General features: G+C 60.9%; 56 protein-coding genes and 1 pseudogene (2 of these 57 running past the window's edge). 14 read left to right on the top strand and 43 right to left on the bottom strand.

All coding sequences use genetic code 11. The features are described from left to right. On the top strand, positions 1–1,251 hold the 3' portion of the coding sequence (locus IRY30_RS02460; RefSeq protein WP_194555810.1) for a glycerol-3-phosphate dehydrogenase/oxidase. The gene continues 405 nt to the left of window position 1, outside the view; 1,251 of the gene's 1,656 nt are visible here — the last part of the coding sequence; the start codon falls outside the window, past its left edge; it ends in the stop codon at positions 1,249–1,251. A gap of 15 nt (positions 1,252–1,266) precedes the next feature. Here the strand turns inward: IRY30_RS02460 and alr are convergent, their stop codons facing one another. Both alr and glmS read right to left on the bottom strand, forming a co-directional pair. Further along, positions 1,267–3,024, bottom strand: coding sequence for an alanine racemase (gene alr / locus IRY30_RS02455; RefSeq protein WP_194555809.1), 1,758 nt, complete (start codon positions 3,022–3,024; stop codon positions 1,267–1,269). Continuing rightward, a complete protein-coding gene (gene glmS / locus IRY30_RS02450; RefSeq protein WP_194555808.1) occupies positions 3,024–4,886 on the bottom strand; it encodes a glutamine--fructose-6-phosphate transaminase (isomerizing) in 1,863 nt (620 codons plus the stop codon). The genes alr and glmS overlap by 1 nt, the downstream gene beginning before the upstream one ends. 153 nt (positions 4,887–5,039) lie before the next feature. Between glmS and IRY30_RS02445 the strand changes: the two genes are divergently transcribed. Further along, entirely contained in the window at positions 5,040–5,936 is an 897-nt protein-coding gene (locus IRY30_RS02445; RefSeq protein WP_194555807.1) for a dienelactone hydrolase family protein, read from the top strand. 16 nt (positions 5,937–5,952) lie between these two features. On the opposite strand, the gene IRY30_RS02440 is transcribed toward IRY30_RS02445, so the two are convergent. The 10 genes from IRY30_RS02440 to IRY30_RS02395 all read right to left on the bottom strand — a co-directional run bounded on the left by IRY30_RS02440 (position 5,953) and on the right by IRY30_RS02395 (position 16,523). Then, positions 5,953–6,228 (bottom strand): hypothetical protein, encoded by a 276-nt coding sequence (locus IRY30_RS02440; protein ID WP_194555806.1) that lies wholly within the window; start codon positions 6,226–6,228, stop codon positions 5,953–5,955. After that, the gene (locus IRY30_RS02435) at positions 6,222–7,775 is read right to left on the bottom strand and encodes a hypothetical protein (protein WP_194555805.1); all 1,554 of its coding nucleotides are present in this window, start codon (positions 7,773–7,775) and stop codon (positions 6,222–6,224) included. Before IRY30_RS02435 ends, IRY30_RS02440 begins: the two co-directional genes overlap by 7 nt. Next, a complete protein-coding gene (locus IRY30_RS02430) occupies positions 7,772–8,077 on the bottom strand; it encodes a hypothetical protein (protein ID WP_194555804.1) in 306 nt (101 codons plus the stop codon). Before IRY30_RS02430 ends, IRY30_RS02435 begins: the two co-directional genes overlap by 4 nt. Before the next feature lie 174 nt (positions 8,078–8,251). Continuing rightward, complete coding sequence (gene glmM, locus IRY30_RS02425; RefSeq protein WP_194555803.1) at positions 8,252–9,595, bottom strand: phosphoglucosamine mutase; 1,344 nt, start codon at positions 9,593–9,595, stop codon at positions 8,252–8,254. 220 nt (positions 9,596–9,815) lie between these two features. Beyond that, complete coding sequence (gene rpsI, locus IRY30_RS02420; protein WP_194555802.1) at positions 9,816–10,367, bottom strand: 30S ribosomal protein S9; 552 nt, start codon at positions 10,365–10,367, stop codon at positions 9,816–9,818. Continuing rightward, positions 10,367–10,810, bottom strand: coding sequence for a 50S ribosomal protein L13 (rplM, locus tag IRY30_RS02415; RefSeq protein WP_194555801.1), 444 nt, complete (start codon positions 10,808–10,810; stop codon positions 10,367–10,369). Before rplM ends, rpsI begins: the two co-directional genes overlap by 1 nt. Positions 10,811–11,093: 283 nt before the next feature. Further along, positions 11,094–11,375, bottom strand: coding sequence for a WXG100 family type VII secretion target (locus tag IRY30_RS02410; protein WP_194555800.1), 282 nt, complete (start codon positions 11,373–11,375; stop codon positions 11,094–11,096). A gap of 63 nt (positions 11,376–11,438) precedes the next feature. Continuing rightward, positions 11,439–11,726 carry a WXG100 family type VII secretion target gene (locus IRY30_RS02405; protein ID WP_194555799.1) on the bottom strand — a complete coding sequence of 96 codons (288 nt, stop codon included), beginning with the start codon at positions 11,724–11,726 and terminating at the stop codon, positions 11,439–11,441. A gap of 178 nt (positions 11,727–11,904) precedes the next feature. Beyond that, positions 11,905–13,350: a type VII secretion-associated protein gene (locus tag IRY30_RS02400; protein ID WP_194555798.1), complete on the bottom strand. Its 1,446-nt coding sequence runs from the start codon at positions 13,348–13,350 to the stop codon at positions 11,905–11,907. Then, positions 13,347–16,523, bottom strand: coding sequence for an FtsK/SpoIIIE domain-containing protein (locus IRY30_RS02395; RefSeq protein WP_194555797.1), 3,177 nt, complete (start codon positions 16,521–16,523; stop codon positions 13,347–13,349). Before IRY30_RS02395 ends, IRY30_RS02400 begins: the two co-directional genes overlap by 4 nt. A 224-nt stretch (positions 16,524–16,747) precedes the next feature. Between IRY30_RS02395 and IRY30_RS02390 the strand changes: the two genes are divergently transcribed. Both IRY30_RS02390 and IRY30_RS10280 read left to right on the top strand, forming a co-directional pair. Further along, positions 16,748–17,920, top strand: coding sequence for an EsaB/YukD family protein (locus tag IRY30_RS02390; RefSeq protein ID WP_194555796.1), 1,173 nt, complete (start codon positions 16,748–16,750; stop codon positions 17,918–17,920). After that, a pseudogene (locus IRY30_RS10280) lies at positions 17,920–18,690 on the top strand (S8 family peptidase); the annotation flags it as partial. The gene IRY30_RS02390 and the pseudogene IRY30_RS10280, both read left to right, overlap by 1 nt. A gap of 194 nt (positions 18,691–18,884) precedes the next feature. Here IRY30_RS10280 and IRY30_RS02385 read toward each other — a convergent pair. After that, on the bottom strand, positions 18,885–20,162 hold the full coding sequence (locus tag IRY30_RS02385; protein WP_194555795.1) for a type VII secretion protein EccB: 1,278 nt from the start codon (positions 20,160–20,162) through the stop codon (positions 18,885–18,887). Between the two features lie 139 nt (positions 20,163–20,301). On the opposite strand from IRY30_RS02385, the gene IRY30_RS02380 reads away from it, so the two are divergent. Together IRY30_RS02380 and IRY30_RS02375 are read left to right on the top strand one after the other, a co-directional pair. Further along, the gene (locus IRY30_RS02380) at positions 20,302–21,168 is read left to right on the top strand and encodes a hypothetical protein (protein WP_194555794.1); all 867 of its coding nucleotides are present in this window, start codon (positions 20,302–20,304) and stop codon (positions 21,166–21,168) included. Positions 21,169–21,210: 42 nt separating this feature from the next. After that, positions 21,211–22,488, top strand: coding sequence for an MFS transporter (locus tag IRY30_RS02375; RefSeq protein WP_194555793.1), 1,278 nt, complete (start codon positions 21,211–21,213; stop codon positions 22,486–22,488). A 34-nt stretch (positions 22,489–22,522) separates the two neighbouring features. On the opposite strand, the gene truA is transcribed toward IRY30_RS02375, so the two are convergent. The 14 genes from truA to IRY30_RS02305 all read right to left on the bottom strand — a co-directional run bounded on the left by truA (position 22,523) and on the right by IRY30_RS02305 (position 36,131). After that, positions 22,523–23,413 (bottom strand): tRNA pseudouridine(38-40) synthase TruA, encoded by an 891-nt coding sequence (truA, locus tag IRY30_RS02370; RefSeq protein ID WP_194555792.1) that lies wholly within the window; start codon positions 23,411–23,413, stop codon positions 22,523–22,525. Then, entirely contained in the window at positions 23,410–24,663 is a 1,254-nt protein-coding gene (locus IRY30_RS02365; RefSeq protein WP_194555791.1) for an amidohydrolase, read from the bottom strand. Before IRY30_RS02365 ends, truA begins: the two co-directional genes overlap by 4 nt. Then, positions 24,656–26,629: a prolyl oligopeptidase family serine peptidase gene (locus tag IRY30_RS02360; RefSeq protein ID WP_309825517.1), complete on the bottom strand. Its 1,974-nt coding sequence runs from the start codon at positions 26,627–26,629 to the stop codon at positions 24,656–24,658. Before IRY30_RS02360 ends, IRY30_RS02365 begins: the two co-directional genes overlap by 8 nt. A 104-nt stretch (positions 26,630–26,733) precedes the next feature. Beyond that, positions 26,734–28,548, bottom strand: coding sequence for a circularly permuted type 2 ATP-grasp protein (locus IRY30_RS02355; RefSeq protein WP_194555789.1), 1,815 nt, complete (start codon positions 28,546–28,548; stop codon positions 26,734–26,736). Between the two features lie 144 nt (positions 28,549–28,692). Then, entirely contained in the window at positions 28,693–29,244 is a 552-nt protein-coding gene (rplQ, locus tag IRY30_RS02350; RefSeq protein WP_194555788.1) for a 50S ribosomal protein L17, read from the bottom strand. A gap of 45 nt (positions 29,245–29,289) precedes the next feature. After that, entirely contained in the window at positions 29,290–30,303 is a 1,014-nt protein-coding gene (locus IRY30_RS02345; RefSeq protein ID WP_194555787.1) for a DNA-directed RNA polymerase subunit alpha, read from the bottom strand. Positions 30,304–30,420: 117 nt separating this feature from the next. Then, the gene (gene rpsD, locus IRY30_RS02340; protein WP_194555786.1) at positions 30,421–31,026 is read right to left on the bottom strand and encodes a 30S ribosomal protein S4; all 606 of its coding nucleotides are present in this window, start codon (positions 31,024–31,026) and stop codon (positions 30,421–30,423) included. 27 nt (positions 31,027–31,053) lie between these two features. Further along, positions 31,054–31,458, bottom strand: a complete 405-nt coding sequence (gene rpsK, locus IRY30_RS02335; protein ID WP_194555785.1) for a 30S ribosomal protein S11 — start codon at positions 31,456–31,458, stop codon at positions 31,054–31,056. Continuing rightward, on the bottom strand, positions 31,458–31,826 hold the full coding sequence (gene rpsM / locus IRY30_RS02330; protein WP_194555784.1) for a 30S ribosomal protein S13: 369 nt from the start codon (positions 31,824–31,826) through the stop codon (positions 31,458–31,460). Before rpsM ends, rpsK begins: the two co-directional genes overlap by 1 nt. Positions 31,827–32,046: 220 nt before the next feature. Continuing rightward, entirely contained in the window at positions 32,047–32,268 is a 222-nt protein-coding gene (gene infA / locus IRY30_RS02325; RefSeq protein ID WP_005519800.1) for a translation initiation factor IF-1, read from the bottom strand. A gap of 222 nt (positions 32,269–32,490) precedes the next feature. Further along, a complete protein-coding gene (map, locus tag IRY30_RS02320) occupies positions 32,491–33,285 on the bottom strand; it encodes a type I methionyl aminopeptidase (RefSeq protein ID WP_194555783.1) in 795 nt (264 codons plus the stop codon). 137 nt (positions 33,286–33,422) lie between these two features. Then, complete coding sequence (locus IRY30_RS02315; RefSeq protein WP_194555782.1) at positions 33,423–33,968, bottom strand: adenylate kinase; 546 nt, start codon at positions 33,966–33,968, stop codon at positions 33,423–33,425. Further along, entirely contained in the window at positions 33,965–35,299 is a 1,335-nt protein-coding gene (gene secY, locus IRY30_RS02310) for a preprotein translocase subunit SecY (protein ID WP_194555781.1), read from the bottom strand. Before secY ends, IRY30_RS02315 begins: the two co-directional genes overlap by 4 nt. Before the next feature lie 154 nt (positions 35,300–35,453). Beyond that, positions 35,454–36,131, bottom strand: a complete 678-nt coding sequence (locus IRY30_RS02305; RefSeq protein ID WP_194555780.1) for an NAD(P)H-dependent oxidoreductase — start codon at positions 36,129–36,131, stop codon at positions 35,454–35,456. Positions 36,132–36,265: 134 nt separating this feature from the next. Between IRY30_RS02305 and IRY30_RS02300 the strand changes: the two genes are divergently transcribed. Further along, positions 36,266–36,844, top strand: a complete 579-nt coding sequence (locus IRY30_RS02300) for a TetR/AcrR family transcriptional regulator (protein WP_194555779.1) — start codon at positions 36,266–36,268, stop codon at positions 36,842–36,844. Between the two features lie 290 nt (positions 36,845–37,134). Here the strand turns inward: IRY30_RS02300 and rplO are convergent, their stop codons facing one another. From rplO to moaC, 10 genes are all read right to left on the bottom strand, one after another. Continuing rightward, positions 37,135–37,581 (bottom strand): 50S ribosomal protein L15, encoded by a 447-nt coding sequence (gene rplO, locus IRY30_RS02295; RefSeq protein ID WP_194555778.1) that lies wholly within the window; start codon positions 37,579–37,581, stop codon positions 37,135–37,137. Positions 37,582–37,583: 2 nt separating this feature from the next. Then, on the bottom strand, positions 37,584–37,769 hold the full coding sequence (rpmD, locus tag IRY30_RS02290; RefSeq protein WP_194555777.1) for a 50S ribosomal protein L30: 186 nt from the start codon (positions 37,767–37,769) through the stop codon (positions 37,584–37,586). A 2-nt stretch (positions 37,770–37,771) separates the two neighbouring features. Beyond that, entirely contained in the window at positions 37,772–38,428 is a 657-nt protein-coding gene (gene rpsE, locus IRY30_RS02285; RefSeq protein WP_194555776.1) for a 30S ribosomal protein S5, read from the bottom strand. A gap of 40 nt (positions 38,429–38,468) precedes the next feature. After that, complete coding sequence (gene rplR, locus IRY30_RS02280) at positions 38,469–38,879, bottom strand: 50S ribosomal protein L18 (RefSeq protein ID WP_194555775.1); 411 nt, start codon at positions 38,877–38,879, stop codon at positions 38,469–38,471. Next, positions 38,879–39,415 (bottom strand): 50S ribosomal protein L6, encoded by a 537-nt coding sequence (rplF, locus tag IRY30_RS02275; protein WP_194555774.1) that lies wholly within the window; start codon positions 39,413–39,415, stop codon positions 38,879–38,881. Before rplF ends, rplR begins: the two co-directional genes overlap by 1 nt. A 14-nt stretch (positions 39,416–39,429) precedes the next feature. Then, positions 39,430–39,828 carry a 30S ribosomal protein S8 gene (rpsH, locus tag IRY30_RS02270; RefSeq protein WP_194555773.1) on the bottom strand — a complete coding sequence of 133 codons (399 nt, stop codon included), beginning with the start codon at positions 39,826–39,828 and terminating at the stop codon, positions 39,430–39,432. A gap of 425 nt (positions 39,829–40,253) precedes the next feature. Next, positions 40,254–41,483 carry a ThiF family adenylyltransferase gene (locus tag IRY30_RS02265; protein ID WP_194555772.1) on the bottom strand — a complete coding sequence of 410 codons (1,230 nt, stop codon included), beginning with the start codon at positions 41,481–41,483 and terminating at the stop codon, positions 40,254–40,256. Then, a complete protein-coding gene (locus IRY30_RS02260) occupies positions 41,483–41,965 on the bottom strand; it encodes a molybdenum cofactor biosynthesis protein MoaE (protein WP_194555771.1) in 483 nt (160 codons plus the stop codon). The genes IRY30_RS02265 and IRY30_RS02260 overlap by 1 nt, the downstream gene beginning before the upstream one ends. After that, complete coding sequence (locus IRY30_RS02255; protein ID WP_288813098.1) at positions 41,958–42,452, bottom strand: MogA/MoaB family molybdenum cofactor biosynthesis protein; 495 nt, start codon at positions 42,450–42,452, stop codon at positions 41,958–41,960. Before IRY30_RS02255 ends, IRY30_RS02260 begins: the two co-directional genes overlap by 8 nt. Further along, positions 42,445–42,960, bottom strand: coding sequence for a cyclic pyranopterin monophosphate synthase MoaC (moaC, locus tag IRY30_RS02250; RefSeq protein WP_194555770.1), 516 nt, complete (start codon positions 42,958–42,960; stop codon positions 42,445–42,447). The genes IRY30_RS02255 and moaC overlap by 8 nt, the downstream gene beginning before the upstream one ends. Positions 42,961–43,029: 69 nt before the next feature. On the opposite strand from moaC, the gene IRY30_RS02245 reads away from it, so the two are divergent. Both IRY30_RS02245 and IRY30_RS02240 read left to right on the top strand, forming a co-directional pair. After that, a complete protein-coding gene (locus IRY30_RS02245; RefSeq protein ID WP_194556517.1) occupies positions 43,030–43,284 on the top strand; it encodes a MoaD/ThiS family protein in 255 nt (84 codons plus the stop codon). Continuing rightward, on the top strand, positions 43,241–45,226 hold the full coding sequence (locus IRY30_RS02240; protein WP_194555769.1) for a molybdopterin-binding protein: 1,986 nt from the start codon (positions 43,241–43,243) through the stop codon (positions 45,224–45,226). Before IRY30_RS02245 ends, IRY30_RS02240 begins: the two co-directional genes overlap by 44 nt. 18 nt (positions 45,227–45,244) lie before the next feature. Here IRY30_RS02240 and IRY30_RS02235 read toward each other — a convergent pair whose 3' ends face one another. The 4 genes from IRY30_RS02235 to modA form a co-directional block, all read right to left on the bottom strand. Then, positions 45,245–45,910 (bottom strand): pyridoxamine 5'-phosphate oxidase family protein, encoded by a 666-nt coding sequence (locus tag IRY30_RS02235; protein ID WP_194555768.1) that lies wholly within the window; start codon positions 45,908–45,910, stop codon positions 45,245–45,247. Between the two features lie 33 nt (positions 45,911–45,943). Then, positions 45,944–47,149: a molybdopterin molybdotransferase MoeA gene (locus IRY30_RS02230; RefSeq protein WP_194555767.1), complete on the bottom strand. Its 1,206-nt coding sequence runs from the start codon at positions 47,147–47,149 to the stop codon at positions 45,944–45,946. 2 nt (positions 47,150–47,151) lie between these two features. Continuing rightward, complete coding sequence (locus tag IRY30_RS02225) at positions 47,152–47,898, bottom strand: molybdate ABC transporter permease subunit (RefSeq protein ID WP_228502500.1); 747 nt, start codon at positions 47,896–47,898, stop codon at positions 47,152–47,154. Positions 47,899–48,017: 119 nt separating this feature from the next. Beyond that, the gene (gene modA / locus IRY30_RS02220) at positions 48,018–48,779 is read right to left on the bottom strand and encodes a molybdate ABC transporter substrate-binding protein (protein ID WP_194555765.1); all 762 of its coding nucleotides are present in this window, start codon (positions 48,777–48,779) and stop codon (positions 48,018–48,020) included. Between the two features lie 247 nt (positions 48,780–49,026). Between modA and moaA the strand changes: the two genes are divergently transcribed. The 4 genes from moaA to IRY30_RS02200 all read left to right on the top strand — a co-directional run bounded on the left by moaA (position 49,027) and on the right by IRY30_RS02200 (position 53,703). Further along, positions 49,027–50,130 (top strand): GTP 3',8-cyclase MoaA, encoded by a 1,104-nt coding sequence (moaA, locus tag IRY30_RS02215; protein WP_228502498.1) that lies wholly within the window; start codon positions 49,027–49,029, stop codon positions 50,128–50,130. Between the two features lie 147 nt (positions 50,131–50,277). After that, positions 50,278–50,940 (top strand): isochorismatase family protein, encoded by a 663-nt coding sequence (locus IRY30_RS02210; RefSeq protein ID WP_194555764.1) that lies wholly within the window; start codon positions 50,278–50,280, stop codon positions 50,938–50,940. After that, positions 50,940–52,061, top strand: coding sequence for an isochorismate synthase (locus tag IRY30_RS02205; protein ID WP_194555763.1), 1,122 nt, complete (start codon positions 50,940–50,942; stop codon positions 52,059–52,061). The genes IRY30_RS02210 and IRY30_RS02205 overlap by 1 nt, the downstream gene beginning before the upstream one ends. A gap of 22 nt (positions 52,062–52,083) precedes the next feature. Then, entirely contained in the window at positions 52,084–53,703 is a 1,620-nt protein-coding gene (locus tag IRY30_RS02200) for a (2,3-dihydroxybenzoyl)adenylate synthase (RefSeq protein ID WP_194555762.1), read from the top strand. Positions 53,704–53,723: 20 nt separating this feature from the next. Here the strand turns inward: IRY30_RS02200 and IRY30_RS02195 are convergent, their stop codons facing one another. Further along, complete coding sequence (locus IRY30_RS02195; protein WP_194555761.1) at positions 53,724–54,560, bottom strand: siderophore-interacting protein; 837 nt, start codon at positions 54,558–54,560, stop codon at positions 53,724–53,726. A gap of 46 nt (positions 54,561–54,606) precedes the next feature. Continuing rightward, positions 54,607–55,449 carry a TetR/AcrR family transcriptional regulator gene (locus IRY30_RS02190; RefSeq protein ID WP_194555760.1) on the bottom strand — a complete coding sequence of 281 codons (843 nt, stop codon included), beginning with the start codon at positions 55,447–55,449 and terminating at the stop codon, positions 54,607–54,609. Between the two features lie 162 nt (positions 55,450–55,611). On the opposite strand from IRY30_RS02190, the gene IRY30_RS02185 reads away from it, so the two are divergent. Beyond that, positions 55,612–56,596: the 5' portion of an MFS transporter gene (locus IRY30_RS02185; RefSeq protein WP_194555759.1), read on the top strand. 491 nt of this gene lie beyond the right edge of the window; the window shows 985 of its 1,476 coding nt (coding positions 1–985); the start codon lies at positions 55,612–55,614; the stop codon falls past the right edge of the window.

Below are 56,596 nucleotides of genomic sequence, written 5' to 3'. Positions count from 1 at the left end.
GCGGGAGACATTCTGCGCATGGCCGCCCGCACGTCCTCCACGACTCTCCCCCGTTCCCGCACGATCTCTTCTTCCCAGGTCAAGAAGCTTTGTCCTGCGGCCGCGGATTCCACCAAGTTCGGCTTTGTTAACTATGACGGTCAGTTGATTGACGACGCCCGACTCGTCACCGCACTCGCCCGCACCTTTGCTGGCTACGGAGGTGACGTGCTCACGCATGCCAAGGCCTCCATCAAGCCCGGCCGGGAGCAGGGCAAGAAGGTAGTGAGTGTAGAGCTCTCCCCAGAGATTCCCTTGGGTAGCACATCTGGAGAAAACACGCCTGGGGAACCCCTGCAGGTTCGCGCAGCTGGCGTGATCAATGCCACCGGCGTGTGGGCTGGTCAGCTGGAAAAGGACGTGACCGTCACCCCGAGCCGCGGCACGCACCTGGTGGTGGATGCTGAGAAATTGGGTAACCCCACCGGTGCGCTGACCGTTGCCGTGCCCGGTTCCAGCAGCCGTTTTTGCTTCATCCTGCCGGTTCAGCTGGGACGCTGTTACATCGGCATCACGGATGATTCCGCTGAGTTTTCCGACGTGCCGCAGGCTCCGGAATCCGATATTCGATGGATCTTGGACGTCATCAACGCCGGTTTGCAGACCAGCCTCACGGAAGATGACGTGCTGGGCGCGTTCGCCGGTCTGCGACCACTGGTGCAGGTGAAGGCACCGAAGTCCGATTCCACCTCTACTGCAGACCTCTCCCGTGAGCATCTCATCCTGCATCGGGACGGAGTGGTTACCGTCACCGGTGGCAAGCTCACCGAATACCGGCTCATGGCTCAGCAGACCGTCGATGAAGCGCTGCGGGACAAGGAGATCAGCTCCAGCCTCGATGCCCAGGCTGGCCCATGCGTGACCAAGCAGGTTTCCCTGGTGGGCGCCAGCGCAGACCGCAGCCCCCGCGCTGCGGGCCAGATCAACCTGGCACACAGCGTGACCCGCGCCCTGCCGGCATCCCTGGTGAATCGTTATGGAGCCGAAGCCGCTAATGTGCTGGCTGCCTGCACCCTCCCGGATGGCTCCGAGAAGGTGGCGGACCTGGACATCACCCGCGCAGAGTTTGCCTACGCTGTCTCGCACGAAGGCGCGTTGACCGTGGGGGATATTTTGGATCGACGCACGCGCATCGGCCTGGTCGCCGCGGATCGTGCAGCTGCGGAAGAAACCGCGCGCGAGGTCCTGAGCGCTGCTGGGTTGCTGAGCTAGCTCGGCCGGGTTGAGCTAGCTTCGCTTCACCCAGTTCCACGTCACGGTACGGAGTTCGTCGAGCTCCGCACCTTCTTCTGTGTTTGCGGGGTCTGTGCTGTCTGCGGAGTCGGCGCTGTCCGCGAGCGAGGTTTCAGCCACTGCACGCACCAGTTCCACGTCCAGCACGTTCTCGCTCAGCTGTTCCACTACCCCGCGGCCCCATTCGGCAACTACCACGCTGTTATCGAGGTCGGCGTCGAGATCCAAAGATTCCAGAGCATCCAGGACCAGGTTGGGGTCGGCCTGCTTGCCGGGTTCGATGCCATCGGCCACCTCAGCGCCGAGCAGGCGGTACGCGTCCATGTGCAACAAACCGGGCGCGTCTGGGTTGCCCGCCTTGTGCGTGCGGACGATGGTGAAGGTGGGCGATTGCACCCGGCCGCGCACGCCCAAACCCTGCGCAATGCCCTGCGTGAGGGTGGTTTTTCCCGCACCCAGCGGGCCGGTGAGCACCACCACCGTTCCGGCGCGCAGCTGTTGTCCTAGTTGAATGCCGATCTCGCGCATGTCCTCCGGAGTGGGGGCGGAAACCGTGGCGGGTTGAGAGAAATCAAGGGCATCAAGCGGGTTGATGGGCTGGCCCTTCACGGGAAGAAAGCGCCTGCTCACGCGGCCGCGGGGCATGGTGAGGATCTCGTAGGGAATGGTGCCTGCGCGCTGGGCGACTTCCTCCACGGAAGGGCCACCGTTGCCGAAGATAACTGCCCAATCCCCCGGTTGCACTGGGGTTTCGGATTCCGCAGAACCAAGGTTGATTACCACTTGATCCATGCACACCCGGCCAATCTGCGGGTAGCGCACGCCGTTGATGGAGACCTCGAAATTTCCCGAGAGGCTGCGCGGCAATCCATCGGCATAGCCCATGGCCACCACGGCGGTGCGGGTATCGGCCTCGGCTCGCCATGTGAGCCCGTAACTCACGCCCTCGCCAGCGGGCACGATGCGCGTGGTGGTCACGCGGGCGCGCAGGGTCATGGCTGGTCGTAGTCCCGCATCCACAGGCGGATCCACGGGATCCACGCCAAACACGCCCACCCCGGGGCGCACCATTTGCAGGTGGGTATCGGGGCGAGTCAGGGTGGCCGGGGTGTTGGCCATGTGGTTCACCGGAGCTTCGATGCCACGCGCCCGGCAGTAGGCGATGGCTTCCTTGAAGCGCTTTGCCTGCAGGTCCGTGGTGAGGGTGTCCCCTGGCGTATCCGCGCTGGAAAGGTGGGTCATCAGACCCGTGACCTTAATGGTGCCCGCTTGCTCTGCCTCGGCCACCGTTTCAACGGTGTCTTGCCATTCGCGGGGCCCTACGCCACTGCGGGAGAGGCCGGAATCGAACATCAACACTGCCTGCGGGGTAGCTGAGTTTTTGGCGTTCTGCGCCTGACGCACCAGATCCCGCGCGTGCGCTAGGGAAGGGATTCCCACCACGATCTTCTGCGCCAGCACCTCAGTGAGATCCTGGCCGGGGTACCACATCCAGGCAGTGACGGGGCAGGTGAAACCCAGGACTCGCAGGTGCAGCGCCTCGCGGAAGGTGGCGGTTCCCAGCTGGGAAGCACCAGCTTCCAACGCAGTGCGTGCCACTTGTTCCACGCCGTGGTTGTACGCATCGGCCTTGACCACAACCATGACCTGCGCGGAGGATGCGGCCCGTACGAACGTCCGCACGTTGTGCGCGATGGCGTCGAGATCAACAATTACCTCGGCCAGGGCATGCTGGCCCGGCTCAGCGTTCACTACTCCACCGTGACGGACTTGGCCAGGTTGCGTGGCTTGTCGATGTCATCGTTGCCACACAGGCGCGCGATATCCGCGGCGAGGAACTGCAACGGGATGGTGGAGAGGATCGGCTGCACCAGCGTGGAGGTCTGTGGGATTTCCAGCAGGTAATCGCTGAATGGCTTGACGGCCTCATCGCCCTCTTCAGCCACCACGATGGTCTTGGCTCCGCGGGCGCGGATCTCCTGGATGTTGGAGACGATCTTGGAGTGCAGCACCGGGCGGCCACTTGGGCTTGGGACGATAACCACCACGGGCAGATCGTCTTCCAGCAGGGCGATAGGGCCGTGCTTGATCTCGCCGGCGGCGAATCCCTCAGCGTGGATGTATGCCAGCTCCTTGAGCTTCAGCGCGCCCTCGAGGGCAACTGGGAAGCCCACGTGACGGCCAAGGAAGAGCATGGTGGTGACTTCGCCCAGGTCCTGGGTGAGTTCGTAGACCTGTTCGCGCAGTTCCAGCGTCTTCTCGATCTTCGGGGTGATCTCTTCGAGCTCCTTGAAGATCACCGCGATCTCATCGGAGTACTTGGTGCCGCGAGCCTGCGCCAGCGCTAGGCCCACCACGTAGTTGGCAGCCACCTGGGCCAGGAATGCCTTGGTGGAAGCCACGCCGATCTCCGGGCCAGCGTGGGTGTACAGCACGGCATCGGATTCGCGAGGGATCTGGGAACCGTTGGTGTTACATACCGCAAGAACGCGCGCGCCCTGGCTCTTGGCGTGGCGCACGGCCTCGAGGGTATCGGCGGTTTCTCCGGACTGGGACACTGCAACCACCAGGGTTTGCTTGTCCAGTACCGGGTCGCGGTAGCGGAACTCGGAAGCCACTTCGATCTCCACGGGTACGCGAACCCAGTGCTCAATGGCGTACTTGGCCAGCAAACCGGAGTGGTAGGCGGAGCCACAGGCCACCACGAAAACCTTTTCGATCTGACGCAGGTCATCATCGGTGAGGCGCTGCTCATCCAGGACCACGCGCCCATCGCGAAAGTGACCCGCGAGGGTATCGCGCACCGCAGCGGGCTGCTCGAAGATCTCCTTCATCATGAAGGAATCGAAGCCATCCTTTTGCGCGGCTTCCAGATCCCAATCGATGGTGAAGGGGCGACCCTCCACTTCGTTGCCCTGGAAATCGCAGACCTTGTAGGAATCCGCAGTGATGACCACGGCGTTATCCTGACCCAACTCCACGGCATTTTTGGTGCGATCGATGAACGCGGCCACGTCGGAACCGATGAACATCTCTCCTTCGCCCACACCCACCATCAGCGGAGTGGAGCGACGACCCGCGATGATCTTGTCCGGTGCATCAACGTGGGTGAACAGCACGGTGAACGCGCCCTCCAGCCGAGCGAGCACGGACAGCGCAGAAGCTTCAAAATCGCCCGCGGTGGGGCCGTTGTTGTAGGCCAAGGCAACGAGGTGGGCGGCTACTTCGGAGTCTGTGTCCGACGCCATTTCAATACCCTCGGCCTCGATTTCATTGCGCAGAGCAGCGAAGTTTTCGATGATGCCGTTGTGCACGATGGCTGCCTTGCCATCGAATGACTGGTGCGGGTGAGCATTTTCGTCATTCGGGCGGCCGTGGGTTGCCCAGCGGGTGTGACCGATGCAGGTGGAGCCAGCAAAGGTATCTTCGCCGATCTCTTCAACCCGGTTCAGCAAGTTTTCCAACTTGCCGGCCTTCTTCTCGAGGTGGAGTTCCCCGGGCTCCACTACTGCGATACCTGCAGAGTCATATCCGCGGTACTCCATGCGCTTGAGCGCATTGAGACCTACCTGCAGCGCATCTGAACTTCCGACATAGCCAACGATTGCACACATAATCACAGACGATACACCGGACGCATTGCGGGTTACGAAAACCACGCGCCGAGCGGTTCCCTGGTTCCGGGTTGGGTGGGTATTGATAGGTATCGGCGAGAAATACGTGATGCTTCTGCACCGGCTGGCGTTCGTCAGTTAGGCTTATACCTCGTGGGAGATAAATTTAAAGACCTCGTTCCTTCACTCGGCAAGCGTGGACCGCACCGAGTGCTCACCGGCGACCTTTCTTTCGCCGGCATTCCGGGCCGCGTTTACGTGCCCGAAGAAGGCAAGGGTATTCCCGGTGTGGCTTTCGGCCATGACTGGCGAATCGGAGTGGATGGCTACCACGCCACCATGCGCCACCTTGCTAGCTGGGGCATCGCTGTAGTTGCCCCTGATACCGAGACGGGTTTCATCCCGAATCACCGTGGCTTCGCTGCGGATCTGGAGACGTCACTGCAGATCTTGGCTGGCGTGCGCATGGGCTTGGGAAACATCACCATCCAGCCGGGCAAGCTGTACTTGGCCGGTCACGGCATGGGCGCCTCTGCTGCAGTGTTGGCTGCGACCAACCGCAAGTACTCTACGGAATCCATGCGCTACACCGATGCCGCGCCTATCGCCGGTGTGGTGTCCATCTTCCCTTCCGATACCTCCCCTAGCTCTTACGAAGCTGCGAAGCACGTGGATGCGCCGGGTTTGGTTTTGGCTGCGGGCACTCTGGCTGAGGTCCCTGCGGGTGACCCACAGCGCATGGCTGCCAACTGGAAGGGCGAGGTTGTCTATCGCAAGTTGGACAAGGCAAGCTCCCCTGGATTCCACGAGAAGCTGGGCCGCAAGATCCTCATGGGTCAGGGCACCCCAGAGTTCGCGAACCAGGAATTGGTGCGTTCACTGATGACCGGGTTCATCCTGGCTGGTGACGATAAGAAGTACAAGGGTTTCCGTGACGAAGACGAGAAATTCGATGACACCGAAACGATGCACCAGCTGGACTTGGTCCGCAACCTTCCAGAGAACAAGGATGCGACCAAGAGCCTGCAGGGTCTCCAGAAGCTCCTCTAGTTCGATCGCTTCGGGTTTAATCTGAGAAGATATCCGGCTGCCTACTGTGGTGCGATGCACCTCCGGTAGGTGGCCATTTTTCTGTTTTCGAGCCAGTAGGCTCGCTCATCGCAGGGAGTGCGTCCGTGGGCTGAGCAGTGGGCTGCGCAATGGATGACCCAGCGGAGTGCTCGGCAAGCTTCTTGAGTAGTTCGGTCTGTTCTTTGAGCACATCTTCGAACTCCTTGGTCACTGCGGCCACTTCAGCGAAATACTGATCCAGGATCGACTCGTAACGCTGAGGGTTCACCATTGCCCGCTCCTTTCGATCACTGCTGCCTCGGCGTACCCGGACATCTGTACTTTCACATCCAGGTCAGAACCTGCAGCTACCCAAATGTCTGGTGACCAACTTTCTCCCGCGGTGTCGGTGCCGGAGTCCACAGAGGCCTCGGGTGCTGGCGGTTCAGGGTCTGGTCCGGGTTGTGTCGCAGGCTCTGCTGGTACTGGGCTTTCCGGTTGCAAGTCCGTCTGAAGTGGGATTTCGGTAGGCACTGATTGCTCCGCCTCCGAGATGGGTTTTTCGGAAACTGCTCCCTCTGGAACCGAGGGATGCTGACTCTTATCGAACCCCACGGGCTTATCTGCCGGCTCTGCCGGCTCCTCCGGAGCTGGTCCCGCATCTACTGATTCTGGCTTTGCTGCTTCCGGGCATTCGGTGGCGGAATCTATTTCAGTTGGTGCGGGTTCCGTGCTCGGCTCTGACTCGGCACACGGTGCTGGCTCGGCACACGGCTCTGGCTCAGGATTGGCTACCGGTTCAGCGCAAGTAGGCGCCTCCACACAGGCTGGTGGTTCAGGTGGGCACAGCATCCCATCCACAGTCCCCGCCAACTGCTGCCACGTGGAGGCAGCGAGATTCAAACCCGTCTTGATGGCTTCGCATGCCCCGCCGGGCGTCATGGCAGGCGGTGGGGTCATTGGTGCAGAGGGCGCCTGTGTCTGGGGAGGAGTAACCGCTGCTTTGGCCGGTTCCGTGTTCGCGCACGGGGCAGGCTCTGGGGCAGGCTTAGGCGCTGGTTCAGGTTCAACCACGGGCGGAGTCACTGGAGCTGGAGCCGGTTCTGCTGGAGCCGCAGGCACCTTCGTTTCCGGGCATGCCGTTGCTGGAGCTACTGGTGTCTGTTCGGGTTCAGGAGCTGGCTCTACCACTGGTGGGGTGGGCGCGGGTTTGTCTCCCGAGCATTCGGGCTGCGGTGTGGAAGAGCAGAGCACCTCATTAGCTTTCCCGGGTTGGGCAGCAGGTTCGTGATCAGCAATCAGAGACTCAATCACCGCTTCTAACGAGCAGTTTCGGGTGCTCAAGATCTTTTCTGCCACCGCACACGCACTGGCTACAACGGGTGCGACAACCGCAGCTCCCTGCGCGGGGCCCAGCATCCCCTTCGCAAACTGCGCCATGCCTGCTGCTGAGCTACTCAGTTGCTCCACGGTCCGCGCGCAATCATCCTGAATGCGTTGCAATACATCAGTTGCAATATCGGCCGCATTGCACCCATCTGCCACGGTCGCTTCATGGCTCGATTGCTCCACGCATGCGGTGGAAACTGCAGCTTGTGGCGCGTCATTACCCAGCCCAGTGAGAAATTCGCCCACTTGAGCTAGGCCAGCCACCGCGGCAGAAATATCGAAATCACAGCTGGTCGCGGATTCCTTGCCCAGGCATTTCTTGAGCTCAGGGATGTCCAACCCATCGGTGAAGCAGTTCTGTCCCCGGGCTCCTTCCACGTATCCGCCCTCACGCTCCAAGGCGTCTAGGGCCTGCGGCACTGCCTGCGCATTCGCTGGTGCATTCATCATGAGTGCACACCTCCAATGGTCTGCGCATTAGAGTCATCGCCCGATTCCACGACCTCCGCCAACAACTGCGCATCGCGCCCCGCATCAGCCAGCCTCCGCGCATGTGCCACGCGGATCTCATGCCGCTTATTCACCAGCTCCTGCAAGCGCGCACCATGGCTCTGCAGGCCCGTCCCAAAGGCAGAAAGCGGCACATTCGGTGTGAGCTGATTCAGCGTGCGAGCCCATCCCTCTTGCAGTGTCCGCAACTCCCCCGCACGCGCCCGCACTGCCACGGGATCCGTCGATATTCCGCTATCCATGCTGTTCTTCCCCCACTGCGAAAATCACCCCGCACCGCGGGGACTATCGATTGGCATCCATCAATCACATAAGACTCAACCGGAGGAGAAATAGTTCACCCTCGCGCTGGGAATTTCCGGACAACGGGGGCGAAAACTGAAAAAGGACGCGTGTTGGCGTCGAGAAAAAAGGGGTTAGACCTGCGCAACCACAGCGGCCAGCTTGCCGGCGATCTTGCGGGCGGTGGTGGCTTCGGCGGCCTCCACCATCACACGGAAGAGCTCTTCGGTGCCAGAAGGGCGCAGCAGAACTCGGCCAGTTTCGCCCAGCTCCTGCTCGGCGTCGGCGATAGCTTCCTGAACCTCGGGCGCGGTGGCGATGCGGGACTTATCCTCCACTGGCACGTTGATCAGCGTCTGCGGGAGCACCTGCATCACGCTGGCCAGTTCGTGCAGAGTCTTGCCCGTGGCGGCCATGCGGGCCATCAGGGCCAGGCCGGTCAGGGTGCCATCGCCAGTTGTGCCGTGCTCAGGGATCACGATGTGGCCGGACTGTTCGCCGCCCAGGGAGTAATCGCCCGCGCGCAGGTCCGCCAGCACGTAACGGTCTCCCACCTTGGTCTGGCGCAGCGTAATCCCCTGCTCCTGCATCGCCAGCTTGAGGCCCAGGTTGGACATGACGGTGGCCACCAGCGTGCTCTTCTTCAGCTCGCCGCCCTCCTTCATGGACAGCGCAATGATGGCCATGATCTGGTCGCCGTCCACCACGTTGCCTTCGGAATCCACGGCGAGGCAGCGATCGGCATCGCCATCGTGAGCCAAGCCGAGATCCGCGCCGTGCTCCCGCACTGCAGCCTGAACCACGTCGATATGGGTGGAGCCCACACCCTCGTTGATGTTGAACGCATCTGGGCGGTCGTGAATGGCGATCACCTCTGCCCCGGCATTGCGGTACGCAGCGGGAGCAGCCTTGTATGCGGCACCGTTGGCGCAATCCACCACCACGCGGATGCCGTCCAATGGGGTAGGAACTGCGCGACGCAAGTGGGACAGGTAACGGTCCAGCGCGTCTTCGGATTCATCGATGATCCGGCCGATCGCCGCGCCAGTTGGCCCCTGCAGTGGCAGTTCCTCCATGAGCGCTTCGATCTCATCCTCCACCACATCGTCCAGCTTGTGGCCGCCCTCCGCGAAGAATTTGATGCCGTTATCCGGCATGGGGTTGTGGGAGGCGGAGATCATCACGCCCATATCCGCGCCGAAGGCATCGGTGAGGTAGGCCACGGCTGGGGTGGGGAGGATGCCCACGTTGTAGACGTCCACTCCCTGCGAGGCCATGCCCGCGGCCAGCGCTGCGGTGAGCATTTCACCGGACACTCGGGGGTCGCGGCCCACGACGGCGGTGGGGCGTCGGTTGCCCTTGCCATCGTGATCCACGAGCACGCGAGCGGCCGCCGCGCCGAGCTTGAGAGCCAGGGGCGCGGTGAGCTTCTCGTTGGCCAAGCCGCGCACGCCGTCAGTTCCGAAGAGTTTTCCCATAGCGTCCTAATATACGCACCCTCCCCGTGGGCCCAGCGGGAGGTCGGGGGGTTTTCTTTCTTTCCCGACGCCACTCCTGCCCCGATTTACCCCTCAACGCACAAAACCGCTCTCCCCTGCCCAGTTTGTGCAACTGGGTTATGGGGAAAGCGGTGGGCACCCAGCTGGGAAACACTGCCGGAGCAGCGCGAACCAGTCGGATAAAAGCGCGTGTAATAGATCAGCGCTTGGAGTACTGAGGTGCACGACGTGCCTTGTGCAGACCAGCCTTCTTGCGCTCCACGGCACGAGCGTCACGGGTCAGGAATCCTGCCTTCTTCAGCTCGCCGCGCTCTTCTGGGTTGTACTTGTTCAGACCACGGGCGATAGCCAGGCGGAATGCGCCGGCCTGGCCGGAAGGTCCGCCACCGTTGAGGTTGGCGACGATGTCGAACTGGTTCTCGCGATCCAGCAGGACGAGAGGAGCCTTGATCAGCTGCTGGTGCAGCTTGTTAGGGAAGTAATCCTCGAGGGTGCGGCCGTTACAGATGAACTGGCCGGAACCCTGGACCATGCGAACACGGACCACGGCTTCCTTACGACGACCAACGGTCTGGATGGTGCCTTCGAACAGCACTGGTGCAGCCTGCTCCTCGTCCTCAGCGGACTCGGTAGCGACTGCATCACCGATGGTGGCGACGAACTCTTCGTTGACAGCGTCAGCGGCGGTGTACTCGCCTTCGAAGTTTTCGTTGTTGTCTACGGAATCGTTGTTCTCGTTGTAATCAGCCATTACTGTGCCACCTGCTTGATCTCGAAGGTCTCAGGCTTCTGAGCCTGGAGGTTGTGCTCGGAGCCGGCGAAGACGCGCAGCTTCTTGATGGAAGCGTTGGACAGCTTGTTGTGTGGCATCATGCCGCGGATCGCTTCTTCCACAACGCGCTCTGGGTGCAGCTCCATGGAGCGACCGAGGGTCATGGACTTCAGGCCACCTGGGTAGCCGGAGTGGCGGTAGCGCATTTCGCGGTCCCGCTTGTTGGAAGAGATGTGAACCTTGTCAGCGTTGATGATGATGACGTTATCGCCACAGTCAACGTTGGGTGCGTAGTAAGCCTTCTTCTTGCCGCGCAGCAAATCAGCTGCGGTCACGGCAAGGCGGCCCAGAACCACGTCAGTGGCATCGATGACGTACCACTTACGGGTAATGTCACCGCTCTTTGGGTGAAAAGTAGTCACGTTGGACTCCTTGGTCTTCTTGGAACTGCCAGCCAGGCGCTGCTCCCGTGAGAAAGCTAGATGTGATTGATTCGGTGTGAATTATCACTTCTGATCAGGCAGGACATGTCTTGCCAGATAAGTTTCACGGTCTGTTCGCGGCGGCCGGTTGTGACCCACGAACAGAAGAACTCTCCCCGTGGGGGAGTTCGCAACCTGATAAATATTACCCACGCTGGGGGAATAGACCAAATCCCCTGAAATGGGAAGCAACTCACCATTCAGAGGATCTGGGGCTGGTTACTTATGCCCAGCTGTTTGCCGCGTTGGTGTTGATCTGGCTCATCCGATCGTTGGAATCGCGGACTGCGCGAGCAACCTCACCCAATACGTAGTTGAGGTCCTGGGCGCTGTCATCCCACTTCTTCTGAGCTGCCTGGTACGAGGTGGCGGATTCACCCTCCCACTCGGTGACCAGTGGTTGCAGGTCTTTTTTCAAGTCATCGAGGATGCCATCGATGCGCTTTGCGGTGCCGGTGATGTCATCAGCAGCCTGGCCGATGTTGGCGAAATTGTAGTGAATCATCTGAACTCCTTGAGTGAATTGGTGAGGCGGAATAGATCCCGCAGGTTTGAGTGGTTTAACTCGTTAGTTGTTGAATGCGGAGACGTTCTGCGCCTCTGCCTCATCGAATCCGGAAGCATTCGCACGCAGGTTTTCCGCGATGCTGTTGAGCGCGTCCTGCAGATCGCGAGCATTGTCATTCCAGCGCTGCATCAGGCCGGCGAAAGAGTTCTGCGCCTCGCCTTTCCAACTGGCGGCGATGTCATCCACCACACCCTGAAGCCGACGAAGCTCGCCCTGCACATCAGCGTTCACTCGATCCACGTTGCTTGCTGCGGTGTTCATTGTCTGAACGTCTGTCTTAAAGCTCATGATGAGCCTCCCCCTAGTTAGTTAGTACCGTTTCTTCACTTGCCAGTGTGTCCCCGTGTACTGCTGGTTCCTGCGGCAGCACAACCCCCACGTAGGACATCTGACTCCGCATCAGCCCAGAAAGTTCACGCGAGCCCAGAACTTCGGGATTTCACACCGCCCCGCCACATCCCGAGCATTATTCGTGATTCGCATTCAAACGCAGCAGATCCACCCGAGCACTCTGCGCTGCGGTATCGCAGGCGCGCAGGCGCTCTCCCGTCACTTCCCGGAATTGGCAGCCGATGGATACCTGATAGCCATCCACCAACCTGACGTGCCAGAGAGTAGTGGAGTCTGGATAGACCTCCTCGTAACTCACGGGCCCTCGGTTGGCCACGCGGATCTCGGCCATGCCTTCCAGGGCACGCAGCACCGCCTCATCCAATTTCTCCTGGGAGTCCACTGGAGTTGCCGTGGCTGAGACCAGCACGCGCATCCCTTCATCGGCAGACATAAACTCTTCTCGTTTCGCCGTGGCCCCGGCGCGATTCCACCCTGGGGCATCCATCATCACGGGGATCTCTGCGCGTTCCGCAGAAGCTGTCACCACTTGCTCCCCCGCTACCCGATGCTCACTCCACGGCTTTTCGGCGCTTTCGCTAGGCGTAGCAGTGGTGGTCGCGGGAGCTAGGGAAGTGCTCGTTTCCGGCACGGTCGACGGGCTTTCCTCAACCACCGCGGAATTAGCCATCGTGGCATCAGGGCCGCCTTTCTCGCCACCGGGTGCAAGCGTCAGTAAAGCCCCAATCCCTGCCACACTCACTATGGCCACCGTGGCCATCACCGCAATGCGTAAAGCGCGACCATCAGGCACGGACACCGCCCGATTCTCCCTGCCCGCACGCGACTCTCGCGCCTCTACTGTCCGCGAAGCTTCCTCATCCTCGAAACCAGCTAGCTCTTCGCTGTCTCCCTCTCCTGAGAAACTCACCACGTACTTCGGCTCTGAACCTTCACGAGCATCCAAAGCCATAGCCGTCCCGCGTTCTCCGCCACCATGCGCACGCTCGTTAGCGCCGAAATCTCCGGCGCCCGCCTCCCCCGGAGCCAGATCCAGTTCTTGCTGCACATCCCGCAAGTCCGCATGAATGCGCAGGGCTTGATCCACGTCCACCGTCCGCGCCCGCATTCCCACACACCGCAGGTACTCCGCGATCGTTCCCGCGTGCATGCCCGCCACCAGCACATCGGGTTCCTTCATCCCCACTCCCCAAGGGAAAGTCGTCCGACCTCCTGGCGGATCAATGTGCGCCCATTCGGGATGAGCACGCCTTTGCTCAATCACATCCGCGACCAATTCACGGAGAACCTCCAGGTTCCGCAAACCCAAAGAACTTCCCCGGAAACGCGGCTCGTCCTCCCCAGCTTTGAAAGGATCCTCCGGCAGCGCACCGGTACCGGTCACACTGAATCCCGACGAGAGATCCGTGACCGTCAGCGCATGCACCAAAATGCCTGATTCCTGCAGAGCCACCGCCTTGGCCAGAATGCCCATGTCCTCGCGCGTCATCGAGGTGGTGATCTCCACAGCCGGCTCATCTCTGCGATGTTTACCCCGCTCGGTTCCCGCTGTCCTGCTCATGAGTTCGCTCCATTCATCGACTGCGGTAGTTTGTCCCCCGCGTTCTGAGTCACGACATGCACCAACCACGGATCTCGATGGACAAACATGGCTCGTCCAGGTGGGCGTCGACACAATTTCTGCCCGGCGATCGGGCCATCTTCCCGAGGCGCACTGAGCAGCAACCACACGGTTTGATCCCGCATGGCCTGCAGCAACGGTTGATAACTAGCGCGGGCGAAGGCACCGGACCGCCGGCCCATCACCACGTGCAGCCCGATATCACCCGCATAGGGCAGCAAGGGGATGAGCGGATCGAGTCCGGGGTCAACGTCGGCATCGTCGACCACCACGAACAGCTCGGGACCGTGCCACCACGTGCGTCTCTTGAGTTGCTCCGCTGTCACCTCTGCGGAAGGGATCCGCGCACGCAAAATCTCGGCCCATCCTCGCAATTCATCCCGGAAGTGCTCGGGGGTCGCGTAGCCACTGTTGCCGAGCAATCCGCGCCGGGCGTCCGTGATGAGGAATTTCTTTTCGACGCCACCCTGTGCCCCCACGCCATCGATCACTGCCTGCAAAGCCGTGGTCACACCAGAGCCGGACTGTCCCACCGCGATGAAGTGCGGGAACGTCGCGAAATCCCACACCACAGAATCCAAGGTGGGCCCACCAACGGCAAAGGATTCCGGGGAGGTTTCCACCCGATGGAGCACCTCCGGCAGCACCTTCATCTGCCGGTCCAGCTCGCCTCTTTCCGCAGTAACGCGGCGCACATGTTCTATATCCTGCGGAGTCACCACAGCTATTTGGATGTGCTTTCCACGGTGGGAAACTGCCCGTCCAGCCACTTCTGGCAAACTGCGCTGGGCATCGCGGAAATGAGCATCGAGGGCGGTCATCTTGAATTCGATGATGCCGGTGAGCATGTCCCGCAATGCGGGGCGGAAGTTCCATCGCAGGGAGCTGACCGCGACGTGCAGACCCTGTTCCATGCCGGTGGTGACAAAGCGAATCACTCGCTGTTCCTCATCTCCCAGTTGCTCCACCCCGTCGATGATCAGCACCCGCGGGCCATCCAGCAGCTCAACCTCATCGAGCAACCTGGATAACTGATCTGCACCCACCACCGCTGCCACCTGTGGCAATCGCGCCAAATCCCGGAGCGATCCACCCGGGTCGAAAACGTAGATCGGAACCCCCGGGCTGGAGAGCGCTAACCCGGTGATCAGCGCGCGGAGGAACCCGGTTTTGCCCGTTCGCGGTTGGCCGACGATTGCCCAGTGTCGTCGGTTCATATCCACCACATAGGGAATTTGTTCACCCTCAAAGGGCAAATCCTCCAGCGCTACCTGGGCTTGCAGTGAATCCACTGGTTTGAGGATCTCCCACGCAGGAAGGTGAGTTGGCAATAGCGGCAACCACACTTGGTTGTGAGTCGGGGCTGCGAGTCGATCCACCACCAGTTCCACGGTCGTCGTGGTGGACTCCACCTCCATACCCAACCGCCTGATGAGGCGCTGATCCCGGGGAAGTTCCGGGCCGGAGACATACGCGGATTGGAACCGGGTGGCGTCGTGAGCAAAAAGGATGGCTGCACCCGGGGTGGCAGGAAGTTCATACGCCGCGGAGGATCCGATGAGCGCCCGGGACTCCGCAGCCGAGAACGTGCGCAGAGCTATTCGATAGGAAAGGTGGGATTCCAAACCACGCAATCTGCCTTCTTCCAAGCGCTGGCTCGCGAGCAGAAGATGCATCCCCAGGCTGCGACCCAGGCGCCCGATGGCTGCAAAGACCTCGGCAAACTCGGGACGCGCATGCAATAGCTCCGAGAACTCGTCCACGATGATGAACAGCGCGGGCATCTCTCCCGGGAATTGCGTGTTGAACTGGCGGGCGGTAGTCAAACCCGCAGCACGCAAGCGCTCCTGACGACGATGCATCTCACCCAGCAAGGAATCCTGCATGCGATCCACCAGACCGGCCTCATCGGACAGGTTGGTGATCACCGCGCTGGTATGCGGCAAACGTTCCATGCCCAAAAACGACGCGCCACCCTTGAAATCCACGAGGATGAAGTTCAGCTCCCTATGCGAATGGCTGTGCGCGAAGCTGATCACGATGCTCTTCAACAATTCCGATTTTCCGGATCCAGTGGCCCCAATGCATAACCCATGCGGGCCAATGCCGCCCAGCGCAGATTCCTTGATGTCCAAGTACACGGGCGCCCCGGAATGCCCGATCGGTGCGCGCAGATCCCCGCCTGGAAGCTCCAGCAAGCTCGTGGATCCGCGCACCAGTGAACGGGCCCGGCAGACCTGAGCAAGCTCCACCGTGGAGAGGAAATCAGCCACCCCGAACGGTGCCCAACCATCCATGGTCCACGCGGAGAGCACACCGCCCTCAGGCTCACTTTCAATATGCAAGAGCAACCCTTGTCCCTTGGCAGTTTCCAACCATTCCGCTGATGGTTCCACCACCACCGCTCCGCTGGTCACGGGGTGGGATCCATCGCAGAAACGGAACTTCCGCGGGCCATCATGGGGCAACCATTCCTGAAAGGGGCCCGCGATGCTCAGCACGTCTGCATCCTGCATCACCAGTTGCGCCTGCATGGCATTGGCCAAGCCCTGCGCACCTAGCCCTGTGAGGACCACGCAGTGGAAACTATGCAGGTCAACCGCCACGGGTGCTTCGATGGTGGCGGTGTGCAAAGCCAAATCTCGCAAGCTCATGGCGCACACCGGTTCTAGGTCTTCCGGTGGCGCGGACACGGGAATCTCCAGCGGATCTTCTGGAGCCTGCACTGCGGTGCCCAAGCGCACGATTCCCGGCGCGGCGGTGACATCCGCCTCGGTAAGCAGATGAGTCCACAGCGTGTGCGGATCCGGATACGCCTGAGCCATCCGTTCCAGCTGCTCACCACGAGTGCGCTGCAGGGAATCTTTGAGCGCATCCAAGTGCCGGTGGAATGCTCGCCGCAACTCATCCACATTGGTACCGGGTGAGAACATCATTGCCATCGAGCCCAGCATCATCAGCGGAAAGATGAACGTCATCGGTGAACGCCCAGCGCCTGAAAGCACCATCGCGCCGATCATCCCCATGACCGCCACCAGCATGACAGCAGGCATCAGCATGCGTATGAACGGCTGTTTATCTTTCGGCAGCGTCGGTGGCGCTTGCGATTGCATGGATCATTTCCTCCCCCAAGTTTTTCTCCCCCGTCATCCCCCAAGAAATGACGCCACAATCCATCCCCATGAATTGCCGTTGGGTCATAGTGTGCCACGGGCACGGGACAGTGGCTAGTCCACCGGACGAATCTGTGAATCCGACAGGCAACTGTCCGCAGCGAGTACTAGTGTGTGACGGGTCGCATCATTTTCGGGGGAATCTCTTGCCATAGGGGGCAATCATGCTGGCAGTTAGTATTTCCGTGCCGCAATCCGGGGCCACTATCAACGCAGCCATTGCGGATCATGTGCCGGTTGCGGAACTCATTCCACATCTGGTGGCGCAAGAGTGCGACATGCAGCCTGGGCAGCATTGGGTGTTGTCCCGCAGCATGAACGTCATTCGCCCGGAACACACCTTGAAGGACGCGGAAGTCCGGCCGGGTGAGCTGCTCACTCTCGATGTGCTGACTACACCGCAGCCACACACGGAGGCAGTGGATCAGTTAACGGGGCCAGTGGGGTCGAACCCCGCACCGTGGGTTGCTGCGGGCATTGTTTCGCTATTCAGCATCCGCGCCGAGCCACTGTTCCATCCATTGGCTCACCACACGGGCGAACAGCTGGGCTTGGCCACTGCGAACGCTCCCCTGAATCTGACAACGATTGCGCTGCTGCTCCTCACCGCATTAGCTGCTGTGTGTGCAGCCGCGGGTTCGTTGGTTGATAAGCGCTACACCTACGTGGCAGCACTGCTGGGGTTCGGTTTGGGGTTGAACATCAACGTCTTGTGCGCGTGCGTATGCGCTGCATTGCTGGTGTGGCGGCCGGGGCCAGCCAGGGTGGTCACCATCACCGCGGCCATTTTCGCTGCACTGAACGTGGTGCCGGGCTTGACGCTTCTTTTAGCGCTGATCAGCCTCACCTTTTCTGGGCAGATCGCCATCGCGGTGGCGAGGATCAAACTCCCCAGGGTCCCTGCCACTGGCCTTTTCCAAGAACCAGTGCCCAGTTCCAGCGGGAACGTAATTCAGATTCATTCTGCGCTGGTGGTGGCCCTTTGCACAGTCATCGTGGCGTGCATCTATCAGCTCATTCCGTGGGGTTCTTCCCCGAGTTGGTGGCTGGTGGCGCTGGCTCTCACCACCGCCATGGTCGGGTTGAGTGCTCGCGGAGCCCGGCCAATCCACGCAGTTGCGGTGGTCACCATGGCTGCGCTCATCCTGCTATGGGTGGCCATCCACGTGAATTTCGGCGCGGTGATATTCCTAGTGCTTCTCGCCCCTGCCATCACCGTGCGCTCACCCATGGCTGGGCGGTTGATTGATGTGCTGGAAAGCGCGAGCTTCGCACTGGCTATTCCCCTGGCGTTGCACAGCACCGGGTTGTTTGAGTGGATTCGGGGAATCGGTTAATGACTTCTCCCCTGAACTGTGATGTTCCGCAATTCGGGCCCAGCATCCCGCTGGACGTGGCACCGGTATCCCCGGAACTTGCCACGGGACGCGATATCAGCATTGCGGTGATCGACACGGGGGCTGCCAATCCCGGAACAACCGGGGATTGCAGTTCCTGCATCGTGCACGGCACGGTGGTGGCCAGCGTGATCAAGCAAATGGCGCCTGCCGCAAAGCTTCACTCGTTGCGGCATTCTCCCCGGGAAGATAGCCCACAAGGCACGGTGGCTGATCTCATCCAGGCCATCAACGCAGCTCGAGATATGCACGCCCGCATCATCAATATTTCCATGGTGGCCTGCGAGGATATCCCCGAGCTCCGCGAAACGGTGCTGTCCGCGCAACGCGAGGGAGCCCTGATCGTGGCATCGGCGGGCAATCGTGGCCAGTGCGAGGATTTCTCCGCGCCATTCCCCGCCAGCATCCCGGACGTGCTTTCAGTGGGTGCCGTGGAAAAACGCAGTTCCGAACAAACCCCAGATTCTCCTGGGCTTAATGCTGGTCGCATTCCCGCAGAATACACAGCGCCCGGCGCGGCTGGGGTTCTCTACGCGCCGGGCGGGCCTGTCAGCGGGACGCTCGAGACAGAAGCCGGTCCGCGCACCATCATCGGAGGTCCGGATGCGTTCTACGGCACGTCCTTCGCCGCCCCGGTGGTCACGGGAGCAGCGGCGCTGGTGTGGGAGATTGCCCCGTTCTTGAGTCCGCGGGAGATCGTAGATGTGCTCACCTCCACCGCAATCCCGGGCGGTGCACCGCTAGATGGGGACACTCCCCTCCTCGTGGCGGACCCGCAAGCAGCCGTGGAAAAAGCGTGGTCCCTCCGGGAGGTCCACGATGGCTCCCGGACCCCTGAACCCCACCAAACTCCAACAACACTTACCACCGTCAACAGTCAGCCGGTCAGCGAAACCCCACGCGATTACAGCGTCCCAATCGCGCTCTCTGCGGTGTTGGCACTGGTACTGGTCGCCACGCTGGTGACTCGCGCATTTTCCTCAGAGAGCAAGCCACCATCGGGCAGCGCGGAAATCACCCGCCACGGAGCATGACTGGGCTCCGCAAAACCTAAGGCGGTGAGGTCTTCCTGCGATCCCACGCTAAAGCGCACGCCGGATTCGCTGATCAACGCGAATCCCCGCTCAGTCACCGCGGCGAGCGTCCCTCTCGGCCCCACATAACCGGGCCCGTCATACGCAGCTTGTTCAGGAGTGCGAGCAACACCCAGCTCCTCGGCCTTATCCCCCAACCCAGCATCCGCCGCGAAATCAGAATCTGCCAGCTCTTCCGGCTCTCCTAATCCCTGCTCGCCAACGCACAGCTTCGCAGGTTCCGCCCAATCCACATCCTCCTTCGGCACCCCAGCCAGGACTTCCGCGCCGGGCTGCTGCACTGCATCCGCGAGATTCACGGGGATCGGCGGGACATTACTCAACGTTTCCGCCAACGCGCGCTGCGGCCCAGTCAATTCCGCCACTCCACCCTGGGTGGCCATGAATGCCCTCTCACCTGCCAGAAGTACCCGGCCAGCCACGTCAAACGGAGCCATCAATCCCGTTTCTCCCTGCGGCATCTGCACGTTAGGACGGCGCTCCAACTGCTCCACCAACTTGTCACTCGCAGCCACAGAAGAGGCGCCGAAAGCGCGGGGAGCGGTGGCGTCGATAAGAAAACGATCCTTCCCACTGACCAACCAGGTACCACTGGGTGCCTGCAGCACGGCATGCTCGCGCCACTCCACATGCGTGCTGGCCAGCACCACTCCCGGCTCGCAAAACAGTAGTTCTCGACCGGGGGCTTGCTCGAGGCCCGGCGCGACCGGAATGCCCACCGGATCACCGTGGGGAAACTTGGCAAGCTGCTCGGCGGTGGATTGCTGCATGTCAACCGGCTCGCGCAGGATCAACCGGGCGCTGGCCACGTTGGTGATGGGGTGAAAGCCGTCCTCAAGGCGCACGTGGAGGGTGCCGGATTCATCGGCCACCAGATCCGCATCATTGATATTGGGGTGTGGTCGCAACAGCCCCATCATCACCGCGCCACCTGCGATGAGCAGGCTAACCAGCACTCCCACGAACACCGCCCGGCGTTGGGAACGCAGCGGGTCATGCGCCATGCGCGGATCCCCGATCACCAGCGCCAATTCCAACCGACGCAACAAAAAGCTGTATCCCGAAACCTGAATCCCCGTGGTACGCATGGCTGCGCACTCCCCTTCCCCCGAAGTTTTGCGTGTGCCCACTGATCATTGCAGCTCTTGGCGCTGCCCGCACGACGATGAGCGATTAGAGTGAGGAGCATTGTTGCACGCGAACCGGGGGGTTCAGGAAGAGCGGGGAATGTCAGTGGGCATTATTTTCTTAGGCCTGTTGTGCGGGTTGATCTTTCTCGCTACGGGGGCTGGCGCGTGGTGGGTGCATCGACAGGCTCGGCAAGCGGGGGAATCGGAGCTGGCGTGGTTTGATGCCGTGGCGGTGTCTTCTGATTTCTTTTCTTTTCCGACGCCAACCTCGCTCTCCACAGCTCATCTCCTGGATTCCTTGGGGGCTGGCGATGATCAGCGGAGTGTGTTGGCTGCTCAGCGGTTGGTGCCTGGCCCATTGGGATCGGCTCGGCAAACAACGCTGGGAATCGCAGCTGAGCTGGCCGGGAGAATGAACTGTGCTGCTGCCGCGTGCGGGATTTTGGTGGTCCGGAGTGATTCCGCGCCTGGGGAGGGTTCTCTCAAAGACGCCGGGGCTCCGGCATCTGTGTCCATTGCTGGGCCCACGCCGTGGCTGTTAGGCATGGATGTCTCCGGGAATTCCGTCTCGGTGCATCCGGTACCCGGGTCCACGATCCTGGTCTTGGGGAACCTGGCTCCGCCTCCCAAGCACCAATGGTTCCGTTTGCTCAAGACTGACTCGATGGGCATGAACCACACTGACTCCCTGGTTGAAGCGTGGAAGCATGCGTGGGATCCTTCCGTGTGTCGGGTCGTGGTGCCAAAGGGAATCAGCGATGACAAGGACGTTCGCTTGGAAGGCATCCACTTCGACGTGCTCATCCGTTTGGATTCCGTGCATGGCGAGCTCATCGGTAAGGTTCACCAGCCTGCTGCCGGATTCAGCCGCCGGTTCTGGCCACTGTTCGCGGCGCCCCAAGCTACCCAGCCTTCGCGCATAGTCTCCAACCCAGTTCCGGGTCTGCAACACACGGGGGACTAACGTGGGGCGGGTTCATGCACCAGCGATCTCGAGGATCTTCCCATGCCTACCGGCCACAGTGCTCCTCAGGAAAAACCCTCTTCGCAGCTGAGCCAGCCAACTTCGCAGACTGAGATAGAGCCTAAAGCACGCTCAGCTAACCGCCCCGCCCTCTGGTTGGCTGCGCTTTCCGTGCTGTTCGTTGGGCTTAACCTGCGCCCGGCCATCACGTCGGTGGCGTTCGTGGCCCCGGATATCCACGCGGAGCTTGGCCTCGGTTCCACGCTCACCGGGTTGCTCACCACCACTCCACTGCTGGCGTTCGTGGTGCTCTCCTCCAGGGCACCCACGTGGGGTCGGCGACAAGGCCTCGCCCGCATGATCCTCCTTGCGCTCGGCCTACTCATCATTGGTTTCTGCCTGCGACTCATCCCCGCCACACCTGTGCTTTTCGCAGGTATGGCCGTGATCGGCGTGGCCATCACCATCGGCAACGTCCTGCTCCCCACCTACATCAAGGCCCGCTACCCGGATAAATCGGGCGTGCTCATGGGCATCTACACCGTCTCCCTCTACGCTGGCCCCACTCTGGCGGCCGCGGGCACGGTCCCGCTAGCGCATGCCTTCGGTTCGTGGAAGCTTGCACTGTTCATCTGGGTGATCCTCGCCCTCATTGCGATTCCCCTCTGGCTGCCACACATCTCCGCCAAGCCGCTCCGCGCCCAGGCTCAGCAGGCTCCGTGCAACGCCGTCCTCTGGCGAAATCCCCTGGCCTGGGCGGTCACGGTGTACTTCGCGGTCCTCTCCGTCACGTTCTACACGGTCAGCGCATGGCTGCCCACCATCCTGTTGGATCGCGGCCTGAGCCTGGAATCAGGCTCCGCGATGCTCATGTGGATTAACGCCACCGCGGCCATCTTCGCGCTCGTAGTTTCCGTACTGGTGCACCGCACCCGCTCGCAGGTATGGGCCACGGTTTCCGGTTCCGTACTGCTGGGCGCGGGATTGGCTGGCCTGGCTTTCGCACCCGTGAACACCGCGCTGATCTTCGCTCTGCTCTTCGGCATCGGCAACGGCGTGGCCACCGGCATCGCGTTCTCCCTGGCCTTGCTGCGCTCAGCAAACGCGCAGTCCACGGCGGCCCTCGGCGCGATGTCTCAGACCGCCGGTTACGCGCTCTCCTCCATCGGTCCCGTGGGCGCGGGCATGCTGCACGATATCACCGAGTCCTGGCAGGCGGTGCTGATCCTGTTGATTATCTTGATTTCGACGCAAGCTCTCGCCGGACTCTGGGCCGGCCGCAACCAGCAGGTTGATGTCACTGCTGCTCAGCACGGCTAAATAAGAAAGCTGAACGAGCCCCCCGAAGGTCGAACTATTCCTGCGTGCGCACCGCGCGCGTGGCCAATGCCCGCTCAGCCAGCTCTGCATCAGCCGGGTAATCCACCTGCACCAGGTTCAATCCATTGGCGGGTGCCACGGGCACGTCAGAACTGCGCTCGGTTTCCTGCAGCAAGTCGCCGGTGAAGCTCTGCGAGCGCTTCCCCTCGCCCACCGTCAGGCAGGCACCAACAAGCGAACGCACCATGGACCAGCAGAACGCATCTGCCACCACGTGCGCCTCATAGGTTTCCGGCTCGGCCGCGGTGGACACATCGCGCCACTCGAATCTCTGCAGTTCGCGGATGGTGCTCGCGCCCTCGCGGGCTTTGCAATACGCGGCGAAGTTATTCAGACCCAGCAGAGCTTCGGCCGCTGATTGCACCTTGTCCAACTCCACGGAATGCCGCCACACCGCGGTGTCCCGTGCCCGAACTGGGCGGGGTCCTGCGTCAGAGGTGGTTACGCGGTACACGTAGTGGCGTCGAAGGGCAGAAAAACGCGCGTCAAAACCCTCCGGCGCTTTCACAGCCGCTGAGAGGCGAATATCCGGCGGGAGCATGCGGGAAAGCCTGCGCACCAAGTCCTCCGGACGGGTCAGGGAGCGCTGGGCAAAGGCCTCCACGGGGATGTCCACGTGCACCACTTGGCCATCGGCATGCACGCCTGCATCGGTGCGGCCAGCCACCACCAGCGTGATGGGATGGCGCGTGACCAGCGAAAGCTTCTCCTCCAGCACGCCCTGCACGGTGCGCAGGCCACCTTTTTGGGCGGCCCATCCGTGGAAATCGGTTCCGTCGTAGGAGACATCCAGGCGCACCCGGATGCTCTCAGAAACTGGCCCGGTCTCAGAAACAGGTGCCTCGTTGTGTTCTGTCTGGCTCATCGATCCAAACGGGCAAAACGGTCAAACACGGTGGCGCCGATAACCAGCGCGCGTTCATCCATGGCGAAGGCTGGGTGGTGCAGATCCGTCTCCGGACCCTCGCCATCCCACACGCCCAGGCGCAGGTAGATTCCGGGGATTTCCTCGGTGTACCAACCGAAGTCTTCGCCACCGGAGGACTGCAGGGCCTCGCCCACGCCCTGCTCACCCAGTACGTCGGTGACCGCACGGGCGGCGATCTCCGCGCAGGCATCATCGTTGACCACGGGAGGAACACCCTGCACGTAGTTCACATCCACCTGCACGCCATAAGGCTCGGCGATCGCGCGGATGGCTGGAGGAATCAGTTCGGGCAGCTCAGCCCAGGTATCGCGGCTGGCAGAACGCACGGTGCCCACCAGCGTGCCCTTGGCGGGAATCACGTTTGGCGCACCCGCACCGGCCTGGATGGAACCCCAGGTCAGCACAGTTCCGGAACGGGGATCAATGCGCCGGTCCACCACCTGCGCCACACCAGTGGCCACGGTGGAGAGGGCATAAACAATATCCCCGGTCTCATGCGGGCGAGCAGTGTGCCCGCCGCTGGCTTGCAGCGTGACCTCCAGCTTGGCGTTCGAGGACGTGATGGCACCAGCGTGCACACCCACGTCTCCCACCACGCGATGCGGATCGCAGTGCAGGGCGATGATGCGATCCACACCCTCCACTGCACCTTCCTTCACGCAATCCACCGCGCCGCCTGGCATGGTTTCCTCGGCGGGTTGGAAGATCAAACGCACGGGGCGGTTCGGTGGGTTCTTGGCCAGCAAAGTGGCCGCGCCCAGCAACATCGCGGTGTGTGCATCGTGGCCACAGGAGTGGCAAACGCCCTCGTTGGTGGAGGCGAAATCGAAACCGGTGGTTTCCTCCATTGGCAGCGCATCGATATCCGCGCGCAGCGCCACCACATCCTTGCTGGTGGAGCCATCCGCAGCCGGGATATCGCACACCAGGCCGCTACCGAATTCGAAGCGACGCACCTCAAAGCCCAGTTCTTCCAGGGCAGAGGCGATGTAATCCGTGGTCTGGAACTCCTTGTAGCTCAGCTCCGGGTTCTGGTGCACGTGGCGGCGCCATTCAGTGAGCTGCTCCAGCAGGTTTTCATCTACGCCTGAGTAGGACTTCGCGGCGTCCCAGGCTTGAGCAGGCGTTACAGCCGCGGAAGCAGCAGAACTAGCCGCAGAATCAGAGGCGTGCGTGGAATTATTCATGGAAAACCCTTTCACAGAATTTGAGGATGCGCTGAGCCATCTCGTATCGGTTGGGAAGGCGCTCAAAATTGTGGCCTTCATCATCAAAGAGCAGTAATTCCGTATCCACTCCATGGGCGGTCAGCACACCCATGGCTTGGTACGCCTCGGACACGGGAACGTTGAAGTCCTGTTGTCCGTGGATGAAAAGCACCGGAACCTTCACCTTTTTCAGGTTGCGCAGCGGGGAGGCTTCCTCCAGCAACTGCTTGTCCAGCTGCGGATCGCCATACTTCGGCAGTGCCGCAGCGGCCACCCAGGGATCAGTATCTCGGTAGAACGTCTCCAGATCAGACATGCCACAGGCAGCAATTCCGCCCAGCCAACGGCCGGCATGCCGGGTCAGGGAAGCGTGCACCAGATAACCGCCATAAGAACGACCCATGATGAGGGCATTACCATCGGTGGCCAACCCGGCGTCGATCAAATAGTCCAGCGAATCTTCCACGTCATCGAGCGCTGCGAAGCGCCCATAACGGTCATCGGCCTGGGAGAACTTCCTGCCCTTGCCCAGCGAACCGCGGACGTTCGGCTGGAACACCGAGTAACCCGCGGCGGCCAGCTTACGCATCACGTTGTTGTACTCCGGGCGGGACTGCCCCTCTGGACCGCCGTGGAAATACACCACCATGGGCGCGGGCTCTGATGGGTTTCTGCCCACCGCTTGGTAGAGCCAACCGGAGAGCTGCAGGCCATCGCGCGCCTCATAAGTGTGCAGCTCCGGGATGATTTCCGCGGTGCCCCACACGGAGAGCACCTCACGGCCACGCTGGTCCTTGGGCTGTTCGGAAAGCAACCCGGCTTCCACGCCCACCACCAATTCACCAAGGGCGGAGGCAGCCACGCGGAAGCGATCCCCCACCCAGCTGCGGGAGTTGATATCAAACACCACCACGCTGGGCGGGAATTCCGGCCCGGACACTGCCACGGCCAGGCGGCTGCCATCGGCGGTCAGCGAGGGCGTGGAGGCAATCAGAGACGGCAACTCCGGCACCACAATCACCTCGGCACCATCCTCAGTAAGGCGCACAATCTCCAGGTCACACCAACCATCGTTGTTCCACAGCACGGCCGCGGTGGTGCCATCGGAGGACACGGTGAATTCCTCCACCTCGGCCTCGTCATGCTCCATCAGCACCTTCACGTCAAAGCCATGCGGGCGCGGGGTCAGGCGCAGCAAGCGGAAGCGCTCGGCGGAATGATCGCTGCGCACGATCACGCTGTAGGAATCCCCATCCGGCACCACAAAGCCCTGGTCAGTGGTGGAACCATTATCCACCGGCATCAGCGGGCTCCACGAACCATCCGGCTCCACGGCCAGCAGCTCGCGATTACCGCGCGAACCCACGCGGAACAGCGAGTGCATATCGCGGGAGTGGACCAGCGCGCCACCGGTGCGGCGATCCACCACGAAAGATTCTCCCGTCAGCGGGTTCAGCAGCTTGCCCTCCACGTTGCCTTCCTTATCAAAGGCACTCACCGCCACCAGGTCGTCTTCCCAGCTCACCAGCTCTACAGTCTCGAAATTGGTGAGGTCCACGTTGTAGGCATTGGGATCTTCCGGGTCGGTGGTCACGAACCAGATCTGCTCGTGGTCACCACCATCGGGTGCCACTTCGCAGGCCAACCACTTGCCGTCCGGGGAGTACAACACGTGCCGCACGGCACCATCGATGGGCAGTTTCACTTCGCGTTCTTGGCCCGGAATGGGCTCGCCCTTGGCGTCGAGCGGGATCTGGAGCGCCAACGGGAACTGATCCTGTTCCACCACGATGCACGCCAGCAACCGGCCATCCGGGGAGAGCGCCGGGGCCTTAACGTAGCGGTCGACGGACCATAAGCGCTTCTCGCGATAGGTCCCGCCACCTGCAGATTCTTCTTCGCGTATGAGGTTTTCCTGGAGCGGAGATTTCTGCTTATCCTTCACAGGCCTAAATCCTAATTGCTGCCGGGCCCAGTTTCGAAAGTTGCGGATGGCAGACTGCTCGTCGCTCGTTGATTCGTGAGCAACATCACGTTCCTGGCCCGCCATTACTGCTGCGCGCCCTGCGAGTTAGCGTCACCCTCCTCCGCCAAAGCACCCGCAGCGGGGATGTTCTCTGCGAAATCGGTGGACTGCTTGAGAATCCAGGTGTCCTTGCCACCGCCACCGCGGGACGTGTTGACGATCAGCGAGCCAGCCGCCGCCGTTCGAGTCAGCCCCGCCGGCACCGTGTGCGCGGTCAGGTTTTTCGCATCCACGGCGTCCTTTGTATCCGACGCCACCCCTGCCACATTTCCATTGTCGCCCGCGTGACCTGCGGATGAACCATTTGGCTGAGCCGGGCGCACGTGCACAAAGGCACGCAAGTCAACGTGGCGTGGGTGGATCGTGCTGTTGCCCGAGGTGTCCGTGCCATAGGTGGGCAGAGTGGACAAGCGCACCACGTCCTGGGCGATGTACCTCTCCGGGTTGGCCTTGAGCTCCCGCGCGCGTTCTTGCAGGGCTTCCTCGGAGCACTCTGGGCCGATGGTGATGCCGTTGCCGCCGTAGCCGTCCACGGGCTTGACCACTACCTCATCCAGACGCTCGAGCACCGCATCCACCTCGCCTGGCTTGTGGCACAAGCAGGTGGGGACCTGATCCAGCAGTGGCTCTTCCCCGAGGTAGAAGCGGATCATCTGTGGCACGAAGGCGTAGATTGCCTTGTCATCGCCCACGCCGTTACCGAAGGCATTGGCGAAGATGAGGCGTTCACCGGCAAGGGCATCCTGCAGCCCGTCACCCAGGACCTCGCCGTTGAAGCCCTCGGCGGAGAACAGCTGCTCCTTCTCAATGCGGGCGTACAGCGTGTCCAGCGGGTGCTGCTGGCCCTGCTCATCCTGGTAGTGCAGGTATCCATCAATGACTGCCAGCTGCGGTGGAGTCACCACGGGCACACCGATCAGCTCGGCGATGCGGCGGTGCTCGAACCATGCGGAGTCCGAGTCACCGATGGAGACCAGTGCCATCTGTGGGTTCTGCGGATCCTTCGCATTGCGTGGCACGGAGGCAGCCATGGTCTCCCGGATCATGGGGAAGGCATCTGCCGGGTCATGCACGTCATAGCCGTCCATGACCTCACCGAAGAGCTCGGTTTGGATCTTGCGCATGGAATGGGAGAACGTGATGCCAGAGGGCACGCGCAGGTTATCTTCCAGCACGAACCAGCGGCCTTCATCGGTGCACACCAGATCCATGCCGCAGACCTGCGCACGCACGGAACCCAGGGGCTGCAGGTAGCCATCATCGTTGTAGTCGGGTGCTCGCTGCAGGTCTTCTTCCTCGATAATGCCCGCGGCCACAATCTTCTTTGGGCCGTACACGTCATCGAGGAATGCATTGAGTGCCTTCGCGCGCTGTTCCAGACCTGCGGAGAGGAACGCCCAAGTTTCCTCGCTGATAATGCGGGGAATGAAATCCATCGGGAAAACCTGGGCTTCTTCTTCCCCGGTGACGCGGAAAGTGATGCCTTCCTGGCGCTCCAGTTCCACGATCTTCTCGTTGCGCTTTTCCAGTTCCTGCAACCCGATTTCCGCCAGCTTTTCCATGGCGAAGACATAACGCGGCCGCGGGGTGCCGTCGGTAAAAAGGGCCTCATCCCACAGCATCGCGGTGGGCGAATCAGGATCATAAGCATTAAATAACTGCGCGTCTTTGGCAGGGGTCATGTCAGCATCCGGATCGTGAGTGGGAAGTGTGGACTCAGAGAATTCGACCTGCGTCAATGGACTTGGCGCGTCGTTTGGCTTTTCCTGCTGATCCGCTAATGCAGATTCGGCAACTCCGGGGAGCTGAGCAGGATCAGTGTCATTGGTGGAATACATAAAAGACAAGCGTAGCGAGGAAATTCTGCGGGCATGCGAAAATTCAATTTCATGTATGGGAATGCAAAAAAAATAAGGGGCGATGCTCCACCATTATGGTGTGCATCGCCCCTTATTCGGGCTAAAAGCCAGCGAAATTAACGCTTACTTTTCTTCAGCAGCTTCCTCGGCCTTTTCAGCCTCTACTGCTTCAGCTTCAGCAGCCTCATCGGTTGCGGTATCAGCCTCAACCTCTGGAGCCTCTTCAGCCTTAACGTCCTCAGCTGGTGCAGCCTCGGCCTTGTCTGCCTTCTTGGAAGCAGCCGCGCGGGTAGCGCGCTCCGCCTCGGTAGAAACCAGAGCCTCGGTCACCAGGGAGATCTGGGACATTGGAGCGTTATCGCCCTTGCGGTTCTCCAGCTTGATGATGCGGGTGTATCCGCCATCACGGCCTTCGAACTTTGGAGCGAGCTCGTTGAACAGGTAAGCGATAACTTCCTTGTTCGGGATCAGCTTCAGGGCGTTACGACGGTCCGCAAGGGTTCCGCGCTTAGCCTTGGTGATCAGCTTCTCAGCGTATGGACGCAGCAGCTTGGCCTTTGCGTCCGTGGTCTTGATAGCGCCGTGCTCGAACAGCTGTGCTGCCATGTTCGAGAGGATCTTCTTCTGGTGGGAAGCAGAACCGCCGAAACGGGCGCCCTTCTTTGGGGTAGGCATTAGTTCTCCTCGTGTGGGTGTTTAGTGAGCGCTTAGAAAAGCGACTTACTCCGCGATGTCTTCGCCCTCGGTGTCTACGAAATCGCCCGTTGCTGCGTCGTAGCCTTCGATCTCAGTGACATCGAAGCCCTCTGGGGAATCCTTCAAGCCCAGGCCGAGTCCGGCCAGCTTGATCTTCACTTCGTTGATGGACTTCTGGCCAAAGTTACGGATGTCCAGCAAATCGGACTCCGTGCGAGTAGCCAACTCACCAACGGTGTGGATTTCCTCACGCTTGAGGCAGTTGTAGGAACGAACGGAGAAGTTCAGGTCCTCGATTGGCATGTTGTAGGCAGCGATGTGCTCGGTCTCCTGTGGAGATGGTCCGATCTCGATGCCCTCTGCCTCGAAGTTCAGCTCCTGTGCCAGTCCGAAGAGCTCCACCAGGGTCTTACCTGCGGATGCCATAGCATCGCGGGCGGTGATGGAGTTCTTGGTCTCCACGTCTAGGATCAGCTTGTCGAAGTCCGTGCGCTGTTCCACACGGGTTGCCTCGACCTTGTAGGTGACCTTGAGAACTGGGGAGTAGATCTGGTCCACAGGGATGCGGCCGATCTCGCTGGATGCCACTGCTGCGGGAACGTAGCCACGGCCACGCTCTACAGTCAGTTCGATATCCAGCTTGCCCTGGTCATTGAGGGTGGCGATGTGCAGGTCCGGGTTGTGGACCTCTACTCCTGCGGGAGGAGCAACATCGGCACCGGTCACGGCACCTGCGCCTTCCTTGCGGATGTACATCGACACTGGCTCGTCAGAGTCGCTGGAAAGAACCAGGGACTTCAGGTTCAGGATGATGTCAGAAACATCTTCCTTCACGCCAGGGATGGTGGTGAACTCGTGGAGCACACCTTCGATTCGCAAAGAGGTCACTGCTGCTCCGGGGATGGAGGACAGCAGGGTACGGCGCAGGGAGTTACCGAGGGTGTAACCGAAACCTGGCTCCAGTGGCTCGATGACGAACCGGGAGCGGGAGGAATCGATGTATTCCTCGGTCAATGCTGGGCGCTGTGAGATAAGCATGTCTGAAATTCTCCTAGTCGGCGACCGCTATTTGACGCCGGTAGAGGGGGAAACCGTAATCCATCCCAGACTAGGCGATGGAGTACGGAAAATACGGAGTAAAGCCGGGTTTTTCTACTACTTGGAGTAGAGCTCGACGATGAGCTGCTCTTGCAGCGGGATGTCGATCTGAGCGCGCTCGGGCAGCTGGTGCACGAGGATGCGCAGAGTGGATGGAACAACCTGCAACCAGGCTGGAACCACAGCGTCAACCAGACGTTCCTGGCCCTCTTCGAACCACAGCATCTCGCGAGACTTTTCGCGAACATCGATGATGTCGTACTGAGAGACCTTGAAAGAAGGAACGTTGATCTTCTTGCCGTTCACGGTGAAGTGACCGTGAGAGACGAGCTGACGTGCCTGGCGGCGGGTGCGAGCCAGACCAGCGCGGTACACCACGTTGTCGAGGCGGGTCTCCAGCAGGATGACCAGGTTGTCGCCGGTCTTGCCTGCCTGGCGGTTAGCCTCGGCGTAGTAACGACGGAACTGCTTCTCCAGCACGCCGTAGGTGTACTTAGCCTTCTGCTTCTCCTGAAGCTGCAGCAAGTACTCGGACTCCTTGATGCGAGCGCGTCCTGCTTGTCCCGGTGGGTATGGACGACGCTCGAAGGAGCTGTCTCCGCCGACGAGGTCGACGCGGAGGCGACGGGACTTACGGGTAATGGGGCCGGTATAACGAGCCATTATGTATCCCTATCCTTTCTTTAATCTTTAGACGTGGCGACGCTTGGACGGGCGGCAACCATTGTGTGGCTGTGGCGTCACGTCTGCGATAGTGCCGACCTCGAGGCCAGCGGTGGACAGGGAACGAATCGCGGTCTCGCGGCCGGAGCCTGGACCCTTAACGAACACGTCAACCTTCTTCATGCCGTGCTCCATTGCCTTGCGGGCAGCAGACTCTGCAGCCATCTGCGCAGCGAATGGAGTGGACTTGCGGGATCCCTTGAAGCCAACGTGGCCAGAGGATGCCCATGCAATAACAGCACCCTTAGGGTCCGTGATGGACACAATGGTGTTGTTGAAGGTGGACTTGATGTAAGCGTGACCGTTGGCCACGTTCTTCTTGACGACGCGACGGCCGGTACGGCGAGCGCCGGAACGAGTCTTTGGAGGCATTACTTCTTCTTTCCTGCGATCGTCTTCTTAGGACCCTTACGGGTACGTGCATTGGTCTTGGTGCGCTGACCACGGACTGGCAAACCACGACGGTGGCGCAGACCCTGGTAAGAACCAATCTCAATCTTGCGGCGGATGTCAGCCTGGATTTCGCGGCGGAGGTCTCCCTCCACCTTCCAGGTGTTTTCAATCACGTCACGCAGAGCGGTGAGCTGCTCGTCAGTGAGATCCTTGGAGCGCAGGTCAGGAGAGATGCCGGTCTTTTCCAGCAACTCGGCGGAACGGCTTGGGCCAATTCCAAAAATGTAGGTGAGTGCAACCTCCATGCGCTTATCGCGTGGGAGATCCACACCAGCAAGACGTGCCATGAGGCATTCCTTCCGGATAGTTACGGCGGTTTTCTCCATACTCGCCCCGCACAGTTATCCTCCGGAAGAATCCGAGAAGAATGTGGTGCGGGCTTCAGCCGCCGCGGCCGAAGGTGGGTTACGGGCTGCTGGTTACAGCTGCCCGCGAAGATGTATGGAGGCTTACGTTATGAGTCTCACATGCTCAAATGATGCGCCCATCAGGCGCGATCAGTGAGGCTTATTTGTAGCGGTATACGATGCGTCCGCGTGTGAGGTCGTATGGAGAAAGCTCAACCACTACGCGATCCTCTGGGAGGATACGGATGTAGTGCTGACGCATCTTGCCGGAGATGTGTGCGAGCACCTTGTGCCCGTTATCCAGCTCAACGCGGAACATCGCATTGGGCAAAGGTTCGACAATGCGACCTTCGACCTCGATGGCGCCTTCCTTCTTAGCCATAAACTTCCTTCAACACATGTAGAAAATGATCGTTGTACTGCGCTAACATTCCCAGCACGTTTCATGCTGGGCAGTGAGCGTTTGTCGCTGCGAGCACATTGACTCGCAAGACAAAGAGCGACTTTACGCCCTTTGCCCTGCTCATAGCAAATAACGGCTCATGCTCAACTGCGCCCGGTCATCCCCAAGCCCATCCTTGGCTCATTGGAGAGCTCGGGTTGATCAGTAGCGCGGGGTAAGGATGCGCGGTCCCCCGGCAGTAGCCGCCACGGTGTGCTCCCAGTGGGAGGCCAGCGAGCCGTCCTCGGTCACCACGGACCATTCATCCTCCAGCACCTTGGAGTACTCCGTGCCCAGCGTGAGCATCGGTTCGATGGCCAGCACCGATCCCTCCTGAATCAACGGGCCACGGCCGGGCTTGCCCTCGTTGGCCAGGTATGGATCTTCATGCATGCTGCGTCCGATTCCATGCCCGCCGAAACCATCGACGATGAACAGATCCACCCCGAACTTCTCTTCCGCGTCGTTGGTGGCCTTCTCCAGGGCCCAGGACACATCGGTGAGGCGATTGCCCGGCACCATGGCCTTGAGCCCTTCCATCAGCACCCATTCGGTGGCCTCGTTGAGCTTCTGCGCCTCCGCGGAGATCTCCCCCACTCCAAAAGTCCAGGCGCTATCCCCCACCCAGCCATCGAGGATCGCTCCGCAATCCACGGACACAAGGTCACCGCTCTTGAGCACCACATCCGCCGAAGGAATGCCGTGCACGATCATCTCGTTGACCGAGCTGCAGATCGATCCCGGGAATCCCTGGTAGCCCTTGAACGCGGGCACGGCTCCGGCACCCCGGATCATGTCCTCAGCGATCCGGTCCAGATCCAGGGTGCTCACACCCGGTTCGGCGGCCTCGCGCACGGCCTGCAGAGCCTTGCCCACGATCTCCCCGGCTGCCTGCATGGCGTCCAGCTGCTCGGATGTCTTGGCCGCGATGGCCTTGTTCTTCTTGCGAAAGCCCATTGAGGGATAGTGCCTTTCTGTTTGTTGAAGTGTGTTCTTCTTTTCGACGCCACCCTGGGCTACCCGGGGTTTGGCGTCGAGAAAAAAAGAAAACCACGCACGGCCTAAGCAGCGGTGCGTGGCGGGTGGACGGGGAACTAGTTGTCCAGTGCGTCCAGGGTGGTGGTGGAAATGTCTTCCACGGTGCCTTCTGCATCGATGTTCACCAGGATGTCCTGGTAGTGATCGATCAGCGGGGCGGTCTCATCGCGGTACACCTCGAGGCGGGTGCGGATGGTGTCCTCGTTGTCATCGTTACGACCACGGGCCAGCATGCGCTCCACCACGACATCCTCGGAAACCACGTAGTTCACGACTGCATCCAGGGAGTGCCCGTCCTTCTTGAGCATCTCTTCCAGCAGTTCGGCCTGCTCGATGGTGCGGGGGAAGCCGTCCAGGAGGAAGCCCTCTTGAGCGTCATCCTGGTTGAGGCGATCCTGAACCATCTTCGCGGTGACCTCGGTGGGAACCAGGTTGCCGGCATCCATGTATTCCTGAGCTTGCTTGCCCAAGTCAGTGCCGTTGCTGATGTTCGCGCGGAACAGGTCTCCGGTGGAGATGTGCGGGATCTTCAGGGAATCGGAGAGCAACGCGGCCTGGGTGCCTTTACCTGCACCGGGAGGGCCTAGGAGAACTAGTCTCATTTCAGGAATCCTTCGTAGTTAGCTTGCATGACCTGGGACTCGATTTGCTTGACGGTAGTCAATGCTACAGAGACCAGAATCAGAATTGCGGTGCCACCGAACGGCATGGAGCCGCTGGAGGCGGAGGTAGTCTGCACACCCATGTTAATCAGAATGTTCGGCAGGATGGCGATGAGGCCAAGGTAAATAGAGCCGACCACCAGCAGGCGGTTCATCACATAGCCCAGGTACTCCGCGGTTGGGCGGCCGGGACGGATGCCAGGGATGAAGCCACCGTACTTCTTCATGTTTTCCGCTTGATCGTTGGGATCGTACTGCACGGACACGTAGAAGAAAGAGAAGAAGATGATGAGCAGCAGGTTCACCAGGATGTATGCCCAGCTGGTGTGGTCCGTCAGCACGGAGATGACGGTGCGGTTCCACCAGTTGCCCTGATTGTTCATGGCCTGCGGATCATTGGACTGAATGATCTGGGTGATCAGGATTGGCACGGTCATCAGGGAGGAAGCGAAGATCACGGGGATCACACCTGCCTGGTTGACCTTCAGCGGCAGGTAGGTAGAGGTTTCACCGTACTGGCGGCGGCCGATCATGCGCTTGGCGTACTGCACTGGGATGCGACGCTGACCCTGCTCCATGAAGACCACGCCCACCACCAGGATGAGCACGCCGATGAGGACTGCGCCGAAGATGAATCCACCGGAGGAGGTGAGGATGTTCAGTCCCTCGGCGGGCATCATGGTGGCAATACCAGCGGTGATCAGCAGGGACATACCATTGCCGATGCCGCGGTCGGTGATCAGCTCACCCAGCCACATGAGCAGGACTGCGCCGGAGGTCATCACCAGAACCATGAGCACCAGGCCTAGGATTCCCACGTTTTCCTTCAGCACGGGAACGCCCTGGCCCAGCAGCTGCTCGCGGTCCGCCAGGGCGACGATGCCCGAGGACTGCAGAAGTGCCAGCGCCACGGTGAGGTAACGGGTGTATTCCGTCATCTTCGCCTGGCCGGACTGGCCTTCCTTCTTCAGCTGCTCAAACTTTGGGATCACCACGGTGAGCAGCTGGACGATGATCGACGCCGTAATGAACGGCATGATGCCCACCGCAAAGATGGATAACTGGAGCAGCGCACCACCTGAGAACAGGTTGATCATCGAGTAGACGGTTGACTGGTTCGTCAGGTCGCTAATCTGCTGGGTGATCCGAGCGTAATCCACACCTGGGGTGGGGATTTGGGCACCGATGCGGTAAAGGATGACCATCGCAATAGTGAAGAGAATCTTATTGCGGAGATCAACATTTTTGAACGCCGAGACGATGGCGGACAAACTAGCCTCCTGGGTAAGTGGAACGGCAATCTTCTAGAAAGCTGTGTGCCGGGGCAACTAACAGCATTCGATCGACCGGAGTACAACCCCAAAATAGTATCAGCCCCGCCAGACACTCGATAGTCTGGCGGGGCATTTCCCGGTTACTTCCCGGCTACTTCCCCTTTAATAGTTCAGCTCGGATAGCAAAGGGATCCGCCTTTTCCTTTACCTTCTTGCCTGCCTTCTTGCCGGCCTGCTTGGCCTCGAGCAATTTCTTCGCGTCCTGCACCCCGATGCGACCAGCTTCGACCAGCCATCCCTCACGCTTCTGCGCGTTAGAGGTACGTACTGGGGAGAACCGCGACACCTTCACCGGCCCGAACCCACAGAAACGCATTGTGGAATTCACCACTTGCCGCAGAGTTGGCTGACCCTGGAACAAGCGCAGGTACCAACCGGGTGAGTCGGCCGTCATCAACAGACGCGCCGAGCGACCCGTGAAGTGCCCCTGCGGAATCCCCTTGTCCGAGTAGTGGTACGCCCACTTCGCTTCCAGTGCGCGATCAAAGAACCCCTTGAGCAGTGCGGGAGTTGAACCCCACCACACCGGAGTGACCACAACCAGGTGATCACACGCAGCCAAGGATTCCTGGGCCTTGACCAGGTCAGCTTCCAATTCCTGAGTCCCGCGGTAGCCAGCATGCAGCACGGGATCAAAGTCCAGCTCGCAAAGATTTATTTGTTCGACGCCAACGCCTTCCCCCCGGGCGGCCTGCGCATAGGCATCTGCGAGGTAGCGGCTGAAGGAGGTGGGGTTGGGGTGTCCGTTGATGATGAGGATGTGTGGCATGGGTGGTGATCCTTTTCCAAAGGTGTGAAGTGGTGCTTTTTCCGGGCTGATGTGGCGCTTGGGTAGCGCTTAGATGGTCCGCAAGTAGACAGTGTCTAGTTTGACGTTCTCAACTATCCATTAGAATGTTGACTGTGTCAAGATCAACGGAAAAGTCCTATCACCACGGCAGTCTTCTGACAGCCCTCCGGGCCACCGGTTTCGACATGCTTCATGAGGCGCCCGCGATGTCCATCAGCATGCGGGAATTGGCCCGTCGAGCTGGGGTGAGCCATCAGGCTCCGTATCATCACTTCGCGGATAAGAAGGCCCTGCTGGAAGACCTCAGCACCGAATGCATGCGGCGCTTCGCCGACGCCCAGGAAGCCGCCGTCACACAAGCGAAGCCAGGCAAGGATGCGCTCTACGCCCAGGGAAGCGCCTACATTGGCTTCGCTGCGGAGCACCCGAACGCTTTCGCCCTCATCTACGATCCAGCGGTGTGCGACCCGGGCAATCCAGGGCCCGCCAAGCTGGAGCAGATTCAACGTATGGAGAAACTGCTGACTGAAACCGCTCGCGGAGCTCAAGCAGATGGGATGTTTCCCACTGCTGCCTCGGGAGATTTCACCACCATGCTCTGGGGAATCGTCCACGGCCTGGCACAACTGGTGACAGCTGGCCACCTCAGCTTGCCGGAGGCGGAAGCCGCGATCGCGGCACTCGGGACGTAACTACTCGCCCCGCCCGCTGTTCGCTGCCCCGCCCTTACGAACGTCCGGTTTAACGGCAATCCTGAATTCCTCACCTGCGTGTTTAACCGGGTCGCGGCGGGTAATCCCGACGTTCGTCCCCCTCACTCTTTTATCCGACGCCGCTGTCCCCCTTCAGCGCCTTGCCTACTGCCAACAGCGTGGCCTCACGCAGCAACCACGCAGCATCCCCCACGCAGCAAAAAGCGCCCCACACCAATCGGTGTGAGGCGCTTATCTTCAGAAAAGAGCTACAGCTCAAGCACTAAGGCTTAAGCCTCGGTGATGGAGCCACCTGCAACTTCGATCTTTTCCTTCGCGGAGCGAGAGAACTTCTTTGCGGTGACGTTCAGCTTTACGCTGATATCGCCATCGCCCAGAACCTTCACTGGCTGCTTGGGGCGAACCAGGCCGGCAGCAACGATGTCTGCAACTGCAACATCGCCGCCGTTAGGGAATGCCTTCTCCAGGTCAGAGACGTTAACAACCTGGAAGACAACCTTGGCTGGGTTCTTGAAGCCCTTCAGCTTTGGCAGACGCATGTGCAGTGGCATTTGGCCACCCTCAAACGCTGCGGAAACCTGCTTGCGGGCGCCCGTACCCTTGGTACCACGACCAGCGGTCTTACCCTTGGATGCTTCACCACGGCCCACGCGGGTCTTGGCTTTGTTAGCACCCTTTGCTGGGCGGAGGTCGTGGAGCTTAATTGGATCGCTCATTATTACTCTCCTGCCACTTCTTCAACCTCGACCATGTGGCGCACGGTGTTGATCTGGCCGCGGACGATTGGAGAATCCTCACGTACGACAGACTGACCGATGCGCTTCAGGCCGAGAGAGCGCATGGATTCGCGCTGCTTTGGCTTGGTTCCTACGAGGCCCTTTAACTGGGTGATCTTCAGAGCCATGATTATGCCCCCTGTCCTGCGGCGCGTGCGCGCAGCATTGCAGCTGGAGCAACTTCCTCCAGAGACTTGCCACGACGTGCGGCAACTTCCTCTGGGCGGACGAGCTGCTTCAGACCATCCACGGTTGCGTGGACAACGTTGATTGCGTTATCAGAGCCGAGGGACTTGGACAGGATGTCCTGTACGCCTGCACATTCCAGAACTGGACGTGCAGCGCCACCGGCGATAACTCCGGTACCTGGAGCAGCTGGCTTCATCATGACGATGCCGGCTGCTGCCTCACCCTGTACTGGGTGGGTGATGGTGCCGTTGATCATTGGAACGCGGAAGAAGCTCTTACGTGCCTCTTCTGCGCCCTTCTGGATTGCAGCAGGAACTTCCTTGGCCTTGCCGTAGCCCACGCCGACCATTCCCTGGCCGTCGCCGACGATGACAAGTGCGGTGAAGCTGAAACGACGTCCACCCTTAACCACCTTGGACACGCGGTTAATGGTGACTACGCGCTCGATGTACTGATTGCGCTCGTCCTGCTGCTGGTTGTTGCGACGATCGTTGCGGCGGTCGTTATTGCCACCACTACGGTCGTTGCGGTTGTTATTACGGTTGTCGCTGTTGTTGTTATCGGCGGAGCGTCCGCCGTTACGATCACGTTCCGACATCACGCGTTCCTTCCGTTGGTGTTGTAGTTAGTGGTCTTCATTAGAACTTCAGACCACCTTCGCGGGCGGCGTCTGCCAGTGCGGCGACGCGACCGTGGTACTTGTAGCCAGCGCGGTCGAAGACGACCGTTTCGATGCCGGCGGCCTTAGCGCGCTCGGCGATCAGCTGACCCACCTTGGCTCCGCGAGCCTTCTTGTCACCCTCAATGGAGCGCACGTCTGGTTCCATCGTGGACGCAGCGACCAGGGTGTGGCCAGCTACGTCGTCGATGACCTGAACGTGCATGTGACGAGAGGTGCGGTGCACTACGAGCCGTGGAGACTCTGGAGTGCCGGAAAGGGTCTTGCGGATGCGGAAGTGACGACGTGCACGTGCCACGCGGCGGCGGGTGGAAATATCCTTGCCCACTGGAAGCCGCTGGCCTTCCTTGTTGGATGCGTTGTTGCTCATTACTTACCCGTCTTTCCATCCTTGCGACGGACCTGCTCGCCGGCGTAACGGATGCCCTTACCCTTGTATGGGTCATCCTTACGCAGACGGCGGATGTTCGCGGCGATCTGGCCAACCTGCTGCTTGTTGATTCCCTCGATGGAGAACTTGGTGTTTCCATCGACGGCGAACTTGATGCCCTCAGGAGCCTCAATCAGGATTGGGTGGGAGTAACCCAGTGCGAATTCAAGGTTCTGGCCCTTGAGCTGCACACGGTAACCCACACCGAAGATTTCCATCTTGATGGTGTAGCCCTTGGTGACGCCCTCGACCATGTTGTTGATCAGAGAACGAGACAGGCCGTGCAGGGAACGATTCTTGCGGTGATCATCTGGGCGGGAGACGACGAGCTCGTCGCCTTCCTGTGCCACGGTGATCGGTGCTGGCAGAACCTGAGCCAAGGTGCCCTTTGGACCCTTAACTTCAACGTTCTGCTCATTGATAGTGACGGTGACGCCAGAGGGTACGGTCACCGGTGCCTTGCCAATACGAGACATGGTTAAACCTCCTCTTACCAGACGTAGGCGAGGACTTCTCCGCCCACGCCCTTATTGTTGGCCGCACGGTCAGTCAGCAGACCCTGGGACGTGGAAATGATGGCCACGCCCAGGCCGCCGAGAACCTTTGGCAGGTTGGTGGACTTTGCGTAAACACGCAGACCTGGCTTGGAGACGCGACGCACGCCAGCGATTGAACGCTCGCGAGATGGTCCGTACTTCAAGGTAAGTTCCAGGGTCTTGCCGACAGTCTCTCCTTGGATGGAGTAGTCGGCGATGTAGCCTTCCTGCTTGAGGATCTCGGCGATGTTTACCTTGATCTTGGAAGACGGCATGGAAACGGTGTCGTGGAACGCATTATTTGCATTGCGTACTCGCGACAACATATCCGCAATGGGATCTGTCATGGTCATATGAAGTGACCTGTTGCCTTTCTCGCTGCGGTTCCCAATCTCACCTTTGATCGCGTGTACCGCACGTTCGCCGGCCACTAAGCGCTCCGCTTAACTCAGTAGCTAAGGGTGCTCGCTGCCTTTATTCGTGCGGCCGCTTCAGGCGAGGGGCCTACAACAAAGTGGTGTCAATGTTCTTGTGCTTTGAGTGCAATGCGCGAGGGGCCAGTTCGAAAACTTTGGTTTTTGAACAGCGCAAATCGCGCCCGAAGCATGGCTATCGCCTACTTCGCACTCAAGACTTATCCAAACTACCAGCCTAGCTGCGCTTTCCCAAATGGTTCACCAGCTTGGCGTCGAAGGTAGAAGAAGATCCCAGACAGTTGCACAAGCCCTACTCATTCTTTGCTGCGTCCTACCTATGTCACAGGTCGCCGCGGAGCAGGTCAGAGGTGCCTCTCCTGCTCATCCAGCAGGGCACTGATTCCGCCGGGGACATTGTGGAGGCCAGCGACGCCTGCTTCATCGAAGATGCGCACTGCCTCTGCCGAGCGCACGCCAGCGGCACAGTAAACCATCACCTCGTGGCCTTGCTGGAGTTCGCCCCGCAACTGCGCAAGCTGGGCGGGGTCCACTCCCCCGCGCAGCTGACTCAGCGGCAGGTTATGGGCTCCGGGAATATGAAACGTCTGAAACTCCGCGGGTTCGCGAACGTCGATGAACACTCGTTCCGTGCTGGGTTCTGTGCTGAAGTCCACGCGATCTTGTTCTGCATGCGCTGGGTGCTTATCGAATTGCTCGTGCACGTGAGCTGCCTGAGCCCGGTTCACGTTGGCAACGTGATCTGCGACGGGCAGATTCTCATCAGCCGGCTCAGCGGACTTCTCCACAGAATCCGCCAGAGCCTGCGCCACGCGCGGATCGCCCGCGATGGGGATGTACTCCCAGCGCCCGGTCCCGCCACTGAAGTATCCAATGGTGCCCGTCAGTGGCTGACCCACCTCGCCAATAATCTTCACCGCTTCCAAAGCCATAGCCGTGCCGATGACTCCCACCAGTGGCCCTAACACTCCGGCTTCTGCGCAGCTCGGAACCGAACCTGCCGGCGGAGCCGTGGGAAAGATATCATCATAAATCGGCCCGTGACCAGCCCAGAAAACGCTGAGCTGGGCGTCGAAACCAAGAATGGAACCCCACACGTGCGGGATGCCATGGATGGCGCACGCACGCGAGACGGCGTAGCGGGTGGCGAAGTTATCGGAGCCGTCGAGAACCACGTCCGCACCCTCCAGCAGAGTGACGGCGTTTGCTTGATCCACACGGTCACGCACCCCGGTGACCGTCACGGAGCTGTTGCGCGCGTGCAATTGCTGCACGGCCGAGTCCACTTTCGGCTGGCCCACGGACTCCTCGGTGTGTATCACCTGGCGATGCAGGTTGGACAGTTCCACCAGGTCATCGTCGATGACCGTGATGTGTCCCACGCCCGCAGCGGCCAGATACAACAAGGCGGGAGCGCCCAGACCTCCGGCACCCACCACGACCACGTGACCGGCATCCAGTTTGCGCTGGCCATCCATGCCAAAGCCCTCGAGTGTGAGTTGCCGGCGGTAGCGCACCAACCACTCGCGATTATCTGGTGACCACAGCTCACGTGGGGAACCATTGCCGTTCATTAACGCAAACCCACCCATTCCGTGGAGCCATCGGACAAGGCCTGTTCCTTCCAAATGGGAAGCTCGGACTTCACGCGATCCGCGATGTCCGCGACCGCAGCGAAGGCGGGTCCACGGTGTGCTGCTGCTACCACCACGAGGAATGCCATCTCCCCGATCTGCAACGGGCCAACTCGGTGCGCAACCCACGCCCGCACTTCCGGATGGTTCTGAATAATTTCAGAGAGCAACTGCTGCATGTGGGCATCGACGTCCGGATGGGCGGTGTATGTCAACGCATCCACCAGCTGGCCGCCGTCATGGTTGCGCACTGTTCCTTCAAACGTGACCACGGCTCCCATGGCATCCGTGCCGGTAGCGGAACGCGCCACAGGGAGCAGATCCTCGAGGCGCTCTTCTGTCACTGCTGCATGCACTACCACTCCGGTTTCCCGGGCGACGTGCTCCGGATCGCGTGGTTCGGTAGGCAAGTTTTCACTCATGTGCAGTACGTCCTTCCAACAGAGCAACAATGTGTCCCAGCAGCGGCTCGAGCACGGCAATTCCATCTGCCACCCCGCCCCGTGACCCAGGCAGGGTCATCACGAAAGTGCGGCCGATGGTTCCGGCAACTCCCCCAGAAAGCACTGCGGTGGGCAGTTTTTCCGCTCCTCTGCGGAAGAACTCCATCATCACGCCTGGCAGCTCTTTATCCAGCAGTGGCCGCACGGTCTCCACGGTCCGGTCATCAGCCGCCAAGCCGGTGCCTCCCGTGGTCAGTACCACGCGCGGCAAGTCTTCCGGCTGAGATAGCAGCTCCTCCAGCACGGCGGGGATATCCGCATCAGCCACGAGCCTCGGTTCGGGAGTCTGAAAGCCCTGCTCGCGAAGCCATTCCACAGCCAGAGCCCCAGATGTGTCTTGGTATTCCCCCGTCGCCGCGCGCGTGGAAGCCACGATCACCAACGCATCTGCAGAATCCTTAGACACTCCAGTCACCGGACTTTCCGCCGGATTTCGCGATCACCTTCACGTCCGTGATTTCCGCGTGCTTATCCACTGCTTTGATCATGTCGTACACCGTCAAGGCGGCTGTGGTGACGGCCGTCAATGCTTCCATTTCCACGCCGGTGACTCCGCGGGTCTTCACGCTGCTGGAGATCACCACGCAATCTTCTTCCCGGGCAAAGTCAACGGTGATTTTCCCCAACGGGAGTGGGTGGCACAGCGGGATGATCTCCGGAGTCTTCTTCGCACCCATGATGCCTGCCACGCGTGCGACGGGGAGAGCATCACCCTTAGGGAGGTCGGCGTCGAAAATCATCTCGATGACATCCGGCCTGGTGCGCACGGTCGCGGTGGCGCTCGCGGTGCGCGTGGTCTCGGACTTGGCGGTCACATCCACCATGTGCGCGGAGCCGTCGGAGCGCACGTGGGTGAGCGCAGGTTCAGCTGTTTCTGAAGCGAATTTATTGCTGCTCGGAGTTCCCTCATTCATACCTCCCACCGTACCCCTCACCTCCCGGGATTCCGCTGGTGGCTGCCGATGGCTAAGGTGGAATTTATGATCACCATTAGATATTTCGCTGCCGCGCGAGCAGCTCGTGGTGTGGAGCGGGAAAACGTCGCCGCGACCGGTTCGCTAAATGATGTACTGCACGAGCTGGCCTCCCAGCATCCGGGCAGTTCCACGGGTGGGCTGAGTTTGGCTGAGGTGTTTGAGCGCTGCACGTTTTTGATCAACGGTCAGCGTTCTGAGCGTTCCACTGTGCTTCGCGATGGCGATCAACTGGACGTGCTACCTCCCTTCGCAGGCGGCTGAGATGACCGTGCATGCGCTGTTCATCGCGGGTGGCGACGGCAGCAGATTAAGAAAATCCACCCCGTTGCCCTCAAGCCTGCTGCCGCGCAAACCCCTGATGGAGTCCGTGACCCAGCCGGGCTCACCGCGGTTGATAGACATCGTGGTCAGTGCGGTGCGCGAGGCTGTGCACACTCTCGGTACGGCGATTTTTCCTTCCGACGCCCGCCTCGTCGCAGTGGGTCCCCCTATGGATCTGCCCGCCGGGGTGGAGTGCGTGCGGGAGGATCCGCCGATGTCGGGTCCGGCCTCGGCTACCGCGGCTGGTTTGCGAAAGCTATCAGGTGAATCTGGGAATGACTGGGTTCTTCTCTTGGCCGCAGATATGCCGGAGCCACTCGGTGGAATTGAGGCACTGCTCAAGGCTGCTCAGCTGCAGGCTGACACCCCTGATAAACCTACTGATTCTGCGCCTCACCCTTCTAACCCACACACACCCAGCCCAGATGGTTTCATCGCGGTAGCTGCGGGGCGCGATCAGCCTCTGCTCTGCTTGCTTCGCCTCGGCCCCGCGCTGGAGGCATTCGCAGGTGTCACTGGCGGTTCGGTGTTGCGCGTGCTGGACTCGTTGAACCTCACGCGGATTGACGTAGACCTCGCCCCAGCTGCGGATATCGATACCTGGGAGGAAGCCCAAACTCACGGGTTCGGGATCTCCGAAGGTGCCACGTCCTGGGTAAGTGCCCGCCAGCGCGTGGCGGATGTTGCGCACTCCATCTTCACGGAAAGATTGGCCCGGGCTTTCACTCGGACTCCGCAGGAAGGTGACGTGCTGGCCGCAGATGTTGCATCTCCCATGCCGGTGCCGCACTATTCGTCCTCCGCAATGGACGGCTACGCAGTCTCCGGGCCTGGGCCCTGGGAGTTGCTCGATGCCCCTGCAGAGGGTGCCCAAGGGCGGAATATTCACCGCACCGGTGGCTCGTTGGGTCACGGGCAGGCGCTCCCCGTGCTTACTGGATCCCTCATTCCGGAAGGAACCACAGCGGTCGTTCGTTCCGAGCATTCCCAGGTCACCTCTTCCACGTTGTCCCTGTCCCCGGGCCGCTCGGTGGAGCCCGGCGCGGACATCCGCGTGGCGGGTGAGGAGCTTGCCGAGGGCGACACTCTTTTGGAAGCTGGCACCCGGATTACCGCCCGCCACCTCGCGCTATTGTCCACGTGCGGCGTGGATACGGTCCGGGTTCTGCCGGAGTTGACCGTGGATCTCGCCTTCACCGGCAATGAGGTCATCACCTCCGGGGTCCCCGCTCCCGGCGAGGTTCGCGACGCCTTCAGCGCCTCTTTCCCCGCACTTCTCACAGCAGCCGGGGCGCATATCCAGCGGTGCGATCGCCTGCAGGATGACCCCGCTGAGGTGCAAAAATGGTTGGCTTCCTCGACCGCTGACATGGTGATCGTCACGGGCGGGTCCGGTCACTCCGGCCAGGATTTCGCCCGCACGTTCATCACTGAGCAGGCAGATACCGTTCTGGCGCATTCCGTGCGTTGCGCCCCTGGTCACCCCACGTTGCTGACCACCCGCACCACCTCACGGGGCACGCAGTTGATCATGGGCGCTCCGGGGAATCCGCTGGCCGCCCACGTGGCGCTGCATTCCTTCGGGCTGTTGGCCGTCCTGGTGGCTTCGGGTCAGGATTTTTTCCCGACGCAAACCTGCCTCATCCCGAACCATTTTCCACCCATTCGCAAGGACCGGATCCGGTTGGTTCCCGTGGCCTTGTCCAGCAGTGGAAGAGACAGCCGAACGGGTTACCCAACCGCAGATCCCATGACGCGAACAAACTCCCACATGCTCAGCGGCTATGCCCGAGCCGATGGGCTGCTCGTGGTTCCCCGCGAAGAACTCACGGCTGGTCAGCTCGCGACCTACCTGCCGCTAGACGTCCCCACCCCGCGCTGAGCTACTAACCTCGAGCTTCTAACTCCGGCCCTCTAACTCCGCGATGCGGGCACGCAGCTCCTCATTAGTAGCCTTCAGCTCCGCGATATCCGCGCGGTAGAGGGAAATCACCTCATCCATCTGCGCTTTAGTCCACCGCGAGTGGATGTACTTTGTGCAGTTGCGATCCGCTGCGGTCACCTCCACCACCATCACCCGCTGGCCCTTGGATCTGATCTCTCGATCCCCCAGGTCGCGCACAGTCCGCATCAGTTCCGGATCATCTTCCCCCTCAATGACCCGGGCATAGCCAAACACCTTCACGCGAGTTCTCGTTTGATAATCCACGAAGAACAAAGCCACCCGCCCATCGCGGTCCACGTTGCCCGTGGAAACAAACTGGTTATTGCCTTCCAATTCCACCCAGGCCAGCGTCGATGGCCCTAAAACATGCACGAATCCTGCTGGCCCACCGCGGTGCTGGACATATGGCCACCCCGCGCCAGTGACCGTGCCAAGAAAGAAAGAGTCTGCCTCTCGGATGAGCTTGCTATCCCCCGGTTCGAAGACAAACGCGTCTGACCTTGAGGATGGGTGGAATGTGTCGGCACCTTGGCGTCGACGAACGAAGGAATCATAGGCGAGATCTTCGTAGGTCACACGGGGAGAAGCGGGCGTTTTATCCGACGACACGTCTGAGCTCATGATGCCCCAGTCTAAAGATTGGAGGGAAGGTGGCTACAGGAGGTACCCCTTGACATCCTCACCCTCCGCGACATCCCGACCAGCGGGGATCCGCACCAGGAGGTCCGCCGCAACAGTTTGCGAAAGTTGGTGCGACCCAGCGCCGCCCACAGCAACGGCCACGTCTCGACCATCCCGGCGCGCCAACCGCGCATGGGCGAAACGATCTCGGCCCTCCAACGAGGAGAACTGCTCGCCGGCCATTACGGACATGGGCTCGGTGCACTCGCCCAGGACGGGCGCGACGAATAGCCGGAAGCTCACAGCGGTGGAGACGGGATTGCCCGGCAGGCTGATCACGGGCACGCCGCAGTACTCGGACAACCCCTGCGGACCGCCCGGCTGTTGGGCGACGTGCCCGAACCAGCCGCCGACAGGCCCCAAGACGTTACGCACCACCTCAAACTTGCCGTGGCTGATACCTCCACTGGTGACCACTGCCATGGGGCGAAGTTCTTCAATGGCCGCGCGCAAACGCTGCTGGAAATCTTCTGGATCATCGGACGTGTGCACGTGTCCGGCCACCTCGATGTGGAAGCGCTGGCAGAGAGCCCGGAGCATGGGGGCGTTGGCGTCGGGAATAGAGGCCACGCCAGCTCCGCCAATCTCATCCCCACCAGTGCACAGCAGCACGCGAGAGCGCTGGTGCACGGGCAGGGTGGCGATCCCTTGCAGGGCGGCGGCACCGACCGTGCGCGCATTCACCACATGACCGGCAGAAAAAAGCCTCTGGCCTGCGTGAATGTCACTTCCCCGCAGACGAACGAATTGCCCGGAATCTACCGGGGGAACGTCTACTTTCCCTTGCCCAGCCTCTACGAAGTGCTCCGGCTGGCAATGCTCCACCGGTATCACCGCAGCGGTACCCGCGGGCACCATCGCGCCTGTCATTACTGGCACGATGTCCGATCCGATCCCCTGCGGATACAGCACTGAGGGATCAATCCCCGCGGCGATTGTCTCCCCGACCGCGAACGAGCCTCCGGGCAAATGGTGAGTTGCCAGCGCGTAACCATCCATCTGCGAGTTATCAAACGCCGGAGAATCCACGCGAGCATCGACTGCCCGGGCCAACTGACATCCCACGGCTGACTCCGCAGCCACCTCCACAACCTCGCGAGCGCCGAGCGCCTTATGTACCGCGAGCAAGTGCTCTTCCGGAGTTCTCACGTGCCCGCTGGATGAATCATGGGAATGCATGGTTACCGTCGTACCCCAGAGACCATTCGCACGGCCACTATCAGCGCGCCGATCAGCACATATACGCCCAGGAGCAAGATGCATGCGCCCAATGCTTGGTCCATGTCCCCACTGCTGAGACCGAGAGAAACCAGCAACGGAATGGTTCGCGTTTGTCCTTCGACATTGCCCGCAAACGTCAGCGTGGCCCCGTACTCACTGAGCGCGCGGGCAAAGCTCAACACCATTCCCGTCACCACCCCGGGCAGTGCGAGGGGAAGCAGAATATGCCGCATGACCTGCATGCGATTAGCTCCATCGAGGGTGGCTGCCTCTTCCAGGTCATGAGGAATCGCGTGGAGAGCCGCCGCCACCATGGCCACGAAGAAAGGCAGCGAGACAAAGACCTGCACCACAACCACCCCGAGCATGGAATACGCGACATTCACGCCCACCCCGTCCAGCCACTGCCCCAGTAGTCCACGGCGCCCCCACAAGAACGTCAGAGCCAGGCCAGAGACCACCGGGGAAAGCACCAGCGGTGCATAAACCACCATCTGCACCATTCCGGCCAGCGTGGCAGATCTCCGCTCCCACCTGCGCAACCAGAGCGCCAACGGGATCCCCAATAACGCGCAGATCAACGTGGATGTTGCGGAGGTCACCAAGGAGAGCTGCAGGGCACTGCGAGCCTCTGCGGATCCGGCGAGCTCTGGCAGCCGCAGCCAGGGGATACTCACCAGCAGGCCAACCAGCGGCCCAATCAGCATGAAAATCCCGCACAGAGCAAAGACCAGCAGCCGGCGCGGCACACCAAAATTGCGGCCGGCTCGGACTCTGCTATCGGCTAGAACTTTGCTATCGGGAAGCCCCGCTGGGGCGGTGGGCATTACTTCGCGGGCCCAAATCCGTGGTCAGCGAGGATCCGCTGGGCCTTCTCGCCGCGGAGCCACTCTGCAAAAGCCACGGCGGTGGGGTTATCTTTGCCCTGAACCGTGAGAGCTTCTGGATAGTTGTTCGGCTTAACCCCTTCGATGTCCATCGAGGTCACGCCCTTGTTGCTCAACGCTCGCGCATCAGTGGAGTACACAAAGCCTGCATCCACTTCTCCTGTGCTGATTTTGGTTGCCACATCCGCGACGTTAGCTTCCTCTGAGGGGTTGTCCAAGTCGAGTTCATGCTCATCCAGAACCTGATGCGCGATGGTTCCGCACGGCACTTCGCGGGCACAGATAGCTACCTGCTTGCCTGGCAAATCCTGAAGCGAGCTGATGTGGGCAGGGTTGCCTGAGGGCAGCGCAAGCACCAAACGGTTAGTAGCGATGACCGTAGGGACACTTCCCTGGAAATCTTCTCCCGCAAGTGCCTTATCCATGTTCTTGTTATCCGCGCTGATCAAGAGGTCCGCAGGGGCTCCCTGCTCGATTTGCCGCACCAGATCCGAGGAGCCACCGAAATTGAATACCAATTCGGCACCCTCGTGGTCTTGACGGAAGGCCTCACTGAGCTCTTCCGCCACGGGCTTCATGGAGGCAGCGGCAAAGACCTGAACATCGGACGCGGCCGGGGCGGTAGATTCAGGTTCCTTGGCACAACTGGACAGAGCAATCGTCAGGAGTGCCGCGCAGATGAGAACGCCCGTCTTTTTCATGTTCACTCAATCCTTTTCGCTACGCCGACGATGACCCCAGCAAAGATGTGTATCATATACATCATTTAATGCTACACCCCCTGCTCGCTCATTCCAGCAGTTCAGGGAACTGTGAGAGTTTGTCAGGGGTGTGGTCTACCATGGATTTATAGGTGCACACTTCACTGCGGTCGAGGATAATTTGCAACCCAGAATATCTCTGGCACTCCTCTCCGCAGGCGCCGCTTCAACCCTTTGTAGGAGGCGAATGACCATGAACGTCTCGCCGAAGTCTTCCGGGGCAGCCACGCGTGCCCGCTCCCCTCGCTCCACTGCCGAAATCCCTTTGGCTGATCAGTGGGGACGGGTGGCAGATGACCTACGCATCTCGTTGATCGATAAGTGCAATTTGCGCTGCACCTACTGCATGCCGGAAGAAGGTATGCAGTGGTTGCCCAAGAAGAACCTGCTGACCACCTCCGAAGCCATCCGTATTGCAGACATCGGCGTGCGCTTGCTGGGCGTGAAGGACATCCGCTTCACCGGTGGCGAGCCGCTGCTGCGCCGAGACTTGGAAGAGATCATCGCCGGAGTGCGCGCCCTGCACCCCGATACCTCGATCTCTTTGACCACGAACGCGATCAACTTGGATAAGCGCGTCACCGGTTTGGCCAATGCCGGCCTGACCCGCATCAACGTGAGTTTGGACACCATCCGTCAGCAGACGTTTGCAGAGATAACTCGCCGGGATCGTCTGGATGCGGTGATTCGGGGGATCGACGCCGCCCTGACCGCCGGACTAGATCCCGTCAAGGTCAACGCTGTGATGCTCCGCGGGGTCAACGATGATCAAGCCGCTGAACTGTTGGATTGGTGCCTGCAGCGTGGATTGCAGCTGCGCTTCATTGAGCAGATGCCGCTGGATGCAAGCCACAATTGGGCACGCGAGAATCTGGTGAGTGCCGCGGAGATCCGCGGGCAGATCTCCCAGCGTTTCCGCATTGCGCCGCACCCGGAACCGCGTGGTTCTGCACCGGCTCAGCTGTGGGATGTCTTCAACCAGGACGAATCACCCGAGGATGCCACGCCGCTGGGTCAGGTAGGCATCATCGCTTCTGTGACTGAGTCTTTCTGTGCGGCGTGCTCACGCACCAGAATCACCGCTGATGGCCATATCCGCAGCTGCTTGTTCTCCCACGAGGAGACTGACCTGCTGGAACTGCTCCGCGATGGCTCTACGGATGAGGATATTGCGCGCCGTTGGCAGTCAGCGATGTGGAACAAGCCGCGGGCATACGGTAGCGATGATGTCACCCTCAACTCTGCGGAATACGTGCAACCTGAGCGCACCATGAGTGCTATTGGCGGCTAGACCTGCCACGCCCATTAGTTAAGCAAGCCTAACTTATACTTTGCTTAGGCTTACCTGTGTCATGTATCGTTGCGAGCGAAAATTCTCTGGTGGTTTCCTACATCCCGGACTCTCCTCCAGAAAACCCGCCCACGCAAGGACGCACGCATGGCAATTCCCCCCATCGCCCCGTATCCCATCCCCACGCAGCACGATAATTCCGGAGCTTCAGCTCGGTGGAGCCTCCACCCCGAACGCGCTGCGCTGCTGGTCCACGATATGCAGGAGTACTTCCTGGCGGCCTACGACCCCAAGGTTGATCCCATCGCCTCGGCCATCGCGAACATCTCCGCTCTCATCAACCAGGCCGATCGGCTGGGCATCCCCGTGTACTTTTCTGCCCAACCTCCCCGGCAGCATCGTGCCCGACGTGGTCTTCTTTCCGACGTCTGGGGCCAGGGAATTCAGACAGAGGCAGAAGCCCGGATCATCCCCGAACTAGCTCCGCGCGATCATCACCACATCCTGACCAAGTGGCGTTACTCCGCATTTGAACGCACGGACTTGGAGCAGAGCCTCTCCTTTACGCACCGCGATCAGCTGATCATCACGGGTGTGTACGGCCACATGGGGTGCAAGGTCACGGCGGTGGATGCGTTCATGAAAGATATTGAGCCGTACCTGGTTTCCGATGCCATCGCGGACTTCACGGAGCAAGATCATGCGGAAACCACCAACTGGGTGAGCCGTCGCTGCGGCCGCGTGCTGAGCACGGCAGATACGCTTGCCCAGCTCGCGGCAGCCACGCGGAATGAGTTGAACGCCCTCTGATGAGCACTGCAGGCGATCCTCCTTTGAGCTTTGTGATGACCGATGGCGAACACACGGTATGTTCCCGCGGAATCACCACCGCGTTCGGCACTGCCGAGCAGGCAAGCCAGGCCCTCCGCGCGCAGGAAACCGCGCTGATCGTGGGCGCGCTCCCCTTCCACGCGGCCGATGCCCCAGCACTCTTTGCGCCGCGAAACCACTGGTTTACCCACGGTCGCCCGGCCAGTTTTGCTGCAGATTCCCGGCCATTCCCACAGGTGGAAACCGTGGTGGCCTCCCCGGAAAAGCTGGATCACGGCCGCCGGGTAGAGGATGCCACCCGGCGGATTGCCCGGGGTGAATTCCACAAGGTGGTGCTCTCCCGGCAGGAGCGCTACACCCTTTCCAGCGCGCCTTCCCCGGAAGAATTGCTGGATCGTTTCTCCGCGGGTTCCTCCACCGGCCATTGCCACCTGGTGGATCTCTCCGCTGCGGGTCCGCGATATGCGGATCACTTCTTCATCGGATCCAGCCCGGAATTGCTGATCAGCAAGCGGGGTTCCTACATCCGCTCGCACCCCTTGGCGGGCACCGCGTTCCGCTCGCCTGACCCAGTGGTAGACCAGGCGCGCGCCACGGAGCTGAGCATGTCCGCCAAGGATATTGCTGAGCACAAGTTTGTGACCGCCGAGATCAAGCGGATCTTGGCTCCGCTCTGCAGTTCGTTGACGGTGCCGGAGATGCCAGCGTTGACGTCGACCTCCCACACATGGCACCTGGGAACGGTGATTGAGGGCACGCTCAAGGACCCGAGCACCACCGCGCTGGAGCTGGCGCATTTGCTGCACCCCACCCCGGCGGTGAGTGGATACCCGCAGCGCGAAACCCAGAGATTGCTGCGCGAAGAGGAGCCGGAGCGCGGTTTCTATGCCGGCGCGTTCGGCTGGGCGGATGCCGCGGGCAACGGCGAGTGGCGCGTGGGGATTCGCAGCGCGCAATTGCACGGAAATGTCGTGACAGCGCGGGCGGGCGGAGGCATCGTGCATGATTCCGATCCCCACACGGAAGTGGAGGAAACCTGCGCCAAGCTGGGACCCATCCGCACTGCATTGGGTCTCTCCAACGTTTCGCTCAATCAATAATTAACCAACCCAAGGAATAACCATGGATCGCCCCAGCCCCCTGAACACCTATGCGCACGCGGACACGTTGGTTAATGGAATGCCGCTGGACGTAGCCAAGCACTACCGCGAGCTCGGGGCCTGGGATGGCAGCACGCTGAACCAGCTGCTGGCCAGCGCGGTTAATCGCTACCCGGATAACACCGCTGCTACCGATCATCACCGCAGCCTCACCTGGGCGCAGTTGGCGCAGAACGTGGAGGTGGCAGCGGCTGTTCTGCAGAAACTCGGTGTGCAGCGCGGCGATGGGGTGATCCTGCAGCTACCCAATTCCGTGACCTACCTGGAGGCGCTATTTGCCGTGTGGCACCTGGGAGCCATCCCAATTTTCTCCCTGCCCGCCCACGGCTCTCACGAGATTCTGCACTTCGCAGCCCATGGCCCCGCGCTGCATTACCTCAGCACCGCGCAGCCCAATCGCCACCTGCAGCGGGTACACGATGCCCTCGAAGAGCAAGCCCAACTCAACACCATTCTGCTGGATGAATCCGCGGATACCCGGTGGACCCAGCTGGCGGAAGGTCCATTCACCCCACCTCAGAGCGCAGATGTTCCCGCCTCCGAACTGGCATTTCTGCAGCTTTCCGGTGGCACCACCGGCGTACCCAAGCAGATCCCCCGCACACATGATGATTACCTCTACTCCGTCCGCTGCTCCCTCGAGGTCTGCGATCTGCGCCCCGGCGATGTGCTCCTGGTGGCCCTTCCGGCCGCGCACAACTTCACCATGAGCTCACCGGGAATCCTCGGTGCGATGGCCGTGGGCGCGCATATCGTCTTCTCCTCCAGCCCCATGCCTCCGGATATCCTTCCTTTGATCGACGCCCACCGCGTCACCCACCTAGCCCTCGTCCCGCCGGCACTTCTCAGCGTCTTAAACTCTGCTTTGCGTGATCAATTCGATACCTCATCGGTGCGCACGGTGTGGGTGGGTGGCGCCAAGCTCTCCGCATCCGTGGCGCAGCGGGTCCAGCCGGAACTGGGTTGGCAGCTGCAGCAGGTCTTTGGCATGGCTGAGGGGTTGGTGAACTACACGGCGCTGGATGCACCGATTGAGGAGATCATCTCCACCCAGGGCAGGCCAATGAGCCCGTTTGACGAGATCCGGGTGGTGGATGAGGATGCCCGCGAGGTACCGGAAGGTGCGGAGGGGCATCTGCTCACCCGTGGTCCGTACACCATCCGCGGTTATCACCGAGCCCCGGAGGTGAACGCGCGATCCTTCACCGACGAGGGGTTTTATCGCACGGGGGACATCGTGAGGTTTGAAAACGGTTCACTCACCGTGGTGGGTCGAGCCAAGGACCAGATTAACCGCGGCGGGGAGAAGATCGCGCCAGAGGCCGTGGAGAATGTTTTGCTGCAGCATCCCAGCATCCACGATGTGTCGGTGGTGGGCGCGGAGGACGAGGTGCTGGGCGAGCGCATCCAGGCGTTTGTCATCCCGCGCGCGGACCAGGAAACCCTGACCCCGACCGCGATCCGCAAGTTCGCGCGGGAGAACGGGCTGGCCAGTTTCGCGGTGCCCGATGATGTGCTGATCGTAGCGGAATTCCCCTTCACGGGAGTGGGCAAAGTGAGCAAGAAGCAGCAGAGAGGCTGAGGGGCCGTGAAACTGAGGGCCTAATCAGCTGCTTGTTGAGCCCGCCAATAACCGGTGATCTGCACATGCTCCGGCGGAATATGCTTATCCTTAGCCAGCTGGCGCAACGGCTTGAGCCGCTCTGCCTCGCCCGCGGCCCACAGAAAAGGCACGCCGTGGGGCCTTTTTGCTGAGGCTGGCCCGTCAGGGGTGGCGTCGAAAAATTGGAGAACTTCCGCAACGAAATCCCCTCCACGCTCCCGGATCACCCACCGCAGGTCCACATTGTCCCCGTGCCGCAGGTCTTGCACGTCGGCCTCGGTGGGGACTTCGATAAACGCGATCGCAGGGTGATTGCTGGGCAGGCTCTCCACCGCGCGGCCCATCGCGGGCAGGGCAGTTTCATCGCCGGCGAGGAGCAGCCAATCAGTGTGCGTGGGCAGGGCGGAACTGCCCTTGGGGCCAGCGATGTACACGGGATCTCCGGGCTGCGCGTGCGCGGACCAGTCCTCGGCCAAACCGTGGCCGTGGCGGGCGAAATCCACCACGAGTTCCCCGGCTTCGGCATTGAAGGAGCGGACGGTGTAGGCGCGGTAGAGGCTCTTGGCCTCCTCAGTCCATTCCAATTTTCCGTCTGCACCCCGCGTGGGGCATGGCCGCTGACCGGTGGCGGGATCGGGGAAGATCATGCGCAGGCTGTCATCGAAACCTGCGCTGACGAATCCCGGGAACTCCACGCCGTGCGCGACATGTGCCCCGAGCTGCTCACCCACCAGGGTTATCCTGCGCATTGATGGGGTGATGTCTTCCGCCCGCGCCACGCGAAGATCGCGCAACACGATGGGGTTCATTTCCCGTGCTCTGCTGGTGCGTGCCACTGGTTCCTCCTGGCTTATTCTTTCGGGACCTACTGATAGCGCTGAACTATTGCGAACGCTGCGCCTGGTTGGCTTGGTATTCGATGCCCCGCAGCGTCAGGTCCAGCCCGTCCACGAACTGCTCGGAATCATCGTGGTGCATGAACACGTCCACCACCGAGCGCACGAAGGGGAAGTCTCCCGCGGAGAGGGCTTTCCAGCGCGCCACCTGCTCGCCCATGGCCTGCAGTTCCATCACTTGTCCGCTGTCCTGCATCTGCGTGCGGAAAGCGTTTTCGGCTCCGGTGCCACTCGCGTAGTTCATCAGGGTCATGGTGGCCGTGAGCTGCTGCTTCACGCTCAGCGTGGTGCGTTGCAATGGCCTACCCAGCTGCTCCCAGAATTCCAGGGATCCATCCACATCTGGGTCTGAGCGCATCAGCCGGATGGGCAGCCACGGGTGCATTTCCATCTGCCTGTAGAGGCTCAAGATGAGCTTTCGCACCTCATTCAGCGCATCCGCGGTTTCGGCGGAGGTGTCGGGGTCCGGTTGAAATGCTGGTTCGCCACCGCGCGTGGATTCGGAATCGGCGTCAGCACCCGCTTCGCCCCGCCGATAATCTGCCACCGCCCGAGAAATGATCTCCCCGGTGGCCACGTCCAGCAGCTGATCCTTGTTCTCCGCGTACCAGTAGATGCTAGCCACGCCACTGCCCAGCTCCGCCGCCAACCCCCGCAGCGTGAGCTTTTCCTCGCCCTGCTTATCCAGCATCCGGATGGTGGCCTCCAGCACACCCTCCCGGGTCAACGCAGCCCGGGTTTTCCCTGAGGCGCGACGAGCTGCCGGGCCTCTTGCCGCCTTCTTGGCTGGCGTGCGCGCACCCGGTGCAGATCTTCGTTGCTGAGGCATGCCTACCACTCTAGCGATCCCCCAAGACATACCAGTTCAGCGGGCAATGTTGCGCCGTATCGAACAATGTTCTATCTTTGTGACAGACACACTCGAACAACGTTCGATGCACCCGCCAAAAACTCACCACCCCATCCATTCACACCACCCAAGGAGCACCCCATGACAATCTCAGCCACCCTCTCCCCCACGCCGGAAACCCCGGCACGCCTCAAGCCAAAACCCACCTCTTTGCGCCAAGCCTGGCCCGCCATCTTCGGCCTGTGCCTCACCATGATGGTGGAGATGCTGGATAACTCCATCCTCAACGTCGCACTGCCCACCATCGGCCGCGACCTGCACGCCACCGCCACGGATCTCCAGTGGTTCGTCGGCGCGTACTCCCTCACCTTCGGCGGTCTGCTGATGGTCGGCGGCACGCTCGGGGACAAGTTCGGCAGGCGTCGCACCCTACTTTTCGGGCTCGCACTGTTCGGCCTGGCAGGCCTCTCCGTCATCTTCGTCACCACCCCGGAAGGCCTCATCGCAGTCCGCGCCATCTCCGGCATTTTCGCCGCGGCCATTGCCCCACTGACCATGTCTTTGGTCTTTCGTCTTTTTGACGACGCCGCCCTCCGCACCCGAGCCATCGGCCTCATCGTCACCATTTCCATGATCGGGTTTGCCGTGGGCCCCACGCTCTCCGGCATTGCCATCGAGCATTTCGATTGGAAATTCCTGCTGATCCTCAACGGCCCCATGGCTTTCATCGCGTGGATTGGTGTGCGCTGGGGCGTGGAGAAGGATGACCCCGCGGATCTGCGCGCAGGTGGCAGCGATATCCCGGGTGCCATTCTCTCCGTGGCAGCCCTGGGCCTTATTCTCTACTCGTTCACCGTGGGTGCCGAGGAAGGCTGGCTCTCGCTGAGCACCATCTCGATTGCTGGCGCGGGTATCTGTTCGCTGATTGCCTTCATTATCCGCGAGCGTCTTGCCACGGACCCGATGCTGGATCTCCAACTCTTCTCCAAGCCAGAGGTGCGCGGTTCAGCCATCCTGCAAATGTCCGCGATGCTCTCCATGGTGGGCGTGATGTTCGCTTCCTCCCAGCTCTTCCAGTACGCCTGGGGATGGCAGCCATGGAAGGCCGGCCTGGCCAACCTGCCGT

This window comes from Corynebacterium suicordis DSM 45110, assembly GCF_015351405.1.
In the GTDB taxonomy this organism is placed as follows: Bacteria; Actinomycetota; Actinomycetes; order Mycobacteriales; family Mycobacteriaceae; genus Corynebacterium; species Corynebacterium suicordis.
Note: the sequence above shows the minus strand (reverse complement) of the source record. Positions and strands in the feature narration are given on the sequence as shown.

Bases quoted from the DNA above. Each gene is read 5' to 3' on its own strand.
- rplR (WP_194555775.1), bottom strand. From the start codon at position 38,879: ATGAGCAACAACGCATCCAACAAGGAAGGCCAGCGGCTTCCAGTGGGC.
- rpsK (WP_194555785.1), bottom strand. From the start codon at position 31,458: ATGCCTCCAAAGACTCGTTCCGGCGCTCGCCGTACCGGCCGTCGCGTC.
- IRY30_RS02440 (WP_194555806.1), bottom strand. From the start codon at position 6,228: ATGGTGAACCCTCAGCGTTACGAGTCGATCCTGGATCAGTATTTCGCT.
- IRY30_RS02375 (WP_194555793.1), top strand. From the start codon at position 21,211: ATGCCTACCGGCCACAGTGCTCCTCAGGAAAAACCCTCTTCGCAGCTG.
- IRY30_RS02200 (WP_194555762.1), top strand. From the start codon at position 52,084: ATGGATCGCCCCAGCCCCCTGAACACCTATGCGCACGCGGACACGTTG.
- IRY30_RS02225 (WP_228502500.1), bottom strand. From the start codon at position 47,898: ATGCTGATTGGGCCGCTGGTTGGCCTGCTGGTGAGTATCCCCTGGCTG.
- IRY30_RS02395 (WP_194555797.1), bottom strand. From the start codon at position 16,523: ATGCAATCGCAAGCGCCACCGACGCTGCCGAAAGATAAACAGCCGTTC.
- IRY30_RS02405 (WP_194555799.1), bottom strand. From the start codon at position 11,726: ATGAGCTTTAAGACAGACGTTCAGACAATGAACACCGCAGCAAGCAAC.
- infA (WP_005519800.1), bottom strand. From the start codon at position 32,268: ATGGCTAAGAAGGAAGGCGCCATCGAGGTCGAAGGTCGCATTGTCGAA.
- rpsM (WP_194555784.1), bottom strand. From the start codon at position 31,826: ATGGCACGTCTTGCTGGTGTGGATCTCCCACGCGATAAGCGCATGGAG.
- glmM (WP_194555803.1), bottom strand. From the start codon at position 9,595: ATGGGAAAACTCTTCGGAACTGACGGCGTGCGCGGCTTGGCCAACGAG.
- rpsH (WP_194555773.1), bottom strand. From the start codon at position 39,828: ATGACCATGACAGATCCCATTGCGGATATGTTGTCGCGAGTACGCAAT.
- rplQ (WP_194555788.1), bottom strand. From the start codon at position 29,244: ATGCCTACCCCAAAGAAGGGCGCCCGTTTCGGCGGTTCTGCTTCCCAC.
- IRY30_RS02400 (WP_194555798.1), bottom strand. From the start codon at position 13,350: ATGAGCAGGACAGCGGGAACCGAGCGGGGTAAACATCGCAGAGATGAG.
- rpsI (WP_194555802.1), bottom strand. From the start codon at position 10,367: ATGGCTGATTACAACGAGAACAACGATTCCGTAGACAACAACGAAAAC.
- IRY30_RS02345 (WP_194555787.1), bottom strand. From the start codon at position 30,303: ATGCTTATCTCACAGCGCCCAGCATTGACCGAGGAATACATCGATTCC.
- IRY30_RS02410 (WP_194555800.1), bottom strand. From the start codon at position 11,375: ATGATTCACTACAATTTCGCCAACATCGGCCAGGCTGCTGATGACATC.
- IRY30_RS02305 (WP_194555780.1), bottom strand. From the start codon at position 36,131: ATGCCACACATCCTCATCATCAACGGACACCCCAACCCCACCTCCTTC.
- rpsE (WP_194555776.1), bottom strand. From the start codon at position 38,428: ATGTCGGAACGTGATCGTAACGGCGGACGCTCCGCCGATAACAACAAC.
- IRY30_RS02390 (WP_194555796.1), top strand. From the start codon at position 16,748: ATGCTGGCAGTTAGTATTTCCGTGCCGCAATCCGGGGCCACTATCAAC.
- IRY30_RS02205 (WP_194555763.1), top strand. From the start codon at position 50,940: ATGAGCACTGCAGGCGATCCTCCTTTGAGCTTTGTGATGACCGATGGC.
- IRY30_RS02190 (WP_194555760.1), bottom strand. From the start codon at position 55,449: ATGCCTCAGCAACGAAGATCTGCACCGGGTGCGCGCACGCCAGCCAAG.
- IRY30_RS02365 (WP_194555791.1), bottom strand. From the start codon at position 24,663: ATGAATAATTCCACGCACGCCTCTGATTCTGCGGCTAGTTCTGCTGCT.
- IRY30_RS02210 (WP_194555764.1), top strand. From the start codon at position 50,278: ATGGCAATTCCCCCCATCGCCCCGTATCCCATCCCCACGCAGCACGAT.
- IRY30_RS02435 (WP_194555805.1), bottom strand. From the start codon at position 7,775: ATGATGAATGCACCAGCGAATGCGCAGGCAGTGCCGCAGGCCCTAGAC.
- IRY30_RS02315 (WP_194555782.1), bottom strand. From the start codon at position 33,968: ATGAGACTAGTTCTCCTAGGCCCTCCCGGTGCAGGTAAAGGCACCCAG.
- moaC (WP_194555770.1), bottom strand. From the start codon at position 42,960: ATGAATGAGGGAACTCCGAGCAGCAATAAATTCGCTTCAGAAACAGCT.
- IRY30_RS02385 (WP_194555795.1), bottom strand. From the start codon at position 20,162: ATGCGTACCACGGGGATTCAGGTTTCGGGATACAGCTTTTTGTTGCGT.
- map (WP_194555783.1), bottom strand. From the start codon at position 33,285: ATGGGCTTTCGCAAGAAGAACAAGGCCATCGCGGCCAAGACATCCGAG.
- rplO (WP_194555778.1), bottom strand. From the start codon at position 37,581: ATGAGCGATCCAATTAAGCTCCACGACCTCCGCCCAGCAAAGGGTGCT.
- IRY30_RS02265 (WP_194555772.1), bottom strand. From the start codon at position 41,483: ATGAACGGCAATGGTTCCCCACGTGAGCTGTGGTCACCAGATAATCGC.
- IRY30_RS02235 (WP_194555768.1), bottom strand. From the start codon at position 45,910: ATGAGCTCAGACGTGTCGTCGGATAAAACGCCCGCTTCTCCCCGTGTG.
- modA (WP_194555765.1), bottom strand. From the start codon at position 48,779: ATGAAAAAGACGGGCGTTCTCATCTGCGCGGCACTCCTGACGATTGCT.
- IRY30_RS02240 (WP_194555769.1), top strand. From the start codon at position 43,241: ATGGCGATCAACTGGACGTGCTACCTCCCTTCGCAGGCGGCTGAGATG.
- rpsD (WP_194555786.1), bottom strand. From the start codon at position 31,026: ATGGCTCGTTATACCGGCCCCATTACCCGTAAGTCCCGTCGCCTCCGC.
- IRY30_RS02230 (WP_194555767.1), bottom strand. From the start codon at position 47,149: ATGCATTCCCATGATTCATCCAGCGGGCACGTGAGAACTCCGGAAGAG.
- glmS (WP_194555808.1), bottom strand. From the start codon at position 4,886: ATGTGTGCAATCGTTGGCTATGTCGGAAGTTCAGATGCGCTGCAGGTA.
- IRY30_RS02260 (WP_194555771.1), bottom strand. From the start codon at position 41,965: ATGAGTGAAAACTTGCCTACCGAACCACGCGATCCGGAGCACGTCGCC.
- rpmD (WP_194555777.1), bottom strand. From the start codon at position 37,769: ATGGCTCTGAAGATCACCCAGTTAAAGGGCCTCGTAGGAACCAAGCCA.
- IRY30_RS02380 (WP_194555794.1), top strand. From the start codon at position 20,302: ATGTCAGTGGGCATTATTTTCTTAGGCCTGTTGTGCGGGTTGATCTTT.
- IRY30_RS02430 (WP_194555804.1), bottom strand. From the start codon at position 8,077: ATGGATAGCGGAATATCGACGGATCCCGTGGCAGTGCGGGCGCGTGCG.
- truA (WP_194555792.1), bottom strand. From the start codon at position 23,413: ATGAGCCAGACAGAACACAACGAGGCACCTGTTTCTGAGACCGGGCCA.
- rplF (WP_194555774.1), bottom strand. From the start codon at position 39,415: ATGTCTCGTATTGGCAAGGCACCGGTGACCGTACCCTCTGGCGTCACC.
- IRY30_RS02355 (WP_194555789.1), bottom strand. From the start codon at position 28,548: ATGTATTCCACCAATGACACTGATCCTGCTCAGCTCCCCGGAGTTGCC.
- moaA (WP_228502498.1), top strand. From the start codon at position 49,027: ATGACCATGAACGTCTCGCCGAAGTCTTCCGGGGCAGCCACGCGTGCC.